The sequence below is a fragment of the Pseudoalteromonas sp. ABE4_541 genome (assembly GCF_056312285.1).
Genome location: NZ_JBSVEM010000007.1, coordinates 172,428 through 230,098, shown reverse-complemented (window position 1 = coordinate 230,098; position 57,671 = coordinate 172,428). Strand labels below are relative to the sequence as shown.

Annotated in this window: 46 protein-coding genes and 1 pseudogene (2 of these 47 cut by a window edge); 36 read left to right on the top strand and 11 right to left on the bottom strand. The window is 43.8% G+C overall.

From position 1 onward, the window contains the following. The 18 genes and pseudogenes from prlC to ACW689_RS09410 all read left to right on the top strand — a co-directional run. Positions 1-568, top strand: the 3' portion of a protein-coding gene (gene prlC, locus ACW689_RS09495; protein WP_476290679.1) for an oligopeptidase A. Its footprint begins 1,478 nt before the window's first position; only the last 568 of its 2,046 coding nucleotides appear in the window; its start codon lies off the left edge, out of view; its stop codon occupies positions 566-568. A gap of 122 nt (positions 569-690) precedes the next feature. Next, positions 691-1,839 carry a response regulator gene (locus ACW689_RS09490; protein WP_476290677.1) on the top strand — a complete coding sequence of 383 codons (1,149 nt, stop codon included), beginning with the start codon at positions 691-693 and terminating at the stop codon, positions 1,837-1,839. 97 nt (positions 1,840-1,936) lie between these two features. Beyond that, positions 1,937-2,710, top strand: coding sequence for a class I SAM-dependent methyltransferase (locus tag ACW689_RS09485; RefSeq protein ID WP_476290675.1), 774 nt, complete (start codon positions 1,937-1,939; stop codon positions 2,708-2,710). Positions 2,711-2,853: 143 nt separating this feature from the next. Then, a complete protein-coding gene (locus tag ACW689_RS09480; protein ID WP_476290673.1) occupies positions 2,854-4,779 on the top strand; it encodes a methyl-accepting chemotaxis protein in 1,926 nt (641 codons plus the stop codon). Between the two features lie 411 nt (positions 4,780-5,190). Next, complete coding sequence (locus tag ACW689_RS09475; RefSeq protein ID WP_476290671.1) at positions 5,191-5,760, top strand: RNA polymerase sigma factor; 570 nt, start codon at positions 5,191-5,193, stop codon at positions 5,758-5,760. 135 nt (positions 5,761-5,895) lie between these two features. After that, the gene (locus tag ACW689_RS09470; protein ID WP_476290669.1) at positions 5,896-6,408 is read left to right on the top strand and encodes a UpxY family transcription antiterminator; all 513 of its coding nucleotides are present in this window, start codon (positions 5,896-5,898) and stop codon (positions 6,406-6,408) included. A gap of 2 nt (positions 6,409-6,410) precedes the next feature. Beyond that, on the top strand, positions 6,411-6,839 hold the full coding sequence (locus ACW689_RS09465; protein WP_476290667.1) for a glycoside hydrolase family protein: 429 nt from the start codon (positions 6,411-6,413) through the stop codon (positions 6,837-6,839). 3 nt (positions 6,840-6,842) lie between these two features. Continuing rightward, the gene (locus ACW689_RS09460; protein ID WP_476290665.1) at positions 6,843-8,822 is read left to right on the top strand and encodes an ATP-binding protein; all 1,980 of its coding nucleotides are present in this window, start codon (positions 6,843-6,845) and stop codon (positions 8,820-8,822) included. After that, positions 8,800-9,438: a Pvc16 family protein gene (locus ACW689_RS09455; protein WP_476290663.1), complete on the top strand. Its 639-nt coding sequence runs from the start codon at positions 8,800-8,802 to the stop codon at positions 9,436-9,438. Before ACW689_RS09460 ends, ACW689_RS09455 begins: the two co-directional genes overlap by 23 nt. Before the next feature lie 96 nt (positions 9,439-9,534). After that, positions 9,535-12,501 (top strand): hypothetical protein, encoded by a 2,967-nt coding sequence (locus tag ACW689_RS09450; protein ID WP_476290661.1) that lies wholly within the window; start codon positions 9,535-9,537, stop codon positions 12,499-12,501. 93 nt (positions 12,502-12,594) lie between these two features. After that, a complete protein-coding gene (locus ACW689_RS09445; RefSeq protein ID WP_476290659.1) occupies positions 12,595-13,098 on the top strand; it encodes a hypothetical protein in 504 nt (167 codons plus the stop codon). 13 nt (positions 13,099-13,111) lie between these two features. After that, positions 13,112-13,597, top strand: coding sequence for a hypothetical protein (locus ACW689_RS09440; protein ID WP_476290657.1), 486 nt, complete (start codon positions 13,112-13,114; stop codon positions 13,595-13,597). Between the two features lie 43 nt (positions 13,598-13,640). Further along, a complete protein-coding gene (locus ACW689_RS09435; protein ID WP_476290655.1) occupies positions 13,641-15,887 on the top strand; it encodes a GNAT family N-acetyltransferase in 2,247 nt (748 codons plus the stop codon). 423 nt (positions 15,888-16,310) lie between these two features. Next, positions 16,311-17,228: a hypothetical protein gene (locus tag ACW689_RS09430; RefSeq protein WP_476290653.1), complete on the top strand. Its 918-nt coding sequence runs from the start codon at positions 16,311-16,313 to the stop codon at positions 17,226-17,228. A gap of 403 nt (positions 17,229-17,631) precedes the next feature. Then, the gene (locus tag ACW689_RS09425; RefSeq protein WP_476290651.1) at positions 17,632-18,129 is read left to right on the top strand and encodes a hypothetical protein; all 498 of its coding nucleotides are present in this window, start codon (positions 17,632-17,634) and stop codon (positions 18,127-18,129) included. A gap of 103 nt (positions 18,130-18,232) precedes the next feature. Then, positions 18,233-18,813 (top strand): annotated as a pseudogene (locus ACW689_RS09420) (transposase); the annotation flags it as partial. Between the two features lie 93 nt (positions 18,814-18,906). After that, positions 18,907-19,896: a transposase gene (locus ACW689_RS09415; protein WP_476290649.1), complete on the top strand. Its 990-nt coding sequence runs from the start codon at positions 18,907-18,909 to the stop codon at positions 19,894-19,896. A 391-nt stretch (positions 19,897-20,287) separates the two neighbouring features. Further along, the gene (locus ACW689_RS09410; RefSeq protein ID WP_476290647.1) at positions 20,288-21,187 is read left to right on the top strand and encodes a hypothetical protein; all 900 of its coding nucleotides are present in this window, start codon (positions 20,288-20,290) and stop codon (positions 21,185-21,187) included. Positions 21,188-21,527: 340 nt separating this feature from the next. Here the strand turns inward: ACW689_RS09410 and ACW689_RS09405 are convergent, their stop codons facing one another. Both ACW689_RS09405 and ACW689_RS09400 read right to left on the bottom strand, forming a co-directional pair. After that, a complete protein-coding gene (locus tag ACW689_RS09405; protein ID WP_476290645.1) occupies positions 21,528-21,698 on the bottom strand; it encodes a hypothetical protein in 171 nt (56 codons plus the stop codon). A gap of 611 nt (positions 21,699-22,309) precedes the next feature. Then, complete coding sequence (locus ACW689_RS09400; RefSeq protein WP_476290643.1) at positions 22,310-22,684, bottom strand: hypothetical protein; 375 nt, start codon at positions 22,682-22,684, stop codon at positions 22,310-22,312. Between the two features lie 285 nt (positions 22,685-22,969). Here ACW689_RS09400 and ACW689_RS09395 point away from each other — a divergent pair, with 285 nt between their 5' ends. Beyond that, positions 22,970-23,584 carry an alpha-ketoglutarate-dependent dioxygenase AlkB gene (locus tag ACW689_RS09395; RefSeq protein ID WP_476290641.1) on the top strand — a complete coding sequence of 205 codons (615 nt, stop codon included), beginning with the start codon at positions 22,970-22,972 and terminating at the stop codon, positions 23,582-23,584. A gap of 173 nt (positions 23,585-23,757) precedes the next feature. Here ACW689_RS09395 and ACW689_RS09390 read toward each other — a convergent pair whose 3' ends face one another. The 5 genes from ACW689_RS09390 to ACW689_RS09370 all read right to left on the bottom strand — a co-directional run bounded on the left by ACW689_RS09390 (position 23,758) and on the right by ACW689_RS09370 (position 28,703). Continuing rightward, entirely contained in the window at positions 23,758-24,183 is a 426-nt protein-coding gene (locus ACW689_RS09390) for a DUF2141 domain-containing protein (RefSeq protein ID WP_476290639.1), read from the bottom strand. 269 nt (positions 24,184-24,452) lie between these two features. Beyond that, positions 24,453-25,682 (bottom strand): ATP-binding protein, encoded by a 1,230-nt coding sequence (locus ACW689_RS09385; RefSeq protein WP_476290637.1) that lies wholly within the window; start codon positions 25,680-25,682, stop codon positions 24,453-24,455. Continuing rightward, positions 25,672-26,379: a response regulator transcription factor gene (locus ACW689_RS09380; RefSeq protein ID WP_476290635.1), complete on the bottom strand. Its 708-nt coding sequence runs from the start codon at positions 26,377-26,379 to the stop codon at positions 25,672-25,674. The genes ACW689_RS09385 and ACW689_RS09380 overlap by 11 nt, the downstream gene beginning before the upstream one ends. Before the next feature lie 16 nt (positions 26,380-26,395). Continuing rightward, positions 26,396-27,709, bottom strand: coding sequence for a serine hydrolase domain-containing protein (locus ACW689_RS09375; protein WP_476290633.1), 1,314 nt, complete (start codon positions 27,707-27,709; stop codon positions 26,396-26,398). A 247-nt stretch (positions 27,710-27,956) separates the two neighbouring features. After that, positions 27,957-28,703: a hypothetical protein gene (locus tag ACW689_RS09370; RefSeq protein WP_476290631.1), complete on the bottom strand. Its 747-nt coding sequence runs from the start codon at positions 28,701-28,703 to the stop codon at positions 27,957-27,959. Positions 28,704-28,885: 182 nt separating this feature from the next. Between ACW689_RS09370 and ACW689_RS09365 the strand changes: the two genes are divergently transcribed. Then, entirely contained in the window at positions 28,886-29,302 is a 417-nt protein-coding gene (locus ACW689_RS09365; RefSeq protein WP_476290629.1) for a hypothetical protein, read from the top strand. Between the two features lie 10 nt (positions 29,303-29,312). Here ACW689_RS09365 and ACW689_RS09360 read toward each other — a convergent pair whose 3' ends face one another. After that, the gene (locus ACW689_RS09360) at positions 29,313-29,969 is read right to left on the bottom strand and encodes a substrate-binding periplasmic protein (RefSeq protein ID WP_476290627.1); all 657 of its coding nucleotides are present in this window, start codon (positions 29,967-29,969) and stop codon (positions 29,313-29,315) included. 227 nt (positions 29,970-30,196) lie between these two features. On the opposite strand from ACW689_RS09360, the gene ACW689_RS09355 reads away from it, so the two are divergent. From ACW689_RS09355 to ACW689_RS09285, 15 genes are all read left to right on the top strand, one after another. Beyond that, positions 30,197-30,595 (top strand): 3TM-type holin, encoded by a 399-nt coding sequence (locus ACW689_RS09355; protein WP_476290625.1) that lies wholly within the window; start codon positions 30,197-30,199, stop codon positions 30,593-30,595. 285 nt (positions 30,596-30,880) lie between these two features. Then, a complete protein-coding gene (locus ACW689_RS09350; RefSeq protein ID WP_476290623.1) occupies positions 30,881-32,308 on the top strand; it encodes a phage tail sheath family protein in 1,428 nt (475 codons plus the stop codon). A gap of 135 nt (positions 32,309-32,443) precedes the next feature. Continuing rightward, positions 32,444-32,890, top strand: a complete 447-nt coding sequence (locus tag ACW689_RS09345; RefSeq protein WP_138597422.1) for a phage tail protein — start codon at positions 32,444-32,446, stop codon at positions 32,888-32,890. Between the two features lie 51 nt (positions 32,891-32,941). Beyond that, positions 32,942-33,397 (top strand): phage tail protein, encoded by a 456-nt coding sequence (locus ACW689_RS09340; protein WP_476290621.1) that lies wholly within the window; start codon positions 32,942-32,944, stop codon positions 33,395-33,397. Between the two features lie 22 nt (positions 33,398-33,419). Beyond that, complete coding sequence (locus tag ACW689_RS09335; RefSeq protein ID WP_476290619.1) at positions 33,420-33,620, top strand: hypothetical protein; 201 nt, start codon at positions 33,420-33,422, stop codon at positions 33,618-33,620. Between the two features lie 2 nt (positions 33,621-33,622). Further along, on the top strand, positions 33,623-34,357 hold the full coding sequence (locus tag ACW689_RS09330; RefSeq protein ID WP_476290617.1) for a CIS tube protein: 735 nt from the start codon (positions 33,623-33,625) through the stop codon (positions 34,355-34,357). A 1-nt stretch (position 34,358) separates the two neighbouring features. After that, a complete protein-coding gene (locus ACW689_RS09325; protein WP_476290615.1) occupies positions 34,359-35,981 on the top strand; it encodes a phage baseplate assembly protein V in 1,623 nt (540 codons plus the stop codon). A gap of 31 nt (positions 35,982-36,012) precedes the next feature. Then, a complete protein-coding gene (locus tag ACW689_RS09320) occupies positions 36,013-36,417 on the top strand; it encodes a GPW/gp25 family protein (protein ID WP_476290613.1) in 405 nt (134 codons plus the stop codon). An 88-nt stretch (positions 36,418-36,505) separates the two neighbouring features. Continuing rightward, complete coding sequence (locus ACW689_RS09315) at positions 36,506-39,703, top strand: hypothetical protein (protein ID WP_476290611.1); 3,198 nt, start codon at positions 36,506-36,508, stop codon at positions 39,701-39,703. A 107-nt stretch (positions 39,704-39,810) separates the two neighbouring features. After that, the gene (locus tag ACW689_RS09310; protein ID WP_476290609.1) at positions 39,811-42,543 is read left to right on the top strand and encodes a hypothetical protein; all 2,733 of its coding nucleotides are present in this window, start codon (positions 39,811-39,813) and stop codon (positions 42,541-42,543) included. Between the two features lie 14 nt (positions 42,544-42,557). After that, positions 42,558-47,543, top strand: coding sequence for a hypothetical protein (locus ACW689_RS09305; RefSeq protein ID WP_476290607.1), 4,986 nt, complete (start codon positions 42,558-42,560; stop codon positions 47,541-47,543). A gap of 38 nt (positions 47,544-47,581) precedes the next feature. After that, the gene (locus ACW689_RS09300) at positions 47,582-51,409 is read left to right on the top strand and encodes a contractile injection system tape measure protein (RefSeq protein WP_476290605.1); all 3,828 of its coding nucleotides are present in this window, start codon (positions 47,582-47,584) and stop codon (positions 51,407-51,409) included. A gap of 27 nt (positions 51,410-51,436) precedes the next feature. Continuing rightward, positions 51,437-52,018, top strand: a complete 582-nt coding sequence (locus tag ACW689_RS09295) for a hypothetical protein (protein ID WP_476290603.1) — start codon at positions 51,437-51,439, stop codon at positions 52,016-52,018. Between the two features lie 55 nt (positions 52,019-52,073). After that, on the top strand, positions 52,074-52,541 hold the full coding sequence (locus ACW689_RS09290; protein ID WP_476290601.1) for a hypothetical protein: 468 nt from the start codon (positions 52,074-52,076) through the stop codon (positions 52,539-52,541). 120 nt (positions 52,542-52,661) lie between these two features. Next, complete coding sequence (locus tag ACW689_RS09285; protein ID WP_476290599.1) at positions 52,662-53,261, top strand: hypothetical protein; 600 nt, start codon at positions 52,662-52,664, stop codon at positions 53,259-53,261. A gap of 123 nt (positions 53,262-53,384) precedes the next feature. Here ACW689_RS09285 and ACW689_RS09280 read toward each other — a convergent pair whose 3' ends face one another. Beyond that, positions 53,385-55,526: a S8 family peptidase gene (locus ACW689_RS09280; protein ID WP_476290597.1), complete on the bottom strand. Its 2,142-nt coding sequence runs from the start codon at positions 55,524-55,526 to the stop codon at positions 53,385-53,387. A 414-nt stretch (positions 55,527-55,940) separates the two neighbouring features. Between ACW689_RS09280 and ACW689_RS09275 the strand changes: the two genes are divergently transcribed. Further along, positions 55,941-57,128 carry a BaiN/RdsA family NAD(P)/FAD-dependent oxidoreductase gene (locus ACW689_RS09275; RefSeq protein WP_476290595.1) on the top strand — a complete coding sequence of 396 codons (1,188 nt, stop codon included), beginning with the start codon at positions 55,941-55,943 and terminating at the stop codon, positions 57,126-57,128. 86 nt (positions 57,129-57,214) lie between these two features. Here ACW689_RS09275 and ACW689_RS09270 read toward each other — a convergent pair whose 3' ends face one another. Together ACW689_RS09270 and ACW689_RS09265 are read right to left on the bottom strand one after the other, a co-directional pair. Beyond that, the gene (locus tag ACW689_RS09270; RefSeq protein ID WP_476290593.1) at positions 57,215-57,520 is read right to left on the bottom strand and encodes a Fic family protein; all 306 of its coding nucleotides are present in this window, start codon (positions 57,518-57,520) and stop codon (positions 57,215-57,217) included. A gap of 52 nt (positions 57,521-57,572) precedes the next feature. Next, positions 57,573-57,671 carry the final stretch of a M48 family metallopeptidase gene (locus tag ACW689_RS09265; RefSeq protein WP_476290591.1) on the bottom strand. The gene runs 633 nt beyond the window's last position, so 99 of the gene's 732 nt are visible here — the last part of the coding sequence; the start codon falls outside the window, past its right edge — the gene reads right to left on this strand; its stop codon occupies positions 57,573-57,575.

Below are 57,671 nucleotides of genomic sequence, written 5' to 3'. Positions count from 1 at the left end.
GTGGGATGCGGTCGAGTTACCAAGTCAATTTTTAGAAAACTGGTGCTATGAAGAAGAAGCGTTGAGTTTTATTTCTGGTCATTTCGAAACGGGCGAGCCACTGCCAAAAGAGCTGTTAGACAAGCTGCTTGCAGCGAAAAACTATCAGTCGGCAATGCAAATGTTGCGTCAAATTGAGTTTAGCTTGTTCGATTTCCATATTCATGCCGACTATCAAGGTGATGACACTGATTATATTCAGTCAAAGCTTAACGCCGTGCGTGAAAAAACAGCGGTGATTAAAGCTCCTGAGTTTAACCGTTTTCAACATAGCTTTAGCCATATTTTTGCAGGCGGTTATAGCGCCGGTTATTACTCATACAAATGGGCTGAAGTGCTGTCTGCGGATGCATTTTCTAAATTTGAAGAAGAGGGCATTTTCAACGAACACACGGGCCGAGCCTTTATGGAAAACATTTTAGAAAAAGGCGGTTCAGAAGAGCCTATGGTATTGTTTACCCGTTTCAGGGGTAGAGAACCGCAAGTTGACGCATTACTCAGACACAGTGGTATTAATAGCGCGGCTTAACGTGTTGGTTTAATCATTGTTTGTAGAAGAGCACCTTAGGGTGCTTTTCTTGTTTTGACTGCTCGCAAATTTATTTTCTAGGTCTATGCTTTTTAAAGAATAGAATGGCTTGAGGCTAGATGATGAGCAAACTGGTATTGGCAATTGATGATGATAAGCTGGCACATTGTATTATTGAAGAAGCACTTTCTTCGAGTTGCCAGTTGCTACATGCTCGTAATGGTGAAGACGGCATACGTCTCGCGCAAAAACATCAACCCGATATTATCTTGCTCGATGTTGAAATGCCTGGTATGAATGGTTTTGAGACATGCCAAAAACTCAAACGTTTAGAGGAAACAGCTAACACCCCAGTGATGTTTTTATCGCAAAAGAGCGATATTTCCGAACGTATGCGTGGTTACAATGCGGGAGCTGCCGATTACATTGTTAAGCCTTTTGAGTGCCCAGAATTATTAGCACGCATTGAGGTACTAGATAACTACCGTCAACAATCTAAGCAATTAGTCCAAGATATACAACGCGCACAGATCACCGCAGAAATTGCCATGACAGACTCGGGGGATATGGGACGGATCATGCGCTATGTCGGCCAATCCTATCACGCACACGATCTTGACTCGCTCAGCAGCTATTTTTTGGAATTCTTTATACCGCTGCAATTGGAAGTGGCTTTAGTATTTTGGTATCGCGGCGATGCAGTGTTTTTTTCGAACGAGGGGAGCATTCAGCCGATAGAGCAAGAGCTACTTGAAAAACATCAAGATGGTAGTCGATTTGTTGACTTTGGTCGACGCACTATCATCAACTACCCGAAGGTGTCGTTGTTGGTAAAAAATATGCCGGTGGATGATGCGGCGCTTTATGGACGTTATAAAGATTTGTTACCGCATTTGCTCGAGGCGACCAATGCGAAAATTAAAGACATGGAAAGCAGTGAAGATGCGCTCAATAAAGTGGAGCAAATAGGCTTAATATTTGAGGCGTTGAGCGCACAGTTGCATGGTATAGACTCACAACATAGCGACAAAGTAACCGCTTTTTCTGAGCTTATTGGAGCGCTTAAAACCAAGCTGTCGAATGAACATAGTGAGCAGCTCGATAAACTCCATAATCACTTTGAATTTTTAAATGACGAATTAACGGTGATTAAATCGACGTTAGACGAAATTACTCAAGTGCGGCATGAATTGCTTGAAAGCATCAACAAAATGGCCAAACCTTGGGGAGAAGCGGATGTCGCATCTCAGGTGGATATTGAGCTTTTCTAGTTAAGTGGAGCGCATTTACCCGCTCTTGCATAATTTATCGGTGTCCCGACTGAACCGCTTTAGGTATACTGAGCAGGCTTTAAGTTAGGAGTCTGCCGTGCTAATTCATACCCCATTTGTTGAAAACCGTCCTTATTTATCAGAACTAGAAAAGCGTTTTACACTCATTGAGTGGGCGGAGCTATCTGGCAACTTAACTGAGCAACCGACCTTTAAACTTCATTATGACGAATCTGGCCTGCAACTTGTTAAGGCTGATGAACCTAAGTTAGGTGCGGTGCTGGTGGATTTTGTTACCGGTGCAGCAGCACATAGGCGCAAGTTTGGCGGCGGTAAAGGACAAGCCATTGCTAAAGCGGTTGGGCTAAATAAAGGTGCAACTCCGCATGTGCTCGATGCCACGGCTGGGCTAGGGCGAGATGCATTTGTACTGGCGGCGCTTGGTTGCAAAGTGACTTTACACGAGCGTCACCCTGTCGTGGCAGCATTGTTATATGACGGTTTACAGCGTGCTTACCAAGATGCAGAAATCGGTGCTTGGATGCAACAAAATATGCAAATGCAATTTGGTTCAAGCCACACCTTATTACCTAATACGGATGAACAGCCGGATGTCGTATACCTTGATCCTATGTTCCCTCATCGAGAAAAATCGGCGTTAGTCAAAAAAGAAATGCGCGTGTTTCAAGCGTTAGTGGGGGGGGATGATGATGCTGATAATTTACTAGAAAGTGCCTATGAACTTGCCAGTAAGCGGGTCGTGGTAAAACGACCAGATTATGCGCCTTTTCTAAACAATAAGACGCCATCTATGCAGATTAAAACCAAAAAAAACCGCTTTGATGTTTATGTTAAGGCCGCAATGAAATAAAGAGAGCATGCGGCTTTGCATATCGTGCGTACGATGAAAGTATGGTTTTAACCTCGCTTGTATAAAATTTAGGTAATTTACATTAAATTGTCATAAAAGGGTAATACTCTACGCGCGCTTACTTTTATATAGGTGTTGTGTTTATGCGTGTTTCGTCGTTTACTCGTTTATTAGCGATTCTATTGGCGTCCGCCAGTGTTTTTTTAGCAGCCGTACTAGTTTGGGCTTCTCAGGTACTCAGTGAGCTAGATAGCCAGAATATGGCATACACTCAACTCAAAAATACCATTCTGATTGATCTTGAAGGCACAATTGAAGACTACCTAGGCAGTGGTGATGGGCAATACCTTAACCGTTCTTCTGAGCTCATTGATAAAATAAAAACACAAAACCTAAGCGTTTTACCTGCTTCCTTAAGTGAAAAAATGCAGCGCCAACTTGAGCAGTTAGATTCAGATATTAAAGGTAAATACCGTGCACTGGGCAAGTTGTCGGGTAACGAGATGGCGTTGCTAGATAATGCCTTGAGACAAATGGCCGGTTCAGCGTCCTCTTTGGTTAGTTACGCACTAAAATCACAAGGGCATGAGTTAGCACCACAGTATCATGAGCTGGCTTCGGACTATTATTCTCAAGTCAGTAATTTGAGTATTTATACCTACCAATTAGTGATGAGTTTTGATACCGATACTGAGAAAAACTTACAACAAACAGTTGCTCGGCTACAGCAGCTTGCAGCTCAGATTTCTGCCTTAGAAAATTTAGGTGTGATGTCTGAAGTCGATGAAGATGAGTTGTTTTTGGGTGCTGAAGCGGAAGACTTAGCGGAAGAAATCAAAGCCGAGTTAACCAGTTGGCCAAATCGTTTTGACAGAGATTTGAGAGCCACACTCAGTCAAGCCAAAAAGCGACAATCGGGGATACGTAGTTTGCGTGATGACATTAAGCGCATTTCTAGCGTCATGCTCAGTGCTGAGCAACAACTAAAGGATCAACAAGATGCCTTATCAGAGCGTGTCTTGCTCATTTTTGGTGTAGCCATAGGTTTACTCGTTTTATTGGCTATGGGCGTCTACCTGGTGCAACGTAACCAAGTGTTAATGCCACTACGTCATCTTCGCGATGGCTTTAAAGACTTGCTAGAAAGTAATGAACTTAAAACGATACAAAGTAAAAACCCCAATACAGAGTTAGGTGAAATTGCCACTTACTTTAACCAACTGATTGAAAGGCAGCGTGTTGAAGCGCAAGAGCGCGAGGAAATGCTCAATGTGATCAACCAATTTATGCAGCAAATGAGTGACAACTTGTCGAAGATCAGCAAGCAGTCTGACATGACTTATCATCGTGTTGAGCAAACTCAAAGTATGCTCGATCAAGTAAAAGAATTGGGTGTTGAAGCCAGTGCTATAAACAGCCAAGTATCTGATAACGCCAATCAAACGTTCAATGCTATGTCGCAAAGCGTGAACTTTGCCGATGCGATGTTAACGGCCAGCTCTAAAACACAAAATCGTGTTGGAGAAGGTTTGGCAAGCTTGAATGAGTTACTCAACGGCGTGGCTGATGTGGGCAAAGTGATTGAAATAATCCGTAACATTGCTGAGCAAACAAACTTGTTAGCATTGAACGCTGCCATTGAATCGGCACGTGCAGGTGAGCACGGTCGTGGTTTTGCTGTCGTCGCGGACGAAGTGAGAAAACTTGCGCAGCAAACGCAAGATTCATTAACGGATATTAACGCACAGCTTAATATTCTGGGTGAAAACTCCTCTCGCGTATCAACACAGATCTCCGCATTGGCAGAAGATGCTGAACTACAGACTAATCATGCTCAGGAGCTGAAAAAGAACTCTGAGGGCGTGGCACAAAGCGCACAAACAGCCAATCAGGTGGCAACCCATGCTATGGAGTTATCGCAGCAGCAAAGCGGGCTGTTAGATAACTTCAGTGGCGAAATGAAACAAATGAAAGAGCAGGTAAATAGTTCCAGCCAGCAAGTCAGCGATATCCAAGGGCGCTTACAAGAACAAATGCATCAGATCCGACATAGCCTTGGTCTACAATAAATAGCCGTTGTACATTGAGACAAGAAGCAGGCCAAGGCCTGCTTTTTTTTTGTCACTTTTTTGGGCTAAATCAATGTGACGCATCGTGCTTTACTGGCACTATCTCCCCTGTATGAATTGTAAATGTATTCCCATACAATCAGTTTTCCACAAAAGGAACTGTGGTGACTAACTAACTTGGTCATGTGTCTCATAAAGCAAAGTATCGCATCGCTGTAATGCCTTGTAATAGACATTGTACCTGATTCAATATTATGGTCTTTGATACCTGTGGATATAAACTAAAAAACAGCGCAAATAATTACAAAGTATTGCTTTAAGTTAAATTTAGGTTTTGTTTTTGTAACTTTTATATTCACATAATATTCAGTTCTGCGTCATCGCTTCGTAAATTCAATTTAAAGCGGAGAGATGATGTTAGTATCAAGGAATTCTTGTTTAAACGCGCGAGTTACGACAAAACCTAATTTAGAATTTTGGCGTATTTGGTCTGAGTATAATGAACGCGTATTATCTTGTTGCTACAAATGGCTTCATAACGATAGCGATAAAATCGAAGATGCGATGGCGCAAACTCGTGAAAAAGCATTTTATGCTTATGCTCAAGATGCCTCTAATATTGAAAATGTTTTTGCCTGGTTGTGTCGAATTGCACACAATGTATGCATGGATATTCATCGATTAAATAGCAAAGAAAATGATTTGGTAAGCCTAGTCAGTGGCAATCCTAGCCAATTTTATTTCACCGAAAACCAATCCATTTCTTTAGAAAGTGAGCATGAACGCGGTCATTTATACGACCAATTAACTCAGGCGATAAATCGTTTACCTTATGACCTTAAGCAGGCGATTCAGTATAAATTTATTTATGAAATGGATTATTCTGAAATTGCCTCTCAACTGCAAATAACACAAGAAAACGCGCGTAAACGGGTGCAGTTAGCGAGAAAAAGACTCAGCGTATTGCAATCAAACCGTTAAAAAAACCTTTTCACAAACTTTGTTTTATTCCGTTATCCATGTAACTGGGGCGTATTGCGCTCCTTAAATTATAAAATTCTACTACATCGTTCACATGGGACTGATGTGGCGGAGCTTGGCTGGAGCATACACATTATGAACAAAAGACAATGGTTTGTGGTTTATACCAAAGCCAATTGCGAGAAAAGATTAGCAGAGCAGGTCAATAAATTACAAAGCGACTGTGAAGCATTTTTGCCGGTTATACAGCAACAAAAACAGTGGAGTGATAGAGTTAAGGTGACTGACACGCCTTTGTTTAAGTCGTATGTATTTGTTTATATCGACGGTAATGAATTTCAACATTTAAAGCGTTTTTCTGGTTTTGTTTCCTACGTTAAATTTAATAATCAGCCAGCCATTATTTCGCCAAGTGAAATCGAAAAAATAAAACAGTTTGTTTTAAATGGTAATATCGTTGATGTGCTGGCAAACCGTTTGGTTAAGGGCATGCACATTGAAATTACAGACGGCAGCTTAAAAGGCTACCGAGGAAAATTAATTGAGCGACGCAATAAAAAACTCGTTGCTGTTGAGGTAGAAGGATTAGAGCAAAGTATGCTGCTAACACTACCCATCGAATTACTCAAACCAGTGAAAGAGGCTTAATCATGGCAGTATTAACAGAGCAGGGACTACAAACACTTAAAGAGCAGCTACTGGGCTATGAAGGATTATCTTTGAAGCCATATCAATGTTCGCAAGGTAAAACGACGATCGGTATTGGCCGCAATTTAACTGATCGTGGGATCACGCTCGAAGAAGCGCATTACTTACTCACTAATGATATTAAAGATGTGTTGGTTCAAGTGAGTAGTAATATCAGTATTTTTAATACATTAGATGAAGCTCGTAAGCTTATTTTGCTTGATATGGCATTTAATTTGGGGGTGGCAGGATTAAGTAAATTTAAAAAGATGATAGCGGCGCTTGAGCGGCAAGACTATGAGGATGCCGCTCGTGAAATGCTGGATTCAAGATGGGCAAACCAAGTTGGTCGTCGTGCACAAGAGCTAGCTAATAGAATGATTGAGGGTTAATACATGCCACGCCATGCCTTGAGTCTTGATAGCGAACAAAGTGCGCTAGAGCGAGAAACTGCGCATCGGCTGTATGAATTTGCTGATGCGTTAAAATCACAAAACGATCAAATTGGAGATGCTTTTGCAAAGCTGCACCAAGTGCTCGATAAACTCATTTCTACACCTCGATTTATGCATGTAATGCGCTTATTTGCACTCTCATCGCAAGAAATGCGCATGTTAGCTTTAGTGTATTTGCAAGAGCAAGATCCTGATGTAATCGCCCCTTTTTTAGGTCTCAGCTGGTTTGAACAAGGTCCAATGTTGAGTTTAGATAAGCTGTTGACTTTGGTCGACAGCGCTCTAAATAAACAACAGAGCATGGCGCATATTAATCAAAGCTCACCCGTGTTTACATGGGGCTTGTTGCGACTACAAAGCGAGGTATTTGATTTACAGCGTTGTGTTCATCTTGCTGCTTTTTTACAGTCGTTTTTGTGCTTTGGAGAGCATGATAGTGCGCAACTGCGCTATTTTTCATTGTCACCGTCACAGGTTGATCCCGTGTTTAGCGCTAGTGGTTATGGGCAGCATGCGTTGGTGCGTTTTAACTTGGTGCAACTAAATGGTGGCGATGAACAATTTAATCAGTGGTTTGTCGCACAAAATGCCATTCAACATCATGTTAAAGCTGCACAATATATCAACGAGCAAGCAGAGCAGATTAACTTGACTGATGTCGTAGGGGAGTTGGCCTGTTTGTTGTTGCAGGCAAGTGGTGAGCCCGTGCTGTTGTACTGGCCTAATTTAGCCTCGCTGCCAAAAGCGTATCTTAGAAAATTAAGCGCTTTGCTTAGGGCAAATAACACGCTCACTTTAGTCACACAAAGTGAAGACGTGACGCTTGGCGATATTTTTGCGAATACATACAGTGAGACTATTCAAGAGCCTAGCCTTGCACAGCGTGCCCAAGCGTGGTTGGCGCTTTGTGCCAGTGAGATGCCAACAGAGGAAGATAAAACCTTCGCAAATCAGCTGGCTGCTAAATACCCTGTGGCGCTTGCCAATATGCAGCACTTAGCCAAGAGAGCCAGACAACAAAGTGATAGCGATTATTGGCAAACACTGCAAGGACTTTGTTTTGAAGCGCAAAGTCAGCATTGCGACGAATTAGCTAAGCTGTGCCAAGCACGCTACACCCTAAAAGACATGATGCTGCAAGATAAAGTGGCAACTCAGCTACATGAATTGGTGGCGCGAGTGAATATGCAAGCCACCTTACAAGCTCGGTTGCCAAGGTTCAATCAAGGCTGTAAAGCGCTGTTTTGGGGTAAACCTGGCACGGGTAAATCTATGGCAGCAGAAGCCATTGCGGGCGAACTGCAACTGCCTTTATACATCGTTAATTTGGCCAATATTGCCAGTAAATGGATTGGGGAAACAGAAAAGCACTTGGCTAAATTGTTTGACTCCGCTGAGCGCAATAACGCGGTACTGATGTTTGATGAAGCGGATGCGATTTTTGCTAAACGCAGCGAAGTAGAATCAAGTCATGATAAAAATGCCAATATGGGTGTAAGTTATTTGTTGCAGCGTATGGAGCATTACTCAGGGTTATTGCTATTGAGCACCAATTTTAAAAACAATTTAGATGAAGCGTTTTTAAGGCGTTTTCACGGGGTAATTGAATTTACTTTACCTACCGAACATGAGCGAGTCGCTGTTTGGGCGCGCCATTTGGCAGACAATGCCGATAGCCATTTACAGCAAGGCATCAACAAGCTTGCCGCGTTGTTTGAACTGAGCGCCGCACAAATCATCAATATTTGTGAAGTGGCGCTGTTACAAAGTTTAATGGCCAATAAACCTCTGATTAGCCGCAACGAAGTCGCCATGGCCATTCATCGTGAAATGGCTAAACAACATGGTGGTTTTATGGCGCAGCAATCTCTAACCAATTGGTTACACGGAGACAAACATGGACCCAACGCTTATTTATAAAGTGCAACAAGCACTTAAAACCTTACTTGAGCAAACCGTATTACCCTATAGCGACAGCGCTTTACTTGGTTTGGGGGGAGCACAAACCAAGTTGAGCTTTCAAGCGCCCGACAAGGCGTTTTTTGACAAAATGGTGAGTGATATTCCAGTTATTAACTGTTACTTAATTGGGATCAGCGAGGATATTCAGCGCCGTCAAAGTGAACCTCCACGCACGCAAATGAACTTTACGCAAACCCACCGTACTCGGTTTATTGAACCAAGATTTGTATCGCTTAGCTACATGATGACGGTGTGGAGTAAAGACGAAGAGCAAGGTGCTGAAATTGAACATTTGTTTTTAAGTCATTTAATTGCTGGTTTAGGTAAGTTTGATTTTATCCCCGAAGATATTATGCAAGCGCAACAAATTGATATTTCGCCTTATGGGGTTCGCAGTCAGTTATTCGGTAATGAACACAGCGAAAAAATCACAGGACAAGTGTGGCAAGCACTCGGCAGCACGCCAAAACCAACCGTTATCTACTCGCTATCACTTCCAATGCCGGTATTTGACCCTGTTCAGTTGCCAATCATCAAGGAAATGAACAACAAACTTGATAACAAGCCCAGCTAACTTTCTCTTTCTTTTTTAAACCAACTCCTTATTCGGCTAGTGTTGAGCGCTCGCTCTGCGGCTGACATTTATATCTAAAGATCACAAAGGACAATTATGAGTACTTCAGACCGTAATGCTGAAATTAAAAGCTATTTCCAGCGTGGAGATATTCCAACGCAAGAAGACTTCGGCCAACTCGTTGATGCCGCAACCACAGACCTAATTGCCAATGAGCGTTTGCAAGACGAAATTAACTTAATGCGCGATGGTAAAACAACCTCGGTGAGTGCGACGAATATCGTAGGCAATGGTAGTCAGCTAACTAATCTAGATGCTGACCAACTGAGTGTGGGCACGGTCAATAATGCACGCTTACCTGAGCAAGTAGATCTAACGCAAATTGGTGCGGACTCTAAAGTGACGGCAAAAGCGATTGTTGGTGATGGCGCGCAAGTGACTAACCTTGCCAACGAACACCTGCCTAAGCAAATTAATTTAACCACGGCAACAGGCTCAGGAGAGGCAAGCTTAATAGCAGAACAGATCAGTGCAACAAGGGTCAACGCGAGCTATTTAAATGGTGATGGCACGCAAGTGACTAATCTTGCTAACGAGCACCTGCCTAAGCAAATTAACTTAACCGTGGCAACGGGCTCAGGAGAGGCAAGCTTAACGGCAGAACAGATCAGTGCAACAAGGGTCAACGCGAGCTATTTAAATGGCGATGGCACGCAAGTGACTAATCTTGCAAACGACAACTTGCCCAAACAAATTGACTTAACTACCGCAACTGGCGAAGGAATAGCCAGCTTAACAACAGAGCAACTTACTGCGACAACGGTGAATGCGACCTCACTGGTTGGTGATGGTACGCAAGTAACTAACCTTGCAAACGAAAACTTGCCCAAACAAATTGATTTAACCACAGTAATAGGGACTGGTACGGCAAGTCTTACGGCCGAAGATGTGTATGCTACAAGGTTAACTGGTGATGGCTCACAAGTCACAGGTTTAGACGTTAGTAATTTAAGCGGTGGCAAGATTGATAACAGCTTGTTGAATGAAGCGAGCCAATCAACACTCGGGATCGCAAAGTTTGCCACGGCCAGTGACTTAGACAGCGGCACCATAGATAGCGTAGTCTCGGCAGGCGATTTAAAAAGCGCGTTCGATAGCACTAGAAGTTATGTCGATCAGGAATTAGCGCTTCTCCAAGCGGGCATCAAGTTTAAGAAAGAAGTCGCGACAGTGTTCACTGATAACTATGATTTGACCGCAGGCGTGCCAACAGAGGCTGTTAATGGTCATCTTATTCAAGCTGGTGACAGGGTGTTGTTTAGTGCTCAAGATGAGCTTGCAGAAAACAAAGTGTGGGTAGCACAAGCAGATAATACTTGGTTACTGGCTGAGGATTTTGACAATACACCTGAGCAAGAGCTGTCAGCTGGCATATCTGTCGAAGTGTTAAAGGGCAGCGTCCTTGAATACTCAATTTGGACTGTGAGTGAGGTAAGTGCAGTTAATACGCAAGTGCTTTTAACATGGCGCAAGCGTAATGATGTTGTTAACTACCAGCCAGGAGACGGCATTGTTTTTGATGGTTTAACCATTAAGGGCGACCAAGCTTGGGTTGAAGGAGTGGTACAAAACACCACGATTAACGCGAGCAGCTTACAAGGTGAAATCGCCAGTAATCAAATTGCGAGTACCCTTGAAAACAAAACGTTTTCAGGTAATGGGGCAGGATTAACGGCTCTTAACGCCGATAATATGACAAGTGGCAGTTTAGATATTACACGTTTGCCTTCGCAGCTAGACTTTACACAAGCAGGCTCGGTTGCTAACTCAAGTGTTCAAGCGGCGCGTTTTATTGGTGATGGTAATGCTCTGAGCAACTTGGATGCGTCGAATATCTCAATGGGCCAAGTGGCCGCCAGTTTATTGGCAGAAACAGGTCAAAATTGGGATTTTGACGCATGGTTTGCGCGTTCATTAAAAGCTCACTTGCGTGAAATGGAAGTGCCTTTTGATTTTCTGGATAAATATGGCTTTAAAGATTTAACGCCTGTTTCTCACATGGGTCAATACGGCACAGCGCAACTTCTTGATTATCAATACTACACTGTGCAGCATAACTCGGGTACATGCATTATCAGAGAAAGACTTGGGCGATGGGACTTAAATTTTGGTCAATCAGGTTTATTAGCACTTCCAAGACCAAATAATGTTTACCTATATAGCTTCAATAACAGCCTGTATGCGATTGAAGTGAGTGGGGCAAGGTTGAGTTTTTACCGACAGGAAAGCTCTGCCATTGATGGGACATTGGATTTAGAACAAGCAGCGTTCTTTTTTGACTCAGCGTATGTGGGTAAAGAGCACAAGATACATGCGCTCTATCATGACGTTGATTACCTTTACGTGCATATTGAAGTGGTTGACGCGGCACCGGTTGAATCGCTTGTTTTACGTATGGATACACAAGGAGCGTTTGCTTCTCACCCAGTAAATGCGCAGGTAAATGCACTTTTTGTTGGTGATGGCACTTTGCTTAGGGTTTTGACGGAGAATGATGTCTATGACCTTGATAACAGCAATTTTTCACCTGGTGTAACGAGCAATCTTACGGCCACTTATAGCGGTATGTTCAATAAGGCTTATCTATATTCTCAAATATTTTATTTAGAAGGTGGGGAAGGTCAGATCTCGTGGACCACGGGTGATAAAGACAGCTTCTTTTTATCGCAAAATACAAACGTTAAAACGGATTTTTCAATCCCAGGTATATCGGATACTCTCACAATTCATGACTTTTACATTGTAAAAGATCGTTTAGTCGGTATTTGGTTTTCAACCTTCGTTGGGCAAAATTATCAGCACTATTTTACGGTAATCGATATTGTAAATAACACGCTCTTGGCCAGTTATAACAATGGGCAGCCATTTGCAATAAATCATGATCTATTGTTTGCAATAGCGGATCAAAATCATATTTTACTCAATGCACATTCAAGTTCATTTAGGTTAACTTACCTTGAACAGGGCAATATCATGCAAGTCGTTAATATTCCAACGGCTTAACATTTTACCAAACATTCATTTCACTAATAGCAAGCGTGGTGCAGTTTGACTGGGCTTGCCACTTCAACTTTAAACCTACCAAAGGAAACTTCTATGAATAACTTCGTTAACGTGATCCAAAAATTGGAAGAGCTGAGCGCTCGTGATAGCAACAAAGCCAAAAGCTTAAATTTACTCAACAGTGCGATATACCAAGTGCGCGCCGATATGAACCAATACCTTGATATGCAAGTAACAGACTTACACCGTGTAGAAGACATTGCCGATGTACTGGGCTATGCCGGTCGTGTTGTGGCTGCCAGCGATAACTTGCCTGCCAACCCAATCGAGCCTGCAAACTATGGGGCAACAGAGTTCTTTGCTGGAGATTATTTGCTTGTTAAAGATGGCCCAGACAGAGGCATTTACCCTATTACAATTAACGATGATGGTTTAGGTGGCAAAATCTATGATTTAGATGTGTCACTCAAGCGCTTATTGGGTGATGTTGCCGTTGTTGTGCTTAAACTCGTTGAAAACGATTTAGTACAAAAACACAGTATCCTCAGCCTGTCGAATGACACATGGCAAGAACGTGTTATTGTATCTAACCCTTAATTGTCTATAACCCATGTTTACCACACTGCGTGAACGGTTAAAGCGCTACTTTATTACTGGGGCAAAACCCACTCAGGCGCAGTTTGCCGAGTTTTTAGATGCAGCGCTCATTCAAAGTGATGATGGCATTACCAAGCAGTCGTCGGCAGCAGGGCAAGTACTGAGCTTTTCACTGCCAGAGCACCATCAAGCCAACACGGTTTTTCAACAGAGTGTGTGTATTCAAGGGGATTTAATTGTTGAGGGGCAGCTACTCGGTGCCCCTTCATCAAGCAGTACAACACCCACGAGCCAAGTTTATAGCGCACCGGCAAGCCAAAATACAACCTATGCTAATACGCAATCAGCCAACTTGCCTATTGGGTGTATTTTACTTTACTGCGGCGCACAAGTCCCCGACGGATTTTTAGCTTGTGACGGTCTAAACGGTACTCCTAATTTGGCACCGTTGGTGGACAACTCCATTCAACCCATTCGTTACATTATTAAAATGCGTTGATTATTCTAGATTTTAACGTTAGAAGCATTGAACAGGAATTAATATGCTTGAAATAGCCTCGCTTTCGCCAGCCCCGCTAGCGACACAAATACCAGAGAACGCCTCATTAGCAGGGGAATATAAAGCAACACTGGATGCTGATATTTGGCCTACCACTCCGATGGCGAGTGTGCAAGCGAGTTGGTTTAATCAAGCATGGCTAGAAGCCTATGCGCAAAGCATCGTTGCTTGGCTGTACGATGGTGTTAATAACCAGTTATTTAACTTAAATAAACCTATTTATATAGTGCAAGCACAAGCTGGTGCTGGGCAATTTGGTTTGGCTTTGCTAGATAAACTGATTTCAGCACTGGCGCAGCCTGAATTTACAGATATAAAACTGTGTTATCTTTTTGCCGACGCAGAGCAACTTGTATTAGCTAAGCTCACTGAGCACCCTTACTTTAAACATTATAAGCAGCATAACCTAGTGAGCACCTTGCACTGGCAGCTAGATAAAAATATGCAGCTACCTGAGTATGATAACAATGAAAATTGGCTAGATTTTACTGCCAATCCCACGGTATTTATTGCCAATGGCGTATTGTCGCAATTGCCACAAATGGTGCTCCAAGTACATTATCAAGACTTGTACATAGCGCAAGTTGCCAAGTTGCTTTTAGAAAGCAAATCACCGTTAGCGTTGCCTCTGGCATGGGAAAAAGCAGGGGCTCGAAAAAATGAGAAAACCACACCTAATAATCACTCGCAATTAGCTTATCGTTGGCAAAACACGAGCATAGAGCAGGTGATGTCACAACTCCCTGAACAAGTTAAGGCGCATTTTACTCGGGTATTACACCGCTATTCACAACAAGGCGTTTGTCAAACGTTCGCCTTACCAGTTTCAGCATACAGCTTACTCTTTGGACTTGAGCAATCATTGTGCGAGGGAAGTTTAATGCTAGTGAGCGATTTTTCGACAGATTCGGATGGTGATATCACACTTCCCAAAAACGACAACGAAGTAGGTATAAGGATTCCGATCAATTTCTCGGCATTATTGGCAGAAAATACGCCATTTTCACAGTTGATAGGCAGCAGTCATCAATGTAAAAAATCTACTTTGATGCATGTTAAATCGAGTCAAACACAGCAACTATATAGGCATACACAGCAGACGTTTTATCGTTACTTCGCTAAGCAATCGCCTGAAGATTGTGAGCGCATCATACAAAGCCTAGCTGGGGCGACTAAGGCTCTGAATAACAAGCAAATATTAGCGTTTATGCGCCAATATGAGTATGAACCTAAGCTTCTAGCTCTTTTTTTACCACGCTTGCTAGAGCAGGGAGTGCCAAGTGATTTAAGGCTGACTTGGCATCAAGTATTAGCACAAGTTTGGCGGGTTTATGTGCCCTCGTTCAAGCGCGATGAATTTATATTCCAGTTGGGGCTATTTACTATTGATTTAAGTTATTGGCAATTGGCGAAAAAGTGCTTTTTGGCTTTAATGGAACTGGATGAACCTAACACAGCTTGTTTACATAACTTGGCGCTGGTGGCACATGCTACAGGACAAGAAAAACTCGCCATGCAGTGCATCGAACTTGCGCTGGAGTTAAGCCCAGATGATAAACAAGCGCGACAGCTACATAATGATATTGCAGCCTATCAAACGCGCCTTACACAACTTACTTGGTTTGAGCATGCAATCAATCACTGCGTTGAATTGGATGATAATCAGCAGTTGCAATTGCTGCCGTTAGGTCAGCAGCATTTGGGTGAGTTTTACTTGCAGTACCGACGTAAGGACATTGCTCAGCGCCTTCGCGGTGTAAAACTCGACAGCTTTGCGCAACTTGAGCAACAGTGGCCCCATTGGCAGCAAGAAGGTGATAATGGACAAAAAGCACACTTAGCCTTAATACACAGCGCATTGGGTTTTGTAGGTGGTGTTGTAATTGATTTAGAGTCTCAGCCCGAGTCTACACAAGGTGAGCAGATTGAAGAGCAAGCACAACCATGCCCAACCGTTTCAGCAGCCAGTGCCCATCTATCATTTTGGATTGGTAGTGATTATCAAGGTCAAGGGTTTGGCAAAATGGGTGTTGAACTAGCGGTTGAGCATATTCACATGCTTGCTCAGCGTATAAATATTAAACAAACAACCACTTCTGCATGGAGGCATAACACCGCTTCACGACGTATTTTGCAACACATAGGGTTTGAAGAGTGCGGTAATGCACAAGGTGAAGGGAGTGAACAAGAGGTGTTTTATTGTTTGAATCTATATCTTAAAAATAAATGAAATGTAGTTAAGTTGAAAAAACGAGCAGTAAAAAATGAATAGGACTCGCCTGAAAGGTATGGGTAAACCGTTTTAGTAAACATCAGCTGCTTATACTAGCAAAAAGCATTGGTGCGGTGCTTCGCTAAGTATATTAAATATTGGCTGAGCTGGGTAAAAGGCAGAGTGGAAAATAGGAATAAGGTTAAACAGCCATTCGAGGCAGGTGCTTTTGCGCTTGTATCGTTAGAGGGCAAATAAAGTGAATGTCTTGTTTTTTCCAGATAATAAGCGGCTAACATCCTAGATTTATGACTTTTCCACGAGTCTTAACTGAAGCGCAAGACCTGATCTCAAAGCTTATAAAGTGCTCCTAAAACATTAAGAGGAAAGTATCAGGTACTCAATATTTATTTTGGGTAATTAGCAAATAAGAGAGGAAGCATGGATCAAAAATATGAACCTAATGTAGAACAAGTAAGGGAAATAATCAGCAAGCGGCCCGGTGCTTGGGATAGATTTATAGGCACTTTGAGCTTTAGGCTAACTAAAGTCGATAAGGTTAATAAAGCTATTCAAGAAGGAATGAGAAACACCACTCAATCTTACAAAAATTGGCTTGTAGAGAGTAAAGGAAAGTGGAGTAGCACTCATATGCCTGAGTTAAACGATGATGAGGTCCTATTCGAAAATAACACGCTTGGGGTGTGGTCGAACTCACTTAATAAACCATTAGATAATTCTATCTTAAGTGGTATATGGGTAAACTCAATTGTGACTCATCATTCGAATGAACTACATAAGATTTTAAACTATCACCCTGTGTATCTTTTTGAAGAAATTGAAACTTTTCACACTAGATGGCTGCAAGGTGAAACACTTGTTCAAAAAGATAACCCGCAAGCATCGCAGCAAGGGCAAAATCCGAAAATTAATGGACAAAAACCTTTAAGAACGGAACAAAATAAAGGAGCCGCACGCCAATGGAAGCTCGATATCATTAAACAGTATCGAAAGGGTCGGGAATGGATGGATAGTTTTAATGACGTTTTAGGCAGTTTATTAGATCTTGACGGGTACATTTCGGAGGTCAGAGAAAGCTCTTTAATGTCAGATGTAATAAATACGACGATGGCAGGAATATGGGTCGGGTTTAGAGAATCCTCTTGGGCAGAGCCTGTTGCGTCAGTAGTTGGGAATTCTATACCTGTTTTAGGTGATATTCGGGACTTATTGACACACCCATCAGAATATCAATTGACGAGTAGCTCAAAGTCGAGAATAGAAACAGCTATGACAGCAGGACCTGATTATTTGAAAGATGTTATTACGTCTATAAATGGAGATACAGAAAGGGAGTAGTCATGGAGTCAGGTCTTATGTTTTTAGTTTCTCTCTAGAAACACATCCCCAGCTTTCCATTCGCAAAATTACTAGAGTCTGAGTCGCAAAAAAACAGGTTGAACTTGCGGTTTAACATATTCGAATGCTTGCTACGCGTTTAAAGATCACACAAATAACTACTTCTGTTTGGGTGCATAATCAGGCTTCTAGGCGTATTTTGCAACGCATAGGGTTTGAAGAGTGGAGAAATGTACAAGGTGTAGGGAGTGAGCAAGAGGCGTTTTATTGTAATTGTCCACTTCCCGTTAGTGACAGGAGTGCTCGAGTTTAAAAGTGTCTTTCTGATGGGAAAGTGAATAACTAACGAGGAACAAAATCATTCCTCATTTTTACTTATTAGACTTAAATACAGGAGAAACCAATGAATGTAATACGAAAAGAGATTCCTAAAAAAGTAGCCGAAAAAGGTACTGAGCTTATACCATGGAAAAAAATTGATTATAGGCTTATTTTGGGTGAGGGTCAGGACAGAATTCGTTATGCTGCTGCATTAGCAGGATATAAGGACCCTGATCGTGTCTATTTTCATATTAAGGATTACTGGAAGGGGGTAGTACAGCCAGCACAAGATCTTGGTTTAAAAGGGTATGACTATTGGGCGGAGACAGTGCAACTCAACCGAAAGTGGGTAAATCATATGGCAATGTATGGTGTTGGTTTTATTGATATAGGCTTTGATAGAGCAAAAAATAGGAGTCCGTACTACCAGGCTGAGCTAGAAGAATTAGATGAGCTACAAATTCCATTAGAACCGATGCCTGATGATTTAATTGAAAGAGCAAACGAGCTAGCCAAGAAGTCGAGTCGTCCACAAACGCCAAAAGCTGTTAAAGACAAGATTGAGCAACTCAAGAAGTGAAGGTATGTAAAGAGTAAGAATAATCAAGACACCCACTTTTATTTGCTTATTTTTTATTCATTTCCTACCTTTTATCTATCTGATTAAAAGGTAGGCATACGTCATGGCAACAGCACGTAAAAGACAGGTAAGTTTGGTTGATACGAAATACTATCATTGTATTTCACGGTGTGTTCGCCGTGCATTTTTGTGTGGAGATGACACGATAACAGGCAAAAGCTATGAACATCGCAGGCAATGGGTAGAAGACAAACTGCTAGCACTTGCCAAAGTGTTTTGTATCGATGTGTGTGCATATGCGGTGATGAGTAATCACACCCATATTGTGTTTATGTGGATGATAAAAAAGCCCTGCGGTTGAACGATAAAGCCATACTTATTCGCTGGCACAAGTTATTTAAAGGCACGCTACTTACGCAGAAGTTTCTACAAGGCGATAAGCTGGATAAGGGGCAGCAATTCATTTTAAATCGCACAATAGCTGATTATCGGGAGCGATTGGCGGATATCAGTTGGTTTATGCGCGTGCTCAATGAAGATATTGCCAGAAAAGCCAATAAAGAAGATAACTGTACAGGTCGTTTTTGGGAAGGGCGCTTTAAATCTCAAGCGCTTTTAGATGAAGCCGTCTTGGCAGCCTGTATGGCGTATGTTGATTTAAACCCCATCAGAGCGAAGATGGCAAAAAAAGGAATAAACAAGACACCCACTTTTATTTGCTTATTTTTCATTCATTGCCTACCTTTTAGTTATCTGATTAAAAGGTAGGCAATCGTTATGGCAACAGCGCGTAAAAGACAGGTGAGTTTGGTTGATACGAAGTATTATCACTGTATTTCGCGGTGTGTACGCCGTGCATTTTTGTGTGGGGATGACACGATTACCGGTAAAAGCTATGAGCACCGCAGGCAATGGGTAGAGGACAAGCTTTTAGCGCTTGCCAAAGTATTTTGTATCGATGTGTGTGCTTATGCGGTGATGAGTAATCATACCCATGTTGTGTTGTATGTGGATGATAAAAAAGCCCTGCGGTTGAACGATAAAGCCATACTTATTCGCTGGCACAAGTTATTCAAAGGCACGCTACTTACGCAGAAGTTTCTTCAAGGCGATAAGCTGGATAAGGGGCAACAATTCATTCTAAATCGCACCATTGCAGATTATCGAGAGCGACTGGCGGATATCAGTTGGTTTATGCGTGTACTCAATGAAGATATAGCTAGAAAAGCCAATAAAGAAGATAACTGCACAGGTCGTTTTTGGGAAGGGCGCTTTAAATCTCAAGCGCTTTTAGATGAAGCCGCTTTGGCAGCCTGTATGGCGTATGTTGATTTAAACCCCATCAGAGCGAAGATGGCGAAAACACCAGAAGACTCTGACCACACCAGCGTGCAAAAACGCCTTGATGCTGTAAAAAATAACGCCGCGAAAGAGGCAAAACAACCCAAGCAACTCGCCCGTTTCGCAGGCAGCCCCAGAAAGCACATGCCCAAAGGGCTCCCTTTCGAATTAAAGTCTTACCTAGAGTTAGTCGAACTAACCGGCCGCTGTATGCGAGAAGATAAACGCGGACACATAGAGCAGCACACATTGCCTATTTTAGAGCGATTAAACATTGCCCCTGAAAACTGGTTAAAACTCACCACACAATTTACCCTAGTGTTTAAAGGTGCAGTAGGGCGGCTGAATAAACTTGATGGCTACTACGCGCATTTAGAAGTAAAGCGGCGAGCCAGTATAGGTCATTGTAAGCAACTGTTCGGCTGAACTATCCGATAACCTCAAACGAAACACCACTCACCATTATGCTGATACAGTAGGTGGAGTCGTGCCTGATACTTTGAAATTAAGCCTAAATATCTCTGATAAAAGCAAAAAATAATGTGAAGACGCGCTTTTGACGGACAAATGTCAAAGGCAGAGGTTTATGTATTTTGTTTACTTGATAATTTAAATATGGCTGTCTTGGTTTGCACTTGGTCTTGGTTTGCAGTTCTGTGACAGATAAACTCTCTGCGGAAGCTTGGTTAGCACCCGCTTTCGGTATGTCATAGTGAACCTTCCCTACAAAACCCATCTATCCATACGTGCACATCCCAGTGCACATTTAAAACCATTCCAATTAACTGCAATTCACCCAACGACGAAAAGGAAACTTATGTTTAAAAAACGTCTACAATCTCAATCTTCACATAGTAGAGCCGCGATGCTTGCACAACAAGTACAACCGATACAACCTAATAGCAAAGGGTTAAAAAAGAATGGTGCGCCAGTTAGCCTAGCTGAGTTTTTAAGGGACCTTGAAACGACTCGTGGAGCTGGCGGTATTAATCCACATAATCTTGCTATTAATAGGAGCTTGGCAAACTACGTATATACTTACTTTAACGTTGTACTGTCTCAAGTAGACACTGCAATTGGCACTGCATTACGGGCATATTGGAATGCATTAACGGGAGGGCATGAATATTTGATTAAAAGTGCTAAAAACTTGACTGAGCTTGAGCAAGAATTTGAAAGCGTGCCAAATCAAAGTAAAGCAGAGGAAATTCTGTCGGGCGCAAATGCTAGTCTCGTAGTTGTTTTTCGCGGTACCAACCCAAATCAAGCAAAAAAGATATTGGACAATATGACACTCGGTGGAGAGGCGAGTGCTGGCGTTAATTTGCCTAGCCCCGGTGAGGCGGCGGCGCAAGCGCAAACGGGGCTTAATATTAAAGAAACTGAGCATGGGCGAATTGAAGAGTGGTCTACTCAAGATGGTGGTTTAACCGGGTTTGCTACGGATGGGGTGATGTTGGTCGCGCTGGTTAATCGAGATTCAGTCGCGACAACGAGCCTTACCTTTGGCGAGCAAGGGGCAACAGGGTATGCCCGACAACCGTTAGCTGAAGTCGCGATATACGAAATGGGTCGTCAGTCACTGTCTAGTGATGAAGTCAAATTACTTGATGCAGCCAAAAAGTCATTTAACTTGGAGCATGGTATACAAGATAAAACCCATGCAAAACCACAAGCCCTAGCAAATATTGATCCATCTAATCCTTACATGGATTAAGGTGAGGCTGATTTTTGACAGATCTTTAAAAAGAAAAAGGGCCAAGTTTCTTGCTTCACAACGAATCTCACAACTAATTTAAACTACGCTTAGTCAACGTGTGTAATTAGATGATTTAAGATGTTAAGGCCACAAAGGGTTGAGTTTCCCATGAGCTCTATTATGTGATGCAGGCTAGGACGTTTAGCTGGTGGGCAGTGAAAGAGTGCACTTACAGTGCTCGGAGGTACTAGAAGTTAGGAGCCAGTTTGCTTTTATTACCCTAGATAAAGCAAAATGATAGGGAAATACAAGGGTACTGAATACGCTCCTAAAATCTAGTCAGAACTGCATTTTGTGATTACATCGGTTTTTCAGGATGTAGTACTGATGATGCAGGTCTTACTGGGTGCAGTACTGACGAAGCAGGTCTTACTGGGTGCAGTACTGACGAAGCAGGTCTCACAGGGTGTAATACGCTGCTACCACCAACTACTTTTTTTAGTGCTTTTAGGTTTAATTCTTTTTTCATTTTATCTTCCTTAGAGGTGTCTGATAAATAAAATATCCACCATCAATACTTCTGATTGGGTAGCTCTACGAGAATTATTATCTCGACTGCCTGTCAATGTCATTCTATTAAATCATATAGAGTTTGAATCTCTATTAGGGACAGGCTAATTCGATGCTAACATCATGACTATATGATTTCAAACAGTGTGAAGCCTATTATTGAATAAAATAATAAAGAAGATTTAAATATGTATGTACAAGTAGGATGCACAAAGGAAATGAGAGAATATCGGTAGCTAATACAGCCATTCAGAAAAAGAAATGTGAAGCAAGTTGTTGGTTTTGAGGTAAATCATCCAGATGACTGTGAGTCAATACAAACGCAACCGGAAGCAAACAGCTACTTTTTCTAAACAACTTTGCCGTTCAAGCAGAGCAATAGCCAAAACACAAAGGCTTACAATGCTGAATATTCTTATGATGAATGATGACAACAGTCAGCACTGCCGCAAGGCATATCGTTGATTTATAAGATGGCACCATAGTCATGACGGTGAATGAACAAGTTGCAGTACGTTAAACGGTATATCGTAATAAAATCTGTGCAAAACTCAGCCTTGTTCAACACATTTACTTATAATAGCTCCACACAATCTGGCTGTCGGGTATCACATATTTTATATCGCTAGTCAGTCGCGTAACCACACCACTTGATACTTCTTCTTTGGCATGAATGCCGATAGTTGAAAAAGGGTATTCATAAAATTCGTATTTGATTTGCGTGATCACACCCTCTAAATCAAAAATTTGTCTTCCAAACTTAAATTGCGTGTCAGACAAAACAGTTACCCATGGTGAATGGCCACACACCCTAAAATAAGATGCTAGAGGCTTACTTTTTGCAATCTCAATTGCGCGATTATCATTGTCAATGAATACGAAAACAGTACACAGCGCGAGTAACACGGAGATCAATCCATAGACTAGCGAGTTTAAATTTGGCATTGATTCTCTCCTATCTTGATTGGCTGAACTCACATTTCGTACGCACTTTATGAATATGGTTGAATTGTTTGTACCTAATAGATAACAGCAAAGCGTTAAGGTGGTCAAGCCTTGCTTTTGTCGTGTAGATTCATAAAGGTTTTTAATTCAATAAATTAATATTGAAACAAAGCTTATTCCTCGGCTCGAAATTAGTTCTACACACCGTTTTAGCATAAAAAGCACGGCCTTAAACTCGAAGATAAGCTAAAGTAACACAAAGTATTCGCTAAGAAGGAACATGCTGTGAAACTGCCCCTAGCTTGTAACGCTTACTACTATTCAAACTTTATGTCGGATGAATTGAGCGCGTCATTACTTAATTGGCTCATGAGCGAATTTGATTTGTCAGAACCTGAAGAGATAGAGTTTCCAGATGGTAGGCGGAGCAGTATCTTACCTTGGCGTATGATGTTTTTAGCGCCGAATTTGGCCAGCTCGGATCAGTTTCCTTTACACCATGGTCGCCGCGCGGATACGTGTGCTGAGCTTGAGCAATTAAGGCAGCAAATTGCGCAATGTACGGGGATGAATTTAGCTGTTGCGGTGTGTTTGTATTATCCAAATGGCGAGGAAAGCCTTGGTTTTCATAGTGACTTACCTGCTTTTGGTTCCACGGATGTAATCGCCTCAATAAGCTTAGGTGCACAGCGAGAGTTTTTAATTCGTTCTCAAAATGAGCCGAGTGAACAACAAAGTGTCACCTTAGAACATGGATCATTGCTTGTGATGGGCAAAGGTTTTCAAGATATGTATGAACATGCTGTTGCCCGTGGCACCAGCGACATGGGGCCTCGATTTAATATCTCATTTCGGCAGTTTGGTAACGCGCAATCAGAGGCCAGAGCGCTTGAGTCATAGGTTAAATGCGTTACTTAAATTGAATTTAAAATTAACTGGTTACAGTTGTTAGTGAGGTTAGCGTGCTTCAAATTTTTTAGAAAGGAGAAAGCGCCTGCTTTTAAAAGCCAATTGGTGCTTCTCCATTTGTGATGAGTCGTTCCAGGTACCGAAGCTGTTATAGCGTCTTTTTCTTAGCGTAAATCAACAATCACGTTTTCTACTGAAGGATTAACGGCCACTGCCAGTTGTTTGAAGCGAGGCGGCCCCATCAATCTTGGGTTATTGCTAAACCCGTATGGCTCATTGGGAATGCCCATGAAGTTACGGCCTAGTTTTCCGTCATTGTCCACATCTTGATAGACCATAAAGCCATATTCACCATCGGGTACATCTTTGAGTGTAAAGCTAACCGTATCGGCAGAGGCGGGCTTGTTGGTTGTATGCCACGCTTTATATTGCTTTAGTCCTTCCTCAGAGTTGTAAACGGCTACATTTATAACGCCCTGATGTGTTTCAACACCGGTGACCGTTAAAGTCACATCTTGTGCCAATAAATGTGTGCTGAAAAGGGTTGTTGCTAGCAGTAAAGATTTGATGCTGTGATTGATTGTTTTCATTATAAGTAATCCTGTTTCGTTTGATTTGTTTGTTTCGTTTAATGTAGGGCTACTATATAAAATGATTTTCACTGTGACCTGTGTGAGATGTCATGACATGGCATTACAAATGTCATCAATGGGATAAAAAGAAAGAATTTAATCCCAAGTGTTCGGTGGGATGGCTCATTTCAGTGCCTTTGCGGTGTTACTGACTAAAGCTCTTCAGCTGGCGCTACCAAGAAAATAGTCGCGATTAGGGCGCAGAATTTTTGCGCCTTATTTACTACTTACTCACCTAAGCTCAATTGCACACTAAACTCTTGTTCATCATGCTTAGAAGCAAAAGTCACGTTAAATCTTTGCATAAGTGCGTTGACTAACTGTAGCCCTAATCCAAAGCGCTCTTGGCTAGGCCCAGTAAATTCATCTTGCCCGTTAGGGTTGCTAAACGTCACTTTTGATTGGTTAATGTCTATTTGCCAATATTTGTCGCTTGGCGCGGCTTGGCAATGGTGGACAACATTGGTGAGTAAATTGAGTACCACCAGTTCTAAAACAACTTCAGGCACAGGCAATATCAATGGCTTTGATTGGTCACACTCATTTATTTTGACGTTAATTTGGTGCATTTCTAATAACGTGTGAGATTCCTCAAGCACGTGTTCTATCACGTCAATAACACAGCTTTTGTGACTTTCTTGTGCGTCAGAAGTTAGCCATAGCAAAGCGCTGCTGATGCGGTGCATTCTCGTGATGGATTTTTCCAAGCGCTGATATGACTTTAGTTTTACAATGGTTGGCTCAGAAGCACCAATCAGCTCCATTGAGTGTGACATAACTTGTAAAGGCGTTCTGATCTCATGAGCCATACCCTGATTAAAAGCGATCTGCGTTTGCAGCATATGGTTTTGCTGTTCCAGTGCATCAATCAGCTTTTTGCTAAGTAGCTGAATATCTTGTTCTTCGATATTATCCAGTTCGGCTTTCACCTCACTTATTTGTGTGCGCTCTTTAGCAAGGATACGGTACATTCGGTTAAATGGACTTAAGGCTTTTTCCGATAGCTTTGTTGAAAACCAGTAGGTTAAGAGCAAAGTAGGCAAGAGCATAAATAGTAACAGTAGTAAAATATCATCAATAACTCGGGTGATGATGCCAAGCTTTGAGCTGTTGAGTATGAGTACCCCGTGCTCCGTTTTCATAAAATGAAAATGCTGATCCGCTTGTTTAAACTCGCCAAAGTCATCTTCAAACTCGAAGTACTTCTTTTGCTCGCTGTCAGAGACTTTGAATTGAGATGTGTCTTTTAGCCAGTCGTAGTTTTCGGGCAATGAGGCGCCTTTTTGTATGGCGCGATAGGTTTGTTGTAACTGATCTTTAAACACGGCATCTTCAAGTGCAAAAACAATGAAAAGCGTCATGAAAGAAAATAGCGTAAACAGCGTTAGCGCAAGCCACATACTGTGTTGTCTAACTCGAGATAGCAACGTAGGTTGCTTTGCATGTTTAAATAGCATCGTTTTCATCTACCAAAAACTGATAACCAACGCCTTTAACAGTTTCAATAAAAGGCTGTTGAAATGCCGCTTTTAGTTGCTTTCTGAGCTTATAAATATGTGCTCTTAGCGGATCGCTATCAGGGGTATCGCTGGGCCATAAGTGTGCGTGGATGGTGCTTGTTTTAACCACGTTAGGAGCATTGGTCATCAATAGTTTTAATATTTCGTAGCCCACTGTGTGCAGTTGTAGCGAACGGTTTTGATATGAAAATAATAGTGTATCGTCATCTAATGAGGCTCCAGCATAAGCGGTTACTTGTGTTAATGAAGTACGCGAAGCTGATTTCATTAATCCAACATCAATGCGTGCTGATAGCTCAGCAAATGAGAAGGGTTTTTTTAAATAATCCCAAGCACCAGATTTAAACCCCTGAACAATGTCTTGCTCGTGAGATCGCGATGACATCATGATCACCGGAACTTTAGATAAATGCTGACCTAAAGCATTATCAGATAAATAACGGCAAATGTCATACCCATTAACAAAAGGTAAGTTGATGTCCAATAGGACAAGTTGATATTGATGCTGTTCAAGCAAGGCAAGCGCTTGCTTGCCTGTGTAAGCAAAGTCGAGCTCATGGCCTTTTGGCTCTAAGAACTCGGCAATACCTTGTGCAATATCCATATCGTCTTCTACCACGAGAATATTTGCCATTTATTATCCTTTATTACTACCTGATACCCATGCCTGTTGAAGATTGCTCAGAACGATTTTCAATGAGTTTATAAATGTGCGGAATAAGCCATTTCTCCAGGGCGATCCAGCCATCTTCTACTTGCATCATCGCAACGACTTCAAGCTGTGATTTAGGGTCGCTCCAGAACACGGTTCCCCCCATGCCTGCCCAAAAGAATGAACCTTGTTGACGCAGATCGCCCGCTGTTTCTTTAACTCCTACACCGTAACCAAAGCCCGCACCTTTGTACAGCCTAGGCATGAAATGGGTATCGAGCCCCTGTGTTTTTGAACTCAGCATCATGTCGATGAGTTGCTCAGATAATAGCGTATGCCCGTTAAATTTACCTTTATTAGAAAGCATGGAAACAAAGTTGCCGTAGTCCATTGCGCTGGATACGAGACCGCCACCGCCAGAAAGTAATGCTGGTTTTTCAAGGTATTCGCTCTCTGCTCCTTCTTCAACAAATAGGAGTTTCTCTTTATTGTAAGTATGCGCTTCCTCAAAGGTTGAAGCGTCATATTCATACATATCAACGAGTCTGTGTTGTTGGTTTTTAGGTACAAAAAAATGTGTATCTGCCATGTTCAGCGGTTTAAAGATGTGCTCAGCGAGGTAAGTGTCTAGGGTCTGTCCGCTCACTTTTTCTATAATAGCACCCTGTATATCGCTCGCAATGGAGTATTCAAAACGCTCCCCAGGCGCAAATTTAAGGTCGATACCGGATAGATCATCAACCATATCATCTAAGGTGTTATTTCGGCTTAATGGGTTGGCGAGCAAGTAGCGAATATCGACCCAATTTTTAATCCCACCGCCATAGCCAAAGCCGGCTGTATGTGAGAGTAAATGATGAACCGTAACGATTTGTGGCTGATTATCTACCTCGAACACCTCAAATTCAGGCAAGAATTTGCGAATGTCGTCATGCAATGCAATTTGGCCTTTTTCGACCAACTGTAATAAGGCAACTGAGGTAATGGGTTTACTCATGGAAAAAAGACGAAATAGGGCGTCTTTGGCCATCGGTCGTGGTTTATCCACATTGACTCGACCGTAGGCATTGTAGTGCACTAATTTATTTTGATGTTTGACCATCAGGACCATACCGGGAAGTTGGTGCTCAGCAAGCAGCGCTTCTATGTTTGTCTCTAGCGCATTTGCTGCACTTTGTTGATGAGTCTGTTGAACTATATTTGTAGGTTGAATAGTCGGTGCTGCTAGGCTGGTTGTCGCGATACCCAGTAAAGCCGCTGAGATGATACAAGCTAATGTACTTTTCGCTGCACTAAATGTTGAATTACGCATTGTGATACCTTAATGGTTAGGTTTGTATTTGTTGCGTAATAGATTAAATCAGCCTAAGTAAACTCAATGTAAAATGCACAGGGAAGAATAAATGAAAGCAACACACAAACGTGTTGCTTTGCATAGCGTGTTATAATACCAATCCGCAATAACCCTTATTTTTCAATCTGTCGACAAGGTTTCCTTGCTCCAAAACAGACCACTTAGTTAAACGGGTTAATGGTATAAGGTATTTTTAACCTTGCGCTTAAAACACTTCCACAGAATATTCGCGACGTTGTTCTTGCTCATTAATATGCCAAATTTCAACGGCGCGCGTTGTACCACCTGTGCTTTTACAAATTAATTCGCTAACAAGGACATTGGCACGGGCGTTGTATTTAGCCTCGCCTGTTACAGAGAAAGCATCGCTATGGAAATCAAACTTGTGGCGCTCATTTAAAAGTTCTGGCGCTTGACCAACTAACGTCGCTGAGCGGCAGTAGCCATTTGGCTCATTGGTCGTTAGGTTGAGCTGTGCATTATAGGTGACATCTTGAAAGTAACCTGGATTGCGTCCGTTGGAGTCAACCCAATTAGCGACCTCAAGTTGACTGTTAAAAGTCACTTTTGGTGCCGGAGCAAGTTTATGTCTTAAGGTTTGACGATTGCCCTGCTCATCGGTGCATGTTGCTTCAACATATTTTTCTTTATGTTCGTGTCCTTTGGGAATGTTACCTGACAAGATCTGAAAATCAGCCGACAGTACGGTGATGAGAGCATCTGTGTTTTGGTCATAAACTGCTGCGCTTTGGCAAGGCTCACGGTTTGTATAGTGCGGTGTGTAAATACGCACGTCGTAGGCTGAGCTTGATTGTGTCACCATCGCTTCTACTGGTGCGTTATAAAAAGTTGTTACACGGCCTGCGTTGCCGTCAGTGTCATAAACGACTGGTGATGCGGTTGCGCTATGGCTTACAACTCCAAATGTAAGTGCAAGTACGAGTTTTTTCATTGTCATTTCCTTGTTTTAAATAGTCACTGAGTTGAATACTCTGTTTTACATTAAGCGGGTTATTGTCCCTTTTAAAGTGAAATTTTTGAGATTGAAATTTATACAGTCGAATTTGTTTTTCACACTTCTAGGGATGAAGCGTCTAACAAATAACAGCTCGATTTTGCAGAATAAGGATTAACATGCCACTTGTATGTGTTGATGGTGCGGCCATTAAAATTACTGTGAATGGCGCACAGCAATTGGTAAAAACCAGTGACAAAATTTCTTCGGCAACAAAAAACAAATTCTCTCAAGGGGGGAAAGCGGTGCTGGTGGAAGATGATGTCAAACAGTGGTTACAAACATTTCAATCTAATTATGACAATGCTGCGTTTAAAGGCGGTATCGCCATGGGCAAGGCGATTTCAGGCAAACCCAATTTAACCGTTAAAGGGAAATCTAAAACGGGTTTGGTAACAAAAGATACCAAAGTGATGGCGCTGTTACAGGTATCCAAGCCTGCACAAAACCCGCAAGGGGCGCCCGACCCGGCTCCCGTGATCAATATTAGTATTGAGTTTACCGATGCGGGACAAACAAAGTTAACCGTGGCTTAAGTGAGGCGAGTTAAGGGGATGTAATAAAGGCCTCTTTGAATCGGTTTTCTTCAATGTAAGTTGATAAAATTTCATTGTATTCGCCACTTTCTTGAATTTGCGCCAGGCCAAGGTTAAAGCGCGTGATGATCTGCTCAGCATATGGGTGCTCCTTACTCACTCTAATGTGCAGTGGCCAGCGAATAAGCGCTGGGAAGTACGCTTCCAATTGACTAAATTCAGGGGTTTTTGAGCGTTCATATTCAAAGGCGAGATAATCGGCTATGGCAAGTTCAGCCCTGTCTTTGAGCACTAACTCTAAGCAGGTATGTAAATTGAGTACGTCGGTGATGGTTAATTCATCAATACCATCGAGTAACGCGTGATAACTGTATCTACGCACAGTGGCTACACTCCGAAAGCGCAAGCTTTCAATACCTTGATAGTCGATTGAGTGGGTCTTTTTACTAATGAGTACCAGTTCATTGTGAAAGTAAGGTGCGCTGAAGAACATGCTTTTACGTCTTTGTTTGGTTGTCCACAGTGCTGCGACCAAGTCTACTTGATTGTTTTCAACCATCATTACAATGCGGCTGAATGGAGCTGTTTTTAACTCAAACTCAATTCCTTGTGCTTGAAAGGCTGCCGAAACAAGGTCATTGATTAGACCGTGTCCACTTTCTTTCATGTAGGGGGGTCATGCGTTGTGTCCTCCTATCAGCTTGGTTATTTCAGACTGAGCTTGAACAGAAGTTAAAACAAGTAAAAGAACTAAGTAAATGAGTCGCATTGTCATAAATACACCCGCTAACAGCTGCTTATTAATAGTTTAGACCAAGCGTATAAATTTACTGAGTTGACCATTTGTGACTTAAGTTCAAAGTCGTTATTCACAATCTTAAATAGGAGATGCTTATGGGATTATTGTCAGCGTTATTCACGTCAAATGCACAGGCGCCTGTAGCTGCGATAGGCTCTTTGCTTGACGAGTTGTTTACCAGTGATGAAGAAGCATTGAATTTGGAAATACTCAAACAGCGAGTGGCACAGCAACCCAATCTCGTGCAAAGCAAAATTAATCAAGTTCAAGCTTCTCATCGCAGTTTATGGGTGGCTGGTGCGCGACCATTTTTAATGTGGGTATGTGGCTTAGGTTTTTTATTTGCGTTTGTCGTTAACCCAATTTTACAGTGGTTGTGGCCTGAGGTTGGTACGCCTCAACTCCCACTTGATGCCATGATGGAGTTAACACTTGCCATGTTAGGGCTTGCCGGTTTGCGCACGGTAGAAAAGCTACAAGGTGTTGCACGATAAACACTTGAACATCATTCACTTCAGGTAATTTTAAATTTTATTTTCACACTTCTCATAGTCCATCGTCTTCTTTGCACAAATTAAAAAATTCAACATCAGTTGTGACTGATGAGGCGGAGCCGTGGGACAACCCACACAGTCTTCTGAGTGCCAAGCAAGGCCCGCCAAACGTTTATCCATTTTTATTGGTGGGTAGGCCTTTATAAAAGACTTGCTTGGCACTCACTCCATAATTCTTGCCGTTTCGGCTTTTAAGAATGCGTTCTATTAACTAAAGGAAATACTATGTCTCAATATAAAACCCCTGACGTCTACGTAAGAGAAAAATCAATTCTACCGCCGTCAGTTGCTGAAGTGGCTACGGCTATCCCAGCGTTTATTGGTCACACCACAAAGCTGAACGAAGCCGGTGATGCTGCCAACTTCTTAAACATGCCGGTACGCATCACTAGCATGGTTGAGTTTGAAGCAAACTTTGGTGGTCCTTACCAAGAAAGCTTTACCGTACTTGTCAAAGACACAACGAACAGTAGCTTTAAAATGGCGGACTCGACGCCTAATGCTCAATTCTTCTTGCATCAAGCAGTGAGCCACTTTTTTGCTAACGGTGGCGGTGCTTGTTATGTGGTTTCTATTGGCAGTGCAGGCACTATGGCTGCAAAAGAAGCTTACACGGCTGCAATTGACCTGTTAAACAAGGTAGATGAGGTAACACTGATTTCATCACCAGAAGCAATAGGCTTAGATGAAACGGGTCACTATGAAGTGCAAAACAAAGCACTTAAACACGCAGAAAAACGCATGGACCGCTTTGCTTTGGTTGATGTGCAAATGCAAACAACACCTGATGGCACAACTGCAATTGCGCATGATTCAGCACGTTTACGTGACAAAGTCACGCAAGGTCTTAAGTATGGCGCATCTTATTATCCTTACTTAAAAACAACGATGGCGCGTAGTTACGATGAAACGGCGGTCATGGTCACTCTGGTTGAATCAATTGATCAAGCAACTCAAGAAGTGACTTACAAAGATGTTGCCTTGTCGAAACTTGGAGACGATACAGCGGACAATATGGACTACAACGCGCAAGTGTATAACGCGGTTAAAGCACAGCTTGCGAAAAACTATCTTGTGTTGCCACCGTCGCCTGCAATTGCTGGTGTAATGGCTAAAACGGATAAAGACCGTGGTGTTTGGAAAGCGCCTGCAAACGTGGCGTTATCACAAGTACTTGCACCTGTATTGGCAATCGATAGCACTGAGCAAGAAAACCTAAACGTAGATGCGATTTCAGGTAAATCTATTAATGCTATCCGTACGTTTGTGGGCAAAGGCACGCTTGTATGGGGTGCTCGTACGCTTGCTGGTAATGATAATGAATGGCGTTATGTATCCGTTCGTCGCCTATTTAACATGGTTGAAGAGTCAATCCAAAAAGCAACGCAGTTTGCGGTGTTTGAGCCTAACACGCCATTCACATGGTTAAAGCTTAAAACCATGATTGAAAGTTATCTTGAAAACTTATGGCGTCAAGGTGCGTTCTTTGGTGAGTCACCAGCGCAAGCGTTTTTCGTCAATGTAGGTCTTGGTCAAACTATGACCGAAGACGATATCAACAACGGCATTATGAATATTGAAATCGGTCTTGCGGCAGTTCGCCCGGCTGAGTTTATTGTGCTGACATTCTCGCATAAGAGCCTAGAAGGCTAATGAACCCAACCAAGATTGGTTGAGGCACTTATTTATACGTTTCTAGGTTCTCTCAGCCAATCTTTCCTCTTGTTTATTTTTACCTGAGTTGCTGTGCAACTTAGGTGTCAGAAATTATTATTTTTTGGAGTTTTTATGGCTACTACAGCAGCAGACATCGCAGCAGAATATCCGATCCCGGTCTATCGTTTTGTCGTGAGCTTTGGTGAAGAGAGCATCCCGTTCTCAGAAGTATCAGGTTTAGATATCGGCGTTGAAACTATCACCTACAAAGATGGTTACGGTAAGAAGCACATGCCTGGGCAACCAACGGATGTGAATATCACACTCAAGCGTGGTTTAGTGCGTCAGAAGAGTCAGTTCTATGATTGGATCTCATCTATCAGCTTAAACTTGGTTGATAAAAAAGACATCACGATTTCACTAACAAACGAAGACCGTTCGCAACCGTTAGTGACTTGGAAGGTGATCAATGCATTCCCTAAAAAGCTGACTGCACCAAGCATTAATGGTGGTTCAAATGAGGCAAGCGTTGAGTCATTAGAAATGATGGCAGACGACATTAAGATCGAATTCCACTAATTTTCTTTCTCCTTGTCTTGGGCACATTTGTGCCCTTTTTTGGACATTATTATGATTCAAGAACTTACCACACCTATGGTGGGGTATCGTTTTGCGGCTTTGATCACGTCGGCGGCGATACCTAACCCAATCGATATTTTCTTTAAAGAGATCAGTGGGCTTAAAGTCAATCGAACCATTGAATACGACGGTAATCGTGCAACGGTAGGCAGCAACAAACAAACGCGCACATTGACTTTTAAGCGTGGGGTGTTGCGCACGGGCAGTACACTCGAAATCACCAACTTTATTAGCTTGCCACAGTGGAATCAGTTTGCTGTTCGCAACGATATTCTGATCACTTTACTGAATGACAACAATTTGCCAACTAAGGCTTGGCTCGTGACGCGTGCATTTATGGAAAGCTGGGAGTGGGATAGCTTAGATGCGACCCGCAATGATGTGCTGATTGAATCCATTACGTTTAGTTATCAAAACTTAGTCACGGTGCCAATTCCTTTCACTTGATAAAACAGAACAAGGAGTGCGCATGGAAATTCAATGTGATGCCATTCGTATCAAAGCCAGTTTATCCGAACAAGATGAACCTGAGAGTAACGACGGACAAGCGCAGCAGGCGAGTAATACTGATGCTTCAGTGATTAATAACCAAATTGAACAATTAGAAAAGTCACTTAAGCGCTACGTTGATAAACAATTTCAGCAATTTACTAGACAAAAAAGGCCATAAAGATGATAGGTATTGGCGCAAACGCGGCTGGGTCTCCGCTATGTAAAGTGACCTTTTATAGCAAAGTAGAGCGTGGTTCTGGTAATCAACTCGCGGAGCTAACTTTGCCTTATGATGCAAAATCTTTGCAAACTAGTTATGCCAACGATATTCAAAAATCGCAGACCATCGGTGCCGAGAGTGGGGCAAGCCAATACCAAAAGTCTTCACCCTCTAAACTCACCATTACTTTTCTGTTGGATGACACCATTATTGATTTGCCCACCGAGTTGATTGCCAAATTAAGTGGGGATATAGATACCGAGAAGCATATTCAAACTTTATTAAAGTATGGAACTGCGGTGCAAGGTGAAACACATGAGCCAACCTATGTCACCATTCAGCCACTGAATATGACGCTCAATCATGGCCCTAGCGGCACTTTTGACGGCATGTTGTGCACCACCAAAGTAGAAACTGAGTTAGTTGATAACAAAGGCCGTCGCTTAAAAGCCAAAGTGCATTGTTGCGTGGTGGAGTGTTTGTCAGAAAAAGAGATCAAACAGAAATCGGGCAAAAGCTCACCCGATTTGACTCATGTAATTCAGCACCAAGCGGGTGATTCTGTGTTAATTCAAAGTGCCAAGATTTATGGTAATCAACAGTTTGTACACCAAGTAGCCAAGGTCAATCGCTTAGCGTCTATTCGCAGTGCCGAAGTGGGAGCGTCCATCCTCTATCCACCTTTGGAGCGTTAATATGGATTTGCGATATACCATTACCGTGGAAGGTGCCAAGGTGAGTGAAAAAATCGCTGTGCGTGAAGTACGGGTGAAAAATGGCGTGAACCAAATTTCACAGCTGTGTTTGTTGATTGAAGATGGCGACATGGCCAAAGAAACCTTCACAAAAGCAGACGAAGACTTATTCAAAATGGGCAAAGCCATTGAGGTCAAAGCGGGCTTTGGCGATGGTGAACAAACTCTCATTTATAGCGGTATTATTACCGCGCAAAGTATCGGTTATGAACGTCAACCGTTTTTGCGTATTGAAGCCAGAGCTGATGCCATTAAACTTTGTCAAAATGCCATGAGTAAGCTGTATGACGACAAGACCAAAGATGGCGATATATTAAGCGACTTACTAACAACTTATGGTGCAGCTGCGGGTGACATTGCAGCGAGTCAAATTGAACACCAACAATTTTTGGTGGTGGATGAGCAGCCTTGGTCGCTCTTTATGCGCCGCGTATTATGTAACGGTTTTGCATTTTTCAATGATGGTAAAAATCAGGTGGTGGATTTAGCCAAACACACCCCGACCGCTCACGAATTTAACGTGGCAATGGATGGTTGCGTTGATTTTGAATTACAGTGTGACGTCACTGCACATCTTAAAAAATTACAGTACAGTAGCTGGGACATCAAAGAGCAAAAACTCAATGATAATGCTGACCCCGCCGCGCCAGCGGCCAAATTTAAAACCCATGCCGATGCCGATACGGCGCTCGCTATCCCTGATACTTTACGATTAGCGCAAGCGCCGATAGATAAGTTAGAGCTCGCAGCCAAAGCCAGTGCCGAGCAATATTATCGTATGCTCGATATGTATCAAGGTTCTGTGCGTGTCGACATGTCAGCCAGCAAGGCACCGACTAAGGTTAAACTTTTGGATGCGTTGACGCTTTCAGGAGTTGGCAAGCAATATGCGGGCGATTATGTGGTGGGGGAAATACATCACCATTTATCCAGCGATGGTTGGTTTTGTGATTTTATTTTTGGTGTGCCACTGGCTCTGAGTCTTTGCTCTGACTATATAAACACGCCATATACGCCCATTTTGGTGGGTAAAGTCGCGGCCTTTAAAGCCGACCCTCAAGCTTTGCATCGTATGCCTATATTGCTACCCAGTGCCAGTGGTGATAAGCCGCTTTGGGCTAGACTCGCCAGCCCTTTTGCGGGGACTGAAGAGGGGTTGTTTTTACCACCTGATCTCGATACGGAAGTACTTGTGGGCTTTATCGGTGGAGATAGTCGGCATCCCGTTATTTTGGGAGCGAGTCACAACCCTAAAGCCAAACCCCCATTTGAATATGACGATAAAAACGAGCAGCGAGGTTTGTTCTTTAAAGAGCAAGCGCTGGCGTTGCAATTTACCCTCAAAGAGCCGCTGCTGACGATACAAGCCAGTGCTGATCATACCGTGATGTTTGATGCCAAAGAAGGTTTCAAACTAACCCAAAAAGATATGACGTCCTTGGTGGCGGGCGAGTCACTTAAGGTTGAAAGTAAAGATAAATCAACCTTAGAAGTGGCCAAAGCCATCAATGTTAAAACTTCAGACAGTATTACCCTTGAAGGTAAAGGAGTCGATGTGAAATAGCCTCTATGGAGGCCAAAAACAAGGAGCAACTATGTTTGAACAAGCATTTTTAGGCACCGGCTGGGGTTTCCCGATACGCTTTCGAAGTGCCAGTAGTGGGCCTGTGATGGATAGCGGTGACACGTTATTAAAGCAAGCGATTCACTTAACTTTAAATACCTTGGTGGGGGAACGTCCGCTATGGCCCGAAATTGGGTCGGGTCTTTCTGCCTACTCCTTTGCCGATGCCAATGAACAAAGCCTGGCGCAGCTTAGACAGGAAATTGCCACGGTACTACTTAATCATGAGCCGCGTATTATTTTGGAGTCAATCGACTTTGATAGCAGTGAATTGTATGAAGGCGTGTTGTTGATCCAGCTTAATTATTTGATTCGACAAACCAACAGCCGTAGCAACATGGTTTTTCCATTCTATTTAACCGAGCAATCGGTGTAACGCACGTACAACAATCAATTCGCACTTTGTGAACAGCTAACAGCTTGGTTTGCTCAGTTTAAACCTTTTTATTGATCAAGGTATTCTCATGACTGTGAAGTCTAATAACACAACCTCCTTGGCGGCGCTACATGTCGTCAATCCAAGTGAAGTGGGGCGTAGTCAACTTGGACGACAGATAAAAGCGCTGTCGCGCTCATTTTTTAATATCGAACCGCGTACGGTAGAGGCTTGGCTTCAGTATTTATCAACGCTGGCTAAGCAGACTAACTACATTGATGAACGCACTCTAAGTGTCAATGGCTCTTGGGAAAATGTATTACCGGAGCCTGAAAAGCTCGCGGGGCTTGCTAAGTTGCTTGAACAAGGTGAGGCAGATGACCAGATAAAAGCCTTGGCAGCTCGCCCTGACATGGCGATGTTGCTTACTTTTATTGACTTGCTTCAGCATAGCAATGCGCAGTTTGATCACTTTGTTTCACGCCATTTAGAACATTTTTACGCCCAAGTGTTACGTTTTGAGCCATTGCCAGCCACGCCAGATAGTGCCCATTTGGTTGTGTCTTTAAACGACGCCAATGCCGTTACTTTGCCAGCAGGTACAGAATTTGATGGTGGTAAAGACAGCGATGGTACGCCACTTATTTACAGCACCAATGAAGTGGTGACCATCAACAAGGCACAAGTCGACTATGTGGCAACGGTCAATAAAATTAAAACGGTGAATAGCGATAAAGCACCAGACTCTATTAAGTTGCAACATCAAGTGCTGTTGGATTCTTTACAAGGCATCGAACTGGAACAAAGTGCGCCGACGTTTGGATTGAATTCGTCAGAGCAGACTGCCGGCGTTGAAATAGGGTTTAAAATAGCGTCACAAGATCTGTTTTTAAGTGGCGGAATGCGCAACATTACACTTAATTTTGGTGACCAAACAGAGTTGTCAAATTGGTTGTCTTGGTTTGATTTTTACATCACCACCAGTGAGGGGCTGAAAAGCGTAGACAGCGCCAACTTGAACGTAATGGGGCAACAGCTTTTACTGAGTTTTGATGCATTATTTCCACCAATCACAGCATTGCCAAGCGCTCCGATTGGTAGTGATAAAGCTTTGCCATTTATTGCCTTGATACTGAAAAGTGATTATTACCAGCTGTTGTACAGTGATGATTCGAGCGTTTACGCACGGATGAATAAATTTATGATCACACAGGTGAGTATCACTACGCACGTTACTGGCTTGGACGGACTGGTAGCCAGCAATGGAGAAGTGGACTTAGATACCAGCAAGCCGTTTGAGCCATTTGGACTCTCCCCTAGACTGGCTTCAAAGGTACACTTTACGCATCCAGAATTAGTCACTAAAAACATCGTGAACGCCAGTATTGAGTTTACCTGGCTCGACAGGCCCAACAGTTTTGATACCTATTATCGTGCGTACAGTTATTACTTCATTAAACAAAATGATACAGAAGTAGGCTACTTTGATAAAAGTGCCGTGTGTGCAAATGATGAATCGTGCGAAGGCATTACGTTGAGCATTGAAAAGCTATTTGATAATGATTGCAACTGCTTAGTGTGGCCAGACAGCACCATTAATATCTCTCGCTCAGACGCGATTGGTAATCTGCAAAATGATGTTGCACTATTTTACAATGACAACGATGATACGTTGCCAACACCACAAAATAACTTGGCTACCAACACCTTGAGCTTCTTGCAAAACGACAACAATGCGTTACGAGATTTTCAATCATTGCCGTTTGATGAACCGAGTGCGACTCAGTGGCCAAAGTGGTACTCCCTTGAGCTATCGCAGCAAGACTTTGCCCATAAAGATTACACCAAAGTGATTGAATATTTTGCTTATGAAAATGCAGGCTCAAGTACGCCTGTGTTGGTGAATCAGCCATATACTCCGACTTTAGATGCTCTGCGCGTGCACTATCAAAGTGAAAGCATCACTTCGCCGGCAGTAATGGTCGGTAATCCAATTTTCATTGAGCATATTGCCCCTGTAGGTCGTCCGACAGAACAGTTTACTCAGCAAAGCTTACTGTCTTTATTGCCGCGTATGGAGGAGTTTGGTTATCTTTATATGGCGATAAATCAAGTCACCACCCCGGGCCAAGTGCGTATGTATTATCAGGTGGACCCGGTAGATGGGTATAACATGGGTAATAACCCCGTGTTTGTGTGGGAGTACTATAACGCCGGACAGTGGCACCGTTTTAAACGAGAAGAGTCGCAAGGCCAAGCGGGAGAAGGGCGCATTCTCAGTGATAGCACGTATGACTTGCTGGATTCCGGTTTGGTGGTGTTTTACTTACCGCAGCTGACACAAAGCAATTCATTTAATCACGATGGCAAATTGTGGTTACGGGCCAAGGTTAGTCACGCGAGCCTGGAAAAGCCAGCAACCATGACTAGCACTGCGCCCGTATACTCCAAACTTAAAGGCATTTTTACGCAAGGTGTTAAAGTGACTCTGAGTAGTCAAGGCAATGCGCCATCTCACTTTGCGCAACCATTGCCTAGTGAGTCTATTGCCAAGCTGGTATTACCCAACCCAAAAGTCGATAAAGTTATTCAACCATTTGCGTCATTTGGAGCCAAAGTGGCGGAAACCACCGAGCAATTTGACCGTCGCATTAGTGAGCGTTTAAACCATCGTCAACGCTTGCTCAGTGCATGGGACTATGAGCACTTTGTATTGCAAACTTTCCCGCAGTTACACTCGGTACGTCCTGTAGTTAGCGAATCAGGTTTAAGCCTGGTCGTGGTGCCGCTTAATCATGATGTATCTGTGCTACAGCCAAAAGTGCCCCGTTATTTGAAGCGGCAAATTCGTGAGCAAGTGAATGCGTTGTCTGTGCCAAATCTGACAATAGAAGTTGATGACCCCAATTACGTGGAAGTACAGCTTGAACTGATTGTGAAAATTGACCCGCTATACGATATTCAAAGTACCGTCATTGAACTCAATGATATGGTCGTCGATGCGCTCACGCCATGGAATAAATTGGATAAACCGTTAGAGCGGACGATTTATTTAGCATCCATTGCACAGGTGTTAGAAACCCATCCTGCTGTGGATATGATCCAAGTGATCCGCGCGACAAAAGATGGTCAAACTCAAAAACACTATAGCGTGATCAACGCCGATAATCCCCACGATATTTTGGTGCCAGCACGGAATCATAAAATCGCACTCGCCAACACCCTCGGAGATGTATTCGAAGGTATAGGGAAATGGGAAATTGAACTGGACTTTATTGTTCAGTAATACCTCACCAATAAACAAAACCCGCCGTACAAAATCAGTGAAAAACTTTTCACGGTTTTCGCGTGCGTGCGTCTTGTTGTTATTCAGACCATTTATTCAGGAAAGTTATGGACAATCAAGCTCCGCAGATAGTCAATCAGGCTCCGAGCAATATCGGGCAAGATTTGGCAAAACTTCGTCAGCAAGGCATAGCTAGGATACAGCAATTTGCATCAAGTACTTGGACCGATCATAACCGCTTTGACCCCGGTGTGACCTTGTTGGAAGTGTTGGTGTATGTGCTTTCAGATCTCAGTTATAAATTGGATTACTCGGTCCCTGAGCTGCTTGCGCAAGCAGACACTGGGGGCAGTGTAAAATTTTATGAACCCGAACAAGTGTTATTTAGTCATTGTGTGACAGAAGATGATTACCGACGCCTTGTTCTTGATTTGCTCGACGTTAAAAACGTGCATGTAAGCACCCGTCAAAGCGCTGATGCAAGCACCAATATCATTGACTTTAACGTGTTGCTTTACGCACCCGATGAAAATAAAAAAAGCGCTGCAATAGAACAGCTTAATCGTGTTTTTGCACAAGCTCGCTGTGTCAATCATACCCTTGGCAATATAGTGTTTTATGACGTCAGTAAAGTCAATGTGGGCATGACATTATCGCTCAAAAATGTGGAGAGTTTGGTGGCGCTGCTGGTGGAAATTTACACCTTGATTGGGCGTGAGATTTCACCAGATATTCCTAAATATTCAGCTGAGCAACTGCTGCAAATGGGCCTCAAAATCGATAATATTTATCAAGGACCTAGGCTTCAACATGGTTTTGTGTTGGATAGCGACTTAAACAAGTCGGCTTATAGTGTGCGCTTGTTTAGCTCCAATATTTTAAGTGTGTTACATGAGCACGAGCACATTGAGCAAGTCAATGCGTTCCATTTTGTCACTGAGCAAAGCGGTAATAATTACAACGCACAAGAGGGTTACGAGTTTTGGCAAATTCAATTTGGCAGTGACGACAACCCGCAAATAGTCAATATCGCTGAACTTGGTTTTGATGAAGCTAACTTCTTTGATGAGTTAAAGTTACTTATAGATGGGCAACCTTATCAGCTTAATGAGGAAGAAAAAGCAGCTATTCGTGCCGGCTTACAAGGGCTTAAGTTACCGCCATCGCTACCCACATCGAGTATGTTGCCACCTTATCAAAGTGGCGAGTATTTAGGGCTCAGTGCTTACCATTCGTTGCAGCACGAATTGCCACAAGTTTATGCCATTACTGAGCAGACCTTAGATGGTCGCATCGACAGTGAGCAAAAAGCGCAGCTGCTGCAATTTAAAGGTTATTTACAGCTGTTTGATCAAATACTGGCGGATCAGCATAAGCAACTTGATGTCCTGCCCGATATTCTCTCTTTACCGCAAGCAACCGTATTTGAAGGCTTAGGTCAGCTGCTTGATAGCATGCTTGCCAGCGAATCTTTGAATGAAGATCAAGTTACTGCATTCTGGCAGCAGGTGAGTGCGTTGCCTCATTCGCAACTGAGCCAAGCGCTAACCGGGATCAGCGGTATTGAGCATCTGTTAGATACGGCATCTTTGGATTACTGGCAACGAGGTATGCAGCTTAGCCTAGAGAGTGATTTTTCTATCGCCCAACTTACGCGACTGAATCAAAGCGCGCAGCACCTATTGGCTCGTTTTGCCGAGCGAGCAGTAGATGGCAATTTATTGAAATACAAAGCGGTATTCGCATTTTATGCTCCAAGCTTAGAAGATCCACGAGACCCAAATCCCCAAGAGTCATTGCTAGAGCGATTGGTGTTGCTGCGCCAGTACATTGATAAATGTCGTTTGCTCAGCGAAATAGGCATATTGGGTGAGAATCGCTGCCGAGGCTATGACTATTTAGCAAATGATATTCAACAAAGTCAATGTAGCAGCATGGCCAAAGGCATTATGCGCCGACTGGGCTTATCGCACCCCGCTCATATGCCGTTAGCAATTCATAACCGTGAAAGCTTTTATCTGGTTGAAGGCAGCCTAGTTGAAGCTGGTGTGCAGCAAGAAGATGAATTAGATGCCGCGCAGCGCATGCAACTGAGTCGTAGTCTGTATTTTGTGTTGCCTGATTGGACAACACGCTTTGCCTCAATGGAATATCGTCAGCTTACTGAGCGTAAAATTCGCGAACTGACTCCATTGCACATGCCTGTACATTGCTTGTGGCTTGACAGAGAAACCATGAGTTTGTTTGAGCGCTTGTACTATGGCTGGTTGAACTACTTTTCTCAAACACAAAAAGTACGTTTTACCGAACCAAGTGACTCACTGTCAGCGGTGTTGCAGCAGTTAAGCAAAGTTTTGGCTGAATTTTTCACTTACCCACTGCCGATTGAACCAAACACAGGTCCACAGTGGCCGTTGTCAACGGTGCTACTGGCGCATCAAGCTGGTCCTAATAATGAATGGGATGCCGTAAAAGCGACCATGGTTGACATACTGGGTATGTATTGTACAGATGACCAAGACCATACATTTGTTATAGAAGGTCAAACAAGCAGCGCAATTTATCAAAGCGTTGCAGCCAATATTACGCAGTATGTTGAGCATTTCCCGAGCGGCTTTAGCGCCGATGATATTTTCTATCTCAGCGCTCAACACTATATCGATGAAATTTGTCGCCCTAGTATTTCGGATCATGTTGAGCGCTCACAAAGGCTGACTATAGGCTACACACCGCTGGCTTATTTACGGCCGCTCTATCCGGTGTCTATTTCAACCATTAATTCCAACGCCACTGCACAGTCCAAGTTTATCGTTGCCCACAGCAAGCCTAATCGTATTTAATCAAGGAATAACTCATGAACACAATAAATGAGCAAGAAGCTACGCTATCTGCACAAGCGACCACATTGGTCGAAAAAGAAGGCCGTCAAACGCTGATTGAGAAGTTTGATGACTTAAAAAGCCCAACCGGTGATGATTTTGAAGCGATGATCCGCTCGAGTTTCAACCAAGTGGATGACCCAATCAAAGTGGTTGAACAAGATGGGCAAACTGAAGTTGAGGTTAGCTCTGCGGTGTCGGTTAGAACCGATGCGCAGGCCGATGAGCAGTTACGCCTGACACCGTCGCAATTGACTATGACGCAAGGCGGAGCAAACACACTGAACGTCGACGGCGATAACATGCAAGTGTTCGATGATGTGCTGAGCGTATCAAAAGAGCAAAGAGCGGTGACGGTTGCTGATACCCTTCAAGCCCAAACCGTGACGGCCAGTACCGAGGTGAACGCAACGCAGGTAAACACCAATACCCTTGTTGTATCCAGTGATGAGGAAGCGTTTTTGCGCGCAGAGTTAATTAATGGTCAGCCACTGGTGACGGCAGACATGCTCAACGTGACGCAAGGTACTAACACCACAGCTTTAGGCGTATCACAAACTGCTACGTTGAATGAGGCTAACGTACAAACGCTCACTGTTACAGGTGACACCACACTCAATGGCCCACTTACTGGGCGGGATGCGGTATTTACCGAACATGTTGAAGCGCGTGATGGTTTAGGCATTGGTATTGATGCGCAAAGCACACAAGCTAAATTACATATTTCTAAAACCAGCAGCGATATGGATGCCCTGCTGCGTGTTGATGATCACAACAACGACACGACGCCCTTTTACATCGACTCAGAAGGCAAGGTGGGTGTCGGTACCACCGATATTCAAGCCGACTTTCAAGTTGATGGCACTGTACTCATTGGTGATTTAAATGATGCGCATTATGTAAGGCTGAACGAGCAGGAACAGAGCCACTTCCATGGCAATGTCAGCGTATCTGAGTCGGTTTCAATTGGTTTGGATGAATTGCCAAGCGAAGCGGGGTGCTTATCGGTTGATGGCAAGCTGGCTTTGGGCAAAACCAATGCGATGGCAAAGCTAGATGTGCAGGGAGATGCTAGCTCATTACTCATGCAGGTGGCAACGGATTCAGCCGCTTTTGTTAAAGTGACCGATGCGCCAGCACAAGGCGAGTCAAAAGTTACGCTATATCAGCAAACGAATATTCAAGATGACTTACACGTTGATGGTGATACTACAGCCAATAATGTGACGGCACAGAATCACCTTGCCAGTGATAGCGCTTCAGTAACCAATAACTTAAATGCGGGCCAAACAACCACCGATGCGCTAATCGTCAATGGCAATGCAACGGTGACGCAAAAGACCACCTCGCAAAAACTATGGGTCGGTGATATGCAGCAGGGCGTCACAGAGCAAGACAACGCAACAGGCGCGCTCATTAATACCACTATGACGGTAAAAGACAGTGCCCAGTTTAAAGATATTCACGCCAGTGAAACGATTTCTACGCAAACGGCGTTCAAAGGGCAAAGTGCCTATATCAACCAAGGGGTAAACATTGGTGACTTAGGTGAGTCGTTGCACGCTAAAGTCGCGGTAAAAACCAGTGGTGAAGATGAGTCTGCGTTGCTCGTTAGAGACTATGAAGATCACACGCTGCTACGCGTGAAAAAGCAAGGTGTGCAAGTAGGTTCCGAGGCGATGGCTGTGCCTGTTGATGTGGCGGGAGCAATCACAGCGCCGGAGTTGAATGTGACTTATCATGCCCAGTTAGAGCAAGCCGATATCAACAAGCGCGTGCATATTGCTGCAACGACTGATATGTCGAACTGGCAACCGAGTGCCAAATTAGCGGTACTCAGCAATTTAACCAACAATGCTGGTTTTGATGTCAGTCATTTTGATGGCCAAGGTATTAAGCCAATCATCACTACAAAAGCTGACAAGCTGGGCTTATTTACGTCTGATCCCTTAAAGCCTTTTCATGTTGATAGTGAAGCATTGTTGACAGGTCCGGTAGAAATCACGGGTGATATGGATATTACGCGCGATGGGCAAGCACTGCTTAGCGTAAAAGAGATGTCGGTCACCGTCGGACACAGCGAGTTTGATACGCCGCTCGAAGTGTTTGGTAATACCACTACATGGGGTGATAGCGCAGTATTGGGGCAGTTTTGTGTCAAAGTGGACGATGAAAAACTACTAAGTACCACCGATTCACAAGTGCTTGTCACACAACTGAGTGATGACGCGGCGCTAAAAGTGGCAAATTCCGGGCAAACACAGGTAACACACATTGCTGCTGGCCAATTGGCAATTAACCAAGCACTGCCTGAAGCTGATGTAAACTTTGCGCTGACTGGGCAAGCACATATCACAGGTAATGTGCTCATCGAAGGCGATGATGAGGCCTTGACTGTGGACGGCGACACGCACCTAAACAATGACTTAAATGTACATGGTGCAACGACAATCGCAGATGGCCTTACCGTGAGTGTCACTAACAATACGGCTGAGTTTGCCAAAGATGCCTTAACGGTAACAGGCAGCACCACACTAGATGGTACTTTGTCTGTGAGCGATTCAGTTGACCTACACAGTGGCTTAACGGTCACCAATGGGGACACACACTTAAATGAAGGGTTGACGGTTGAAGGTCAAACCTTGATTGATAACACCCTCACCATTAGTGGTCGAGTGAGCGCGAACGGTAGCGTTAAAATCGCCAAACAGTTAGAAGGCAACTCGCTGCAAGTTGAAGGTTCTGCACAATTTGATAGCCATGTGGATATTGATGGTGACTTAAATTTATCAAATACCCCTGCCAGCGCACGTGTGCATATTCAAGAGCAAGGCAAGCAAGGTCTATTAATTGAAAGGCAAGGCGGCCAAGTTGGTCTGGTGTTCAACGATGGCCGTTTAGGGCTTGGTGTTGAGCGTCCTGATTATGCACTGGATGTGGCAGAAGATAGCCAGTTCAGAAAAGACGTGCAGATCAAAGGTCGTCTTGAAGTAGATGAAAGTCTGCATGTGGATGAATACGCCAGCTTTAGAAGCAACATTAATGTGCATGGCAATGCGGAACTGGCAGGTGAAGCCCGCTTTGGCTTACCGTTTAGCAGTGTTATTGACGAAGAAACAGTGGGTATGCCAGCGGGGATCGCACAGGTAGCCATTGACCAAAATCACTTTGCCAAAGCTTTTGCTGTGTACCATCAAGGTGAAAAACCGATTGTGATTGAAGACGGCAAGTTAGGGGTACAAACCGACTCGCCAAAAGAAGCCTTGGATATTAACGGCAATGCCGTATTTAGAGGAGACATTGAGCTAGATGGTGTGTTGCGTGGTTCGGGTCGCTTGGAGTGTTTCGATGGCGCGAAAATTTTTGGTGATGTGGAATTGCGCTCCGATTTAACCGTGCACGACGATGCGTTGCTAAAAGATACGTTAACGGTAGAAGGCAACGCGACATTCAATCGTCAAGTTGAGGTAAGCAGTGACAGCACGTTCCAAGCATCGGTACGCATGAATGATGAATTGTCAGTACAAAAACGTGCGCATTTACGTGACGATTTGGTGGTTGCTAAACATACCACATTACAAGGTGGTTTAAATATAGAAGGGCTAGAAGCCGACTCGTTAGTATCAATTAGCCCAGCTACCACTTTCAAAAACGATGTGACTGTGCATGGGCAAGTTGAGTTTTTAAGTTCACTACAAACGGCCCATGAAGTGAGCGCCAAAGCGGTGCAAGTTGCGGGAGAGGTGGGTGAACACGCCATTTCACTCGACTCAAGTCAACATGCGGCACCACTCAATATCAGTACTGCAGAGTCTGATGCGCTGCATATTACCGCTCATGGCGAGGTGGGCGTTGGCACGCAAGCTCCCAGTCATAAGCTGGACGTGGCGGGGGATGTGCGCGTTCGCAACAGGCTAGTGGTTGATCAAGGTTTAACCTTAGCACAGGGCGCAATGGCTGATGGCGACCTCACGGTGCAAGGTGCCGTGGCCTCTGCGTCGCTGCTGCTTGGTGATACGCAGTCTATTTCTGGTGTATCGAGCGATGTTGAGCTTGGTGGCGATATGACATCGGATGAAACTTTGGCAACGCAAGCGGCGGTAAAAGCCTATGTTGATGCACACTGTTGGACGCTGGCAGAAAACAACAAGGTATTGTTGATACAAAACCAGTTGGAATTTGATGAGGTAATGAGCCGCGAGATTTTGTCAAACGTGACTATTTTGCTACTGCCACACATGTGTCACCCACAAATGAATCGCGCTTATAAATTGAAGCAACCGGTTCGTATTGGTTCCAATGTCAGCATCATTGGCTTTAACGAGCGTGAAACGCGCATTGTTAAGGAGTATGCAGGCTGTCGTTTCCTTATTCATGGACAAAGTGATGCCTTGGTGAAAAGCGTGGAAATGCGCGGTTTCACTTTCGATGGCTCATTGATGAACGGTGGTGTGTATGAAGGCAATGGAGGTGCATTCCACTTACGCTACGTACAGAGCGCTAAGCTCAATTGTGTGATTGAGAATCACCATGTGAATGGCGATGGTGGCGCACTTTATGGTGAAGCGGAAGTCAGTGGTATTGAAGCGCGTAACATCAAAAATTGTTCAGCCACACGTCAAGGTGGTGGGGCGTTTGGGGTGACTGAGTCAACCCTACAAGTTGCTAATTGCCGTGCTGAATACGGTGGCGGTGTTGCCTATTGTGATGATTGCCAAGTGGTGGCACGTGCCAATATAGCCTTGGTTTATGGTGGTGGCGCCTACAAATGCCAAAGCCTCATGGCACAAGGATACTGGCGCGATAACCGTGCGCAAGGCGATGTTGGTCATCACATTTATAGTTCTGGTTGTGATAATCCAGATGATGGACACACTCATCATGATTATCTGTGGCACGCACTGTACCTAGATGGGCCAGTGATGTGTGGTACGCAGCTTTGGCGCCATGATCACATCTAGTTATGAAATTGTCTATTAAACACATAGGGGCCAATATTTTGGCCCCTAAATCGACCCTAGCAGCCACGGATTCCAGCCTAGCAGATATCGAAAATGAATTTGCTAAATGGATTATGCGTGGCTTATCGCAGATGGATTGGTCTGAATTTGAGTCTTATGGTGCTGTGATTGACACGCTCAAATTGCCGGATATCGATATCGATTTGGCGCAAATCGATTGGCAATATGTACAACTGGACCCATTTGCAGCATTCAAGCATTATGTCTATCCACAATTTAAAAATGTACTTGAGCGGCACTTAAAAAAGGTAAAACAAGAGAATACAACGCAAAGTCAGTATGCACTGAGTGAAGCGGTTAAGCGTCAAGGTATCGCGCATTTGAATCTTGAAGTGCAGCGCCTGCTGATTTACTTGTTGGCAGACAAACCGCCCACACACATAGCCAAAGCCACCTTAAAGCTTGAGCTAAAACGACTGATAACACAGGTATTCAAGGCGCAAAATAACGCGTTGGCAGTTTTGCAACATCATCCGAGTTGGCCAAAATTTCGCGACCAGCTGGTCACCTTGTTTAGACACGACCCTGCTGTATTGTTTGCACTATTAGCACCGCTTTATCAAGTTGATACGCATGCGCGGCTAAATACATTGCTTACCAAATTATCGCCCAAGCAGTTGTCGCGCTACATTGCTTGGCTGGAGCAGACTTTAGAGAGTCAGAATGGTCAGCTTGCTAGCGTGCAACAACAGCGCACCTTGTTGCTGAGCGTGCATGAGCAGTTTGTAGCGACAAATCATTTTGATGAGCGATTACTCCAACAGACCTGTTTGGCGTTGCGCTTTCCCAAGCATCGCCAAGCCATCGCGATGTGGTGTGCCGTGCAAAGTGGCAAATCTGAAACAGGCAGTGTGGCGCATTTAAAGCATATTGTGGTACACGCCGCAGCAAATACAGATCTCACCATAGAGTTAATTGATAGCGACGTACTTGCTTCACAGGCTAACAGGCCACCGTCGTTGCTAAATCAATCACGATTACCACCACAACAAAAGCTAAGCGCTAGTCAGGTGGTGAATCGGTGGGGGCAACATAGCAAAAGTGCCTTGCTGCGCGACACGCTCATCCAGCTACGTACCTTGTTACAACAGCTTGTTGACCCACATGCTTTGCGAGAACAAAAACTCCAAGCATGGTTTTCGCTACAAGCCATGAGGGCAAATCAGCCGTTGTTAACAACTGAACTTATTAAGCAATTGGCCTTGATCAGCAAAGAAGTGAGCAACACTTGGCAAGCGCAAGATGCACCGCAAGCCATTTTGCATAAGCTTGACCAGCTTGTAATCCGTTTGCGAGCACAAAAAACAGCGAAATCGAGCAATATTATTAGCCAATTTAGTCTGCTGAAAGTGCACTGGTTGCTGGCTCAATTGCCAGATGTGCCAGCGTCATTGCTCGTTGCGCCACACTTGTCTGAGCAGGGGAATGCAGGTATGGAGTATGCCGCTGCAAGTTGGCTGGATAAGATAGGTACTTGGTGTGCTGAACAGCAAAAAATATTGCACCAGAAGTCAGGCGCGGTGTTTGCAGATACGATAGCGCCACAGCGTTTTATCCCGGTGTTAAGCGAACTAAAAACTTGGTTGCTTGCACAACAAGCGTCACAACAGCTCAATTACCATCAAGAATTTGACATACTAACCAGCGCACAAGCCGTGCTAAAAAGTTTGCCTATCTTAGGTTATTCCAATTTTTGGTTACGTGTGAACAGCATCACCAGTGTGACCACCTTACATGAAGTGTTAGACAAGCTGCTGAATTATTGTCAGTCATACTCAAGCAAAGCGCCAATTAATACTAAAGAAATTCAACCAATCAAAGCCGTGGAGCGTGATTTAGAGTACTCGCTTAGCCAACAAATTGAGTTTGCATACCAGCAACTGGACTCAAATTTGCGGGTAATGGAGCAGCAATTTGAGCGTCAGCAATCTTTGCCACATCAAGCGCTAACACAGGTGTGGCAGTGTGCACTGCGTGTAAAACAAATTGCCAAACTCGCTTACACCTTGCAGTTGCGTTACCAAGGGGCAATAGGTCGCTTGTATGCTTTTATTGCAGCACAAAAAGTCTGGTTTATTCATGAACTAAGCCAATTGCCAAGTAACAAATCAGATTTGGGTAAACAAGGGGACATACTGGTTCACTCGTTAGCTGCGCATATTAAAACACTGCAAAGCATGAGCCAAGCAATGGTGCAAGCTGTGCCTCAGATCGCCCGCTCTTATTCGAGTCCCGATGCTTGGTTGCAGCCCTTGGTAAATGGTTTGAGTGAACAAATTGATGAAGAGAAGCTGGCAGTATTTATCTCTTTGGTTTCGCCCATACCGCCTTTGAAAAGTGAGCAGGAAAACGCACAGCAGCCAGTATCGAGTATGATTGCCCCAAGTGCATTACCGGCAGAATTACAGGCGCTATATGCGAAGCAGTCCACGCAAGTTAATAACAACGCGCAGCCATATGAAGACGGCTTTAAGCATGAATTTGTGGAGCCGCCTGTAGAAAAAGATGCCAGTGCAACCCAATCAAGCGACAAGCAAAGCCAAGCAACCACACAAAGCCAAGTTCACCAAAAACATACCTTTGCTTTTGAAAACAAGGGTATGAAGTTAAGTGAACACTTGCTCACTAAACAGCAACGCGCTGAACGCGCTAAAGACCAACAGCAGGCATCTTATGCTGCGCTAAGCGGTCAACGCCCAGATGAGGTTGTACGCGAAGTACAAATAAGCGAGCAGCATCATGATGAGCAAGCGCAAAGAGAAAATGAAGTGACTGCAGTTGCTCAGCCTCAACGTCAAGATGCATTAGATGCAACAGGGCAAGCGGTACCAGAGCTTAGTCACTCAGAACAAGCTGTATCGACAGAGCAAAGCAACGAGCAAGACCAGTACAGTATGCATACTGCGTTAGCTGAACAACAAGCCGCAGCTGTGTCACTCACGCATGCCGTAAAAGCTGAAGCCGGTGCACAGCAGCCCGCGGTGAGCGTTGATATTGACTTAGCACCAGCTCGATTGGTACGCGCTTTAAAACAGGCACAATCTGTTCAACAAGCACAGCAGCTACTAACGGGCGTTGAAAAGCGTATCGCATCGCTACATTCGCCCAATATCACAGACAATGAAAAAGCGCAGTTACAAAGCGCCGTCACGCAAAGTCGACATAAGCTGCGCACATTGCACAAAGCAACAGCAAGCAAAACCGAACAAGGTTTAGTGACTAAAGCCATGCAGCAAGTGAAAGCACAAATTGAGCAACTACAACAAGTTGGAGAGGCTGTGATGAGCCCCATCACCTTTGATGTGGGCTTAGTTATCGTGTGGCCATTTTTACCGACCTTGTTCTCGAAGCTTTCGCTATTACATGACAGTGACCACGAACAAGCGGGCAAGTTTGTTGACGAACAAGCGCTTATGCAGGCACATGCGCTGTTGTGTTACATCGCCAATGTTGACCCTTTAATTGAAGTTAGCCACACCGCCAATGCGTTACTTGGTTTGCCTCTGGATACTGAAATTGATGAAGTCATTCAGCTTGATGATGACAGTAAAGCAGCGGCCGATTACATGTTGCACGCTTTAATAAGCCGCTGGGAAATACTCAAAGGGATGCCTGTTGCTGAGTTTATACGCCTATTTATCATGCGTGAAGGGCAGGTGGAACAAACTGATACGGGTTATCACATTAGCGCAGAAACCATGCCGCAAGACGTACTCATGGCAAAACTCCCTTGGGGTTTGGGCATGGTGCAACTGCCTTGGTTGGAGCAAACACTCCTGCACATCGAATGGAAATACGGATTTTAACCGCAAGCTATTTTACAGAGGATTATTATGCATACCTATAATGAAGCGAATACTCATGAGCTGATCCTTGAGCATCAGCATCGGGCGCAACTTTATACCGATGCGAAAGCCAACGCCGATACGGTGGTGACGCACAATGAATACTATCGAAAACGCTATCTTGATGAGCTGTTTTCCCATAGCGTACTGACACAGCTCAATGATGTAAAAACCGAGCTTGCCAACCACGGTTATGGCAGCGAAATCGCTATAAAAAGGGAGCAAATTGAAGACAGTGGTGTGGTGGTCGATGTTATTTACGAAGTCGCCTTTAAGTTTAGTGGCGACTTACAAAGTGATACGCCACTCGTGTCTGATGACAGCCAAATGGTATTTTTCACTCAAGCAGGCAGTCATTATATCGCTTGTCGTTATAAAACAACTCAGCTCACCAGTCAGGTGCAGGTACTGTATTTTGATGATGAAGGGTATAGCCATTTTCGAGCGCATGGCAGTAGCAGAACGCAGTGGCATGAGCACACCAGCAGCGGGTCGGAGCTGGCATCCATTATTAGCGATTTTGTGTCACTGATTTTCATTCAAAAAAGAGGTAACTTAAGCCGAATTTAACGTCACGTTTTTGCCAGTAGCTCGTCATCTAAAAAAGCCAAAAATGGGGTTTAAGATGGCAAGTTACACACAAGCGTTTGAAAAAGTGATGGTATTTAGCCATCAACAAGGTGATGTTTATACCGTTGAGGTAGAGCAGTTAACCTGTTGGCAAACCATGAAAAACGCTGGTTTTTCTCAAAGCGAACTTTACCAATTATTTAAAAAGCAATATTGCGAGGAGATCTGGATACAGCTTCGAGGTGATGAGCTGGAACACCAAAATGTGGCTAATTTTTTGTTTAAAGCGTCGGTTAAAGGTTATATCGACATCCTACTGAATGATTTACAGCAACACTTTGCTTTGCCGAACAGTGGCCAGATTTGCGATCAAACCTTAGCTACTATCAATCAACTCGACGTTGCGGCCTTAACGACTTGGTTGGGGCTGACCATTATGTATCTAGAAAACTCGTTGAACCAAACTGAGCAGGCAGAAAACTGTGACGCAACGTCATGCCCTCAGCCTGCGTGGGTTCATTAAGCCTTCTTCCTTACCTCTCTCCTTTTTTCCTGTTTTGTTTCATGCATGCAGCGACTGACCTATGGGAGGCGTTTGCCTCCTCCTTCCCCCTCAATTTTTGCTATCAATGGAGTATTTTTGATGAAAAAAAATGTTGATAAACCCACCGAGCCAAAGCCTCAAAAGCACCGTAAAAAACCACCTCGTTGCGAGCATAAGCCCATCGTCATGCCACAAGATATTGTCATGGTATTGGTCGGTAAATGGGCAATGCCAACGACAGTGATTTTGGTGTTAGTGACCTGTTTGTCGGGATATTACCTTGAAGTTGAAGCTTTTACGGCAGTAGTAGGTATGATTTCTCCGGTGATTATGGCGCTGATCATGGTGATCAAAGAGGCGTCGGTTCCTAAAGAAGAAGATGCCACAATCAAGGAAAGAGAAGGTGAACGCAGCGAACGTATTGAGCAATATCATATTGAAAAGGATATTAAAATGGCACAGTTCGCGTTTGATGAAAATCGACATAATCAGGAGCTTCAAGAAAAAGCGCGTCAGTTTGATCAGTCCCAAGCGGCCACACGCGAGTTTTTTCATATTACAAAGGAAATGAATTCCCAGCTTGCCGATATGATGAAAAAAGAAACGGAGCTCAGTATTGGCGATACCCATATTAAAGTTGCAGATGGCAACACCAAGTTGTGCAGTGCGAAAAAAAGCAAGGTAGCGAGCAATGAGTAAACAATGCTATGACGGCAAAACAAGAAAATCGGTCACCCATGGGTGACCGATTTTTTTTTGCGCTCAAACTAGAGCGTTATGTATGTAGAAGGTTTTGAACAAATTACTTAACCTCAACGGAGGTTACTTATACTGTGCATCCAGTGTTAAACCTGCGAATGAACGGTATGAGTACACGCTCAGGTGCCATTTACCAGCGGCTGGCGTTGTAAAAGTACAAGTTTCAGCGTTACCATCTTTCCAAGAACGACAATCGAAGCTTGAAGACGTAGGCTGGCTGCCTTGTTTTACATATAAATCAGCATCGCCAGAACCACCTGAAGTTGTTACTGTGAAGCTATTCATACCAGCAGGTACATCAATTGTGTAATGTAGCCATTGACCCGTTGACGCTGATAGGTTCGTTTCTGTACCACCACCTGGTTGAGGCTCAGTTGGGTTAGTACCCCCTGTGATGTCGGCTTGTAGGTTAACTTGTGCGTAAGCAGAGTAACCATCTAGCATAATCCAGTATTTACCAGCAGTTGGGTTATCGATCGTACAAGTTTCGTTGTTACCGCCTTCCCAAGGACGACAGTCCCAGCTATTTGTTGTTGGTTTAGCACCGGCTTTAACATACATATCTGCATCACCAGAACCACCGCTCATAGCAACTGTTAGCTTGCTTGCGCCCGCTGGCACATCAATGAAGTAGTAAGTTTGGCTACCTTTCGCCGCTGCTAGACCTGTTTTTGCGACGCCATCAAGTAGTTCACCGTCAACAGGGTCAATCACATCACCTTTAGCTTTTGCAACAGCTGCTGCCGCATCAACAATACCAGTACCACAGCTTGTACACGTTGCTGGGAAGCTACGTGTCGTTGTTTTTAAAATGTCTTCAATTTCGTCAGGCGTAGCTGAAGGTTTAGCTTGCTTGATAAGCGCAGCAACACCCGCTACGTGTGGTGCAGCCATCGATGTACCTTGAGAGTAGTGATAGCTATCTGAAACAGGGCCTGTGCTACCTGAGTTATGTGTAGACAGTACGCCTTCTGAGTCATTTGCGAAGCTCTGTGCGCCACCTGGAGCTGCCACATCGATTGAAGAACCGTAGTTTGAGTAGTAAGCACGGCCACCACTGCGGTTTACCGATGCTACGTTCACTACGCCACTACAGTTACCTGGGTTGTAGTTGTTGGCATTGTCGTTGTCGTTACCTGATGCAATAACAACTACAGCACCGTTTGCACGAGCTTGGTTAATGGCATTTTGAGTTGTTGCACTACATGCACCACCGCCACCTAAACTCATGTTGATAACATCGGCTGGGTTCGCGTTTGCAGGTACACCTGATACAGAGCCACCTGAAGCCCAAATGATACCGTCAGCAATGTCTGATGTTAAACCACCACACTTACCTAGTACACGTACAGGTACCACTTTTGCGTCGTAAGCTACGCCGGCAACACCTTCACCGTTGTTAGTGACTGCCGCAACAGTACCTGCAACGTGCGTTCCGTGCCAGCTTGAATCAATATCTTGGCTTGGAGAAGGATTACCAAAGCTGTCTGTACCACATTCGCCACGCGTTACAGCATCACCCGGATCGCGCGCATCGTTATCACGCAGACCGCCATCATTAGCCACGTCTAGGTTAGAGATCATGTCGTAACCCGGTAAGATGTTCGCGTTTAAGTCGACGTGTGGACGATAACCTGTATCAAGCACTGCCACAGTCACCCCTGCACCCGTTGCGCTATCCCAAGCGGTTGGCAGGTTTAGACCACCATTCGCTTCATAATAGTGCCACTGATCTGAGTAGCGAGGGTCGTTTGGTACAGCAAATGGCTTAAGCATTTGGTCAACTTCGATGTACTCAACGTTACCTGAGGCCGCAATTTCTTGCATGAATGAGTTAGCTTCAGCGGCTGATAGTTTTCTATCAACACGCATTACATGGTGATTGCTAAGCGCCATAGGACGAACATATTGCGCTTTTACGTTTGATTTTTTGCTCGCAAAGCCTTGCACGAAGCTTTGCGCACGTTTGTTCATTGTTGCTGTAGAAACGTCAGCACCTGCAGTCATCATCATGTGGTCATTGCTTTTATACTTGATGATGAACTGAGTGCCCACTTTGCTTTGGTTTTGTAATTTGACAGCCGTTTGCGCGTAGTTGATGTTTTGCGCTGAAAGCGCCGGGTTTGCCATTGCACTATTTGCCGTGAACAGAGCGGTCATTGCTAAAGACAATGCACCTAATTTGAACTGATTTGTTGTTGTCATAATATCCCCTGACATGTTGTTGTGTGTATCGTCAAACTTACACTTGCTGCAAGAAAGACGTTACAGAACGTAAAGTTATGGTTAATTTTTTAAAAGAACCATTTTGTTATTAACACAAATCATTCTGTTATAAGTGGACGGCTATATGACAGAAATATTACACTAAGTGTTTGTTTTATAGGTAATTGTATGTTTTTAGATACAAGGTGGATTTTGCTTGATGTTATGTAAATAAATGTAAATGTAAGCGGTTTTTTATCAATTTGGTAAAAATATGTTCAATCGATCAGCAAGTATTCGATATTTTATCTTTCTAGTTAAAAGTGGTTGTGTATGAGAATGGATAATCCAGATTACGAACCTGATGAAAAACTAGGTATAATGCGCGCTTGGCTTCTATTTGTTGGGTAAAACATGTCACAATTTGATGTTGTAATTATTGGTGCAGGTGCCGCAGGGTTAATGTGTGCAGCGCAAGCTGGGTACCGAGGACGCTCGGTAGCGGTGCTTGATATGGGTAAAAAGCCGGGGCGTAAAATTTTGATAAGTGGCGGTGGCCGCTGCAATTTTACCAATGAAGGCGCCTCACCCAGTAATTACTTATGCGGTAATCCACACTTTGTTAAATCTTGTTTAAGTCGCTATACCCAACATGATTTTATTGAATTGGTAGACCGCCATGGCTTGGCTTATCACCATAAAACGTTAGGTCAGCTTTTTTGCGACAACAGCGCACAAGATATTGTTGATATACTGACAACAGAATGTGAATGGGCCGGTGTACAGCTATTTTTACGTAACGAAGTGTTGAGCGTGCAAGCCAAAGAGCAAGGTGGTTATATGATCACCACCAATGAACAAGTTTTTGAGTGTGAATCTTTAGTGGTTGCCTCGGGTGGACTCACCATGCCCAAACTCGGTGCAACGCCCATTGGTTATCAAATCGCCGAACAATTTGGACTTAAAGTGTTACCGACAATGGCCGCGTTAGTGCCGTTCACTTTACATGATCACGACAAGGTGCGTTTTGAAGGGTTATCGGGGGTGAGTATTCCTTGTGAAGTAAGTAGCGAATGCGGTACCCAATTTAAAGAAAATATTTTGTTTACACATCGTGGTCTTTCTGGCCCTGCAATATTGCAAATATCGTCATTTTGGCGAGCGGGGCAGGCGGTGACCATTAATCTACTACCCGGACTTAACCTGAGCGAGACAATCCACCAATGGCGCGCTGAAAGCGCCAGTAAATCATTGAAAAACGCCCTAGGCGCAATTTTACCTAAACGCTTTGTGGATGTGCTCATCAGCGAGAAAGCCATACCTGACAAAGCCCTCAACCAACTAACCCACGGTGAAATAGACGCCATTGCCAACTACCTCCACAACTGGCAAATCAAACCCAACGGCACCGAAGGCTACCGCACCGCCGAGGTGACACTCGGCGGCGTAGACACCGATGAGCTCAGCTCAAAAACCTTCGAAGCCAAAAAACAACAAGGCTTGTACTTTATCGGCGAAGTGACTGATGTAACGGGTTGGCTGGGCGGCTACAACTTCCAATATGCATGGAGCTGCGGATTTGCCGCGGGACAGGCGGTTTAGGGGGTAGGTAAAACCCGTGAATAAGATCCTGACCTTCGTCAGGATGATGGGGCATGGTGGTTAGGATGACAACATAGTGCAGAAGGCTAGAGCCTTTTAGCTAACTCTTTTCCCGCTTCACTCAACACATACCGTTGCAAACTGCTGGTGGGTTTATCTGGCAACGTCATTGCAATCAAGCCCAACTCAAGCGCAGGTTTGATATAACGCGCTTGAAACGACTTTCTATCCTTTAACTCAAGCGCTTTTTGTAAAGAGGTTCTATCAATTGGCGCAGATTGCCCAACCAATACGAGTAATAGTTTTTCGACTTGGGGGGTAACTTGTGGGGTGACTTGGGGGGTATTCTGGCCCCCATGATCTTGTAGAGTTTCTAAAATCACCTGCATCATAAACTCAATAAATGGTGCTGAGTTAGTGGCAACAACGGTTAACTGAAATCAGTCAATAACTCCAATCTTCGTAAGCTAGCGGTAGACTATTCAATAGATCTCTTCGCTCACGCCAATTAGGCATATGTTTGTCCATAATGGAGCGAAATTT

Coding starts and splice junctions, on each gene's coding strand:
- ACW689_RS09490 (WP_476290677.1), top strand. CDS start 691: ATGAGCAAACTGGTATTGGCAATTGATGATGATAAGCTGGCACATTGT.
- ACW689_RS09480 (WP_476290673.1), top strand. CDS start 2,854: ATGCGTGTTTCGTCGTTTACTCGTTTATTAGCGATTCTATTGGCGTCC.
- ACW689_RS09475 (WP_476290671.1), top strand. CDS start 5,191: ATGATGTTAGTATCAAGGAATTCTTGTTTAAACGCGCGAGTTACGACA.
- ACW689_RS09470 (WP_476290669.1), top strand. CDS start 5,896: ATGAACAAAAGACAATGGTTTGTGGTTTATACCAAAGCCAATTGCGAG.
- ACW689_RS09465 (WP_476290667.1), top strand. CDS start 6,411: ATGGCAGTATTAACAGAGCAGGGACTACAAACACTTAAAGAGCAGCTA.
- ACW689_RS09460 (WP_476290665.1), top strand. CDS start 6,843: ATGCCACGCCATGCCTTGAGTCTTGATAGCGAACAAAGTGCGCTAGAG.
- ACW689_RS09455 (WP_476290663.1), top strand. CDS start 8,800: ATGGACCCAACGCTTATTTATAAAGTGCAACAAGCACTTAAAACCTTA.
- ACW689_RS09450 (WP_476290661.1), top strand. CDS start 9,535: ATGAGTACTTCAGACCGTAATGCTGAAATTAAAAGCTATTTCCAGCGT.
- ACW689_RS09445 (WP_476290659.1), top strand. CDS start 12,595: ATGAATAACTTCGTTAACGTGATCCAAAAATTGGAAGAGCTGAGCGCT.
- ACW689_RS09440 (WP_476290657.1), top strand. CDS start 13,112: ATGTTTACCACACTGCGTGAACGGTTAAAGCGCTACTTTATTACTGGG.
- ACW689_RS09435 (WP_476290655.1), top strand. CDS start 13,641: ATGCTTGAAATAGCCTCGCTTTCGCCAGCCCCGCTAGCGACACAAATA.
- ACW689_RS09430 (WP_476290653.1), top strand. CDS start 16,311: ATGGATCAAAAATATGAACCTAATGTAGAACAAGTAAGGGAAATAATC.
- ACW689_RS09425 (WP_476290651.1), top strand. CDS start 17,632: ATGAATGTAATACGAAAAGAGATTCCTAAAAAAGTAGCCGAAAAAGGT.
- ACW689_RS09415 (WP_476290649.1), top strand. CDS start 18,907: ATGGCAACAGCGCGTAAAAGACAGGTGAGTTTGGTTGATACGAAGTAT.
- ACW689_RS09410 (WP_476290647.1), top strand. CDS start 20,288: ATGTTTAAAAAACGTCTACAATCTCAATCTTCACATAGTAGAGCCGCG.
- ACW689_RS09405 (WP_476290645.1), bottom strand. CDS start 21,698: ATGAAAAAAGAATTAAACCTAAAAGCACTAAAAAAAGTAGTTGGTGGT.
- ACW689_RS09400 (WP_476290643.1), bottom strand. CDS start 22,684: ATGCCAAATTTAAACTCGCTAGTCTATGGATTGATCTCCGTGTTACTC.
- ACW689_RS09390 (WP_476290639.1), bottom strand. CDS start 24,183: ATGAAAACAATCAATCACAGCATCAAATCTTTACTGCTAGCAACAACC.
- ACW689_RS09385 (WP_476290637.1), bottom strand. CDS start 25,682: ATGCTATTTAAACATGCAAAGCAACCTACGTTGCTATCTCGAGTTAGA.
- ACW689_RS09380 (WP_476290635.1), bottom strand. CDS start 26,379: ATGGCAAATATTCTCGTGGTAGAAGACGATATGGATATTGCACAAGGT.
- ACW689_RS09375 (WP_476290633.1), bottom strand. CDS start 27,709: ATGCGTAATTCAACATTTAGTGCAGCGAAAAGTACATTAGCTTGTATC.
- ACW689_RS09370 (WP_476290631.1), bottom strand. CDS start 28,703: ATGAAAAAACTCGTACTTGCACTTACATTTGGAGTTGTAAGCCATAGC.
- ACW689_RS09365 (WP_476290629.1), top strand. CDS start 28,886: ATGCCACTTGTATGTGTTGATGGTGCGGCCATTAAAATTACTGTGAAT.
- ACW689_RS09360 (WP_476290627.1), bottom strand. CDS start 29,969: ATGAAAGAAAGTGGACACGGTCTAATCAATGACCTTGTTTCGGCAGCC.
- ACW689_RS09355 (WP_476290625.1), top strand. CDS start 30,197: ATGGGATTATTGTCAGCGTTATTCACGTCAAATGCACAGGCGCCTGTA.
- ACW689_RS09350 (WP_476290623.1), top strand. CDS start 30,881: ATGTCTCAATATAAAACCCCTGACGTCTACGTAAGAGAAAAATCAATT.
- ACW689_RS09345 (WP_138597422.1), top strand. CDS start 32,444: ATGGCTACTACAGCAGCAGACATCGCAGCAGAATATCCGATCCCGGTC.
- ACW689_RS09340 (WP_476290621.1), top strand. CDS start 32,942: ATGATTCAAGAACTTACCACACCTATGGTGGGGTATCGTTTTGCGGCT.
- ACW689_RS09335 (WP_476290619.1), top strand. CDS start 33,420: ATGGAAATTCAATGTGATGCCATTCGTATCAAAGCCAGTTTATCCGAA.
- ACW689_RS09330 (WP_476290617.1), top strand. CDS start 33,623: ATGATAGGTATTGGCGCAAACGCGGCTGGGTCTCCGCTATGTAAAGTG.
- ACW689_RS09325 (WP_476290615.1), top strand. CDS start 34,359: ATGGATTTGCGATATACCATTACCGTGGAAGGTGCCAAGGTGAGTGAA.
- ACW689_RS09320 (WP_476290613.1), top strand. CDS start 36,013: ATGTTTGAACAAGCATTTTTAGGCACCGGCTGGGGTTTCCCGATACGC.
- ACW689_RS09315 (WP_476290611.1), top strand. CDS start 36,506: ATGACTGTGAAGTCTAATAACACAACCTCCTTGGCGGCGCTACATGTC.
- ACW689_RS09310 (WP_476290609.1), top strand. CDS start 39,811: ATGGACAATCAAGCTCCGCAGATAGTCAATCAGGCTCCGAGCAATATC.
- ACW689_RS09305 (WP_476290607.1), top strand. CDS start 42,558: ATGAACACAATAAATGAGCAAGAAGCTACGCTATCTGCACAAGCGACC.
- ACW689_RS09295 (WP_476290603.1), top strand. CDS start 51,437: ATGCATACCTATAATGAAGCGAATACTCATGAGCTGATCCTTGAGCAT.
- ACW689_RS09290 (WP_476290601.1), top strand. CDS start 52,074: ATGGCAAGTTACACACAAGCGTTTGAAAAAGTGATGGTATTTAGCCAT.
- ACW689_RS09285 (WP_476290599.1), top strand. CDS start 52,662: ATGAAAAAAAATGTTGATAAACCCACCGAGCCAAAGCCTCAAAAGCAC.
- ACW689_RS09280 (WP_476290597.1), bottom strand. CDS start 55,526: ATGACAACAACAAATCAGTTCAAATTAGGTGCATTGTCTTTAGCAATG.
- ACW689_RS09275 (WP_476290595.1), top strand. CDS start 55,941: ATGTCACAATTTGATGTTGTAATTATTGGTGCAGGTGCCGCAGGGTTA.
- ACW689_RS09270 (WP_476290593.1), bottom strand. CDS start 57,520: ATGATGCAGGTGATTTTAGAAACTCTACAAGATCATGGGGGCCAGAAT.